Here is a 57,671-nt window from a genome sequence, read left to right as displayed (position 1 = left end):
CGGTCGGCCTGGCCACCGAGCGGATCGCGGCACGGGCGGTCCGCGCGCTGGGGCTGCGCACCCTGCCGATGCCGTTCGACCTGCCGCCGATGAACATGGCCATGGCCTGGCATCCCCGTCAGGAGGCCGACGCGGGACACCGCTGGCTGCGCGGACTCGTACGGCGGACGGTCGCGGAGTCGGTCGGCCCGGAGTCCGTCAGTGCTTCACCTGCCACGGCACGACCGTGACGTCACCGCTCTCCAGGATCTCGACAGGCGCCGACGCCACGCCGGTGGCGAGAATGACCCGGCATTGCCGCGCGGCGGAAGGGCGGGCCCCGCCCGTCCGGCCACGGGCCCACCCGCCCTCCGACCGACGCCCCGCACCCCCGCCCCCACCTGCGCGAACGCCGGACGCAACGAATCGCCGCAGAGTCCCTTGAACGCGCAATGAATCGTCCATCGGCGCGCAACGCTGGCGCCTTGTCCCGGATCGCCGGCGGCCCGTACCGTCAATGCGTCCCGCCCGAACCTTTCCGCCGAGGGGTCCCATGACGTCGCTGCACACCGCCCTGCTCCAGAGTTCGGGCCGGCCCGGCGATGTCGCGCACAATCTGCGGGTGCTCGACGACGCGGCCCGTGCGGCGGCCGCGACCGGCGCCGGACTGCTCGCCTGCCCCGAGCTGTTCCTGACCGGCTACGCCATCGGCGGCGATGTGCACCGCCTCGCCGAGACCGCCGACGGCGACAGCGCACAGGCCATCGGCAAGATCGCCGCCGAACACGGCATCGCGGTGCTCTACGGCTACCCCGAGCGCGCCGCCCACGACGAGCCCGACAGCGCCGCGGTCTACAACTCCGCGCAGCTCATCGGCCCCGGCGGCGAGCGCCTCGCGAACTACCGCAAGACCCATCTCTTCGGCTGCTTCGAGCGCGAATGGTTCACCCCGGGCGAGCAGACCGTCGTCCAGGCCGAGCTGTCCGGCGTCCGGATCGGCGTGATGATCTGCTACGACGTGGAGTTCCCGGAGAACGTCCGGGCGCATGCGCTGGCCGGCACGGACCTGCTGCTGGTGCCCACCGCGCAGATGCACCCCTTCCAGTTCGTCGCCGAGTCCGTCATCCCGGTCCGCGCCTTCGAGAACCAGATGTATGTCGCGTACGTCAACCGGGTCGGAGTGGAAGGCGAGTTCGAGTTCGTCGGCCTCAGCTGCCTGGCCGGCCCGGACGGTGTCGTACGCACCCGCGCCGGCCGCACCGAGCAGCTGGTGCGGGCCGAGGTCGACCCCGTCTTCCTGAAGGAATCCCGGGCGGACAACCCGTATCTGCACGACCGGCGGCCGGAGCTGTACGGCCCGCTGACGTGACCTGACCCCCCTCTCCCCCCTCCGTACCGGCGCCGGCCGTCCCCCCGGCCCGCGCCGCCGTGCCCCGCCCCGCCTGCTGTGCCCTGCCTGCAAGGAGTCCGTCCCCGATGACGTCCACGGTGCCCACCGCCGCCCACCACGCGGATGCTCAGCCGCCGATCACCATGTTCGGCCCGGACTTCCCGTACGCCTACGACGACTTCCTCGCCCACCCGGCGGGCCTCGGCCAGATCCCCGCGGTCGAGCACGGCAAGGAGGTCGCGGTCATCGGCGGCGGCCTCTCCGGCATCATCACCGCCTACGAGCTGATGAAGATGGGCCTCAAGCCCGTCGTCTACGAGGCGGACCAGATAGGCGGCCGGCTGCGCACCGTCGGTTTCGAGGGCACCCCGTCCGAGGCCGCCGGCCTGACCGCCGAGATGGGCGCCATGCGCTTCCCGCCGTCCTCGACGGCGCTCCAGCACTACATCGACCTGGTGGGCCTGCACACCTCGCCGTTCCCCAACCCGCTCGCCCCCGACACCCCGTCGACCGTCGTCGACCTCAAGGGCGAGTCGCACTACGCCGTCACCGTCGACGACCTCCCGCAGGTCTACCGCGACGTGATGAACGCGTGGAACGCCTGCCTGGACGAGGGCGCCGACTTCTCCGACATGAACCAGGCGATGCGTGAGCGCGATGTGCCGCGCATCCGCGAGATCTGGGCGCGGCTCGTCGAGAAGCTCGACAACCAGACCTTCTACGGGTTCCTGTGCGAGTCGGAGGCGTTCAAGTCCTTCCGGCACCGCGAGATCTTCGGCCAGGTCGGCTTCGGCACCGGCGGCTGGGACACCGACTTCCCCAACTCCATCCTGGAGATCCTGCGGGTCGTCTACACCGAGGCCGACGACCACCACCGCGGCATCGTCGGCGGCAGCCAGCAGCTGCCGCTGCGCCTGTGGGAGCGCGAGCCGGCGAAGATCGTCCACTGGGCGCCGGGCACCTCGCTGTCCTCGCTGCACGACGGCACGCCGCGCCCCGCCGTGACCCGGCTGCACCGCACCGCCGGCAACCGCATCACGGTGACCGACGCCGACGGCGACATCCGCACCTACGAGGCCGCCGTCTTCACCGCGCAGTCCTGGATGCTGCTGAGCAAGATCGCCTGCGATGACTCGCTCTTCCCCATCGACCACTGGACGGCGATGGAGCGCACCCACTACATGGAGTCCTCCAAGCTCTTCGTGCCCGTCGACCGGCCGTTCTGGCTGGACAAGGACGAGGACACCGGCCGGGACGTCATGTCGATGACGCTGACGGACCGTATGACGCGCGGTACGTATCTGCTCGACAACGGTCCCGACCAGCCCGCCGTCATCTGCCTCTCGTACACGTGGTGCGACGACAGCCTCAAGTGGCTGCCGCTGGAGGCGAACGAGCGGATGGAGGTCATGCTGAAGTCGCTGTCGGAGGTCTATCCGAAGGTCGACATCCGCAAGCACATCATCGGCAACCCGGTCACCGTGTCCTGGGAGAACGAGCCCTACTTCATGGGCGCGTTCAAGGCCAACCTGCCCGGCCACTACCGCTACCAGCGGCGGCTGTTCACCCACTTCATGCAGGACCGCCTCCCCGAGGACAAGCGCGGCATCTTCCTCGCCGGTGACGACATCTCCTGGACGGCCGGCTGGGCCGAGGGCGCGGTGCAGACCGCGCTCAACGCGGTGTGGGGCGTGATGCACCACTTCGGCGGCGCCACCGACGCCACCAACCCGGGCCCGGGCGATGTGTACGACGAGATCGCGCCCGTCGAACTGCCCGAGGACTAGCGGGACGGGGCCCGGCACCGCCGGGCCCCGTCTGCCGCCCCCGGCAGGCCCCCGCTAGACCCCGGCCTCCCGTGCCGCCGCGTACACCTCCGCCGCGAGATCCTTCAGCTCCTCGGCGTCCCGGGCATCGCCCTGCAGATCGATGAGGATCTCCTCCAGGCCCACCTCGGCATGCGCGAACAGATCCTCGACGATCTGCTCGACGCTGCCCTGGAAGGGGCTGCGGTCCGGGCCCGTGTACGCCGTGCCCGTATGCCGGGTGTTGACCCGCAACACGCTCTGCACCGGCTCCTTTCGCCCCCGCTCCGCGGCCAGCTCCCGCAGCTGCTCCCACTGTGTGGCGAGCGCCTCGGCGCCCATGCCGACCGGCATCCAGCCGTCCGCCCTGTCGACCAGCCGGCGCCGCGCGCGGGGGCTGGTGGCGGGCAGCAGGATCGGGATCGGCCGCTTCGGCTTGGGGCCGACGACGGACGGCGCGATGGTGGTCAGCGACCCCTTGTACGCCACCGGGTCCGGGCCCCACACCGTCCGGCAGACGTCGATCAGCTCGTCGAGGACCTTGCCGCGCTGCGCGAACGGGGCGACGGCGGCGGCCCTGTACTCGTCCAGCGACCAGCCCGTGCCCAGGCCCGCGACCACCCGGCCGCCGCTCGCCGCGTCCAGTGAGGCGAGGGTGCGGGCCAGCTGGAACGGGAGGTGCAGCGGGGCGACCAGCACGCTGGTGCCCAGCCGCGCCCGTTCCGTGGCGGCCGCGGCCAGCGTCAGCGTCACCAGCGGGTCGGCCACCGAGCGGTAGTGATCGGGCCAGGGCAGGCCCGGGATGCCGTACAGCCCCTGGGTGGCGGGTTCGGGGAACAGGATCCGCTCGAAGACCCAGAGGCTCTCGTAACCGGCCTGCTCCGCGGCCCGCGCCACGTCGGGCACGTCCCGTCCGATGTCGTACTGCCGCATCTGCGGAAGGCTCAGACCGAGTCGCATGGCCATACCTGCACTCCTTCGTGTCGCGGGGCTCCTCGCGCAACGTATCGCCGGGATACGGGAGTTCCGGGGCACGGCGCCGGAGTGGCGGCCGGGGTGGCGGCCGGGTCAGCCGGGCAGCGGAGTCAGCAGCATCCGCCCGACCAGGCCCACCCCGGCATCCAGCCGCTCGGTGAACTCCTCCGTCACATCCGGCAGCCGGCGTACGCTCCACAGCGCCCGGGCCGCCACCCAGGCGCCGTCCCTGGCCTTGTCCAGGCTCCACGACCCGATCAGATGCGTCAGCGGATCGGCGACGTCCAGCACATCGGGGCCGGGCATCAGCCGTTCACGGATCCGCTCCTCCAGGCTCGTCAGCACCCCGCCCACCCGGTCGAAGTCGGTCTCCAACGCGGCCGGTTCGCACTCCAGCGCCCGGCAGGTGTCCAGCACCGCGAGCGCCAGATCGTGGCCGATGTGGGCGTTGATCCCCGCCAGCGCGAACTGCAGCGGATGCACCCCCGGATGCCGGCGCAGCTGGAAGAGCGGCCGCCAGCAGGCCGGCGGCCGCAGCCCGGCGGCCGCGGCGTCCACCGCGTCGAAATAGCGCCGTGCGAAGCGCACATCCAGTTCGCCCGCGGCCACCGGATCCTGGAACGTGCCGTGCCCGATGCGCCCCGCCACCGCTTCGGTGACGGTCAGATAGACCCCGTTGAAGACGGCCACCCCGTCCTCGGCGGGCAGCGCCGCCGCCAGCGCCCGCATCCGCGCCAGCACCTCCGCCACGCCCCTCGCCGCGGCGTCCGCGCCGTCGGGGGGACCGGCCGCGGACCCCTCGGTCGTGTCCGGCCGGCCGGGGCCGCCGTATTGCTGAATCGTCGTCATCGGCTCAGCGTGACATCCGGATTGCTGATATCGGCGTATGCCGGTTGCCGTTGACCGGAACGGGGTAATAACCGGCGCGCCCTCTTGTGGCTCTGTCATTGATCCGCAAAGAGCGGCAACGGCCTTTGAGAAAGCCCCATATCTTTCGACGTTCCAGGAAGCGCCGCGGTGAACGCGGTGCAGAATTCCGGAGGTTGGAGTATGTCCCGAAGACTTTCCGCCGCACTCACCGCCCCGCTCCTGGGCATCACGGCCCTGCTGGCCGCCGCCCCGCCCCGGGCGGTGCCCGCCGACAAACCCCAGGTGCTGGCGAGTTGGACACAGACCGACGCGGCGAGCTACGGCAACTGGGTGGCGGCCCGCGGCGACCGGTCGAAATGGTCCGCCTACGCCTTCGACTGGTCCACGGATTACTGCTCGAAGTCCCCCGACAACCCCTTCGGCTTTCCCTTCGAGATCTCCTGCGCACGGCATGACTTCGGCTACCGCAACTACAAGAGGGCGGGCACCTTCACCGCTGACAAACCCCGGTTGGACAGCGCGCTGTACGCGGACCTGAAGCGGGTCTGCGGGCGCTACTCCGGCGCGAAGAAGACCTCCTGCAACGGACTGGCCTGGACGTATTACCAGGCGGTCAGGAAGCTCGGCAGCTGAGCCGGGCGGGCGGTGCGGGGCGCGGCGACCTGAGCGGCGCCGCGCCCCGTACCGGGGCCGGCCGGGCCGCCCTTCAGTCCTCGTCGTACGACGAGGCGCCCTCGTCCAGCAGCGGCGGCTGTACCTTCAGGTGTGCGGGGGCCATGGCGCGCAGCGCGTGGTAGCCGACGAGCACCACGATCGTGCCCAGCGCGATACCGCTCAGCTCGAAGTGCTCGCTGATGTGCAGACTGACGCCGCCGATGCCGATGATGATGCCCGCGGCGACCGGCACGAGGTGGAGCGGATTGCGCAGATCCACCTTGTTGTGCAGCCAGATCTGGGCACCGAGCAGGCCGATCATGCCGTACAGGATGACGGTGATACCGCCGAGCACCCCGCCGGGGATCGCGGCCACCACCGCGCCGAACTTCGGGCACAGACCGAACAGCAGGGCGAAGCCGGCCGCCGCCCAGTAGGCCGCCGTGGAGTAGACACGGGTCGCCGCCATCACTCCGATGTTCTCGGAGTAGGTGGTGTTGGGCGGGCCGCCGAGTGCGGTGGAGAGCACCGAGGCCGCGCCGTCCGCCGAGATCGCGGTGCCGAGCTCGTCGTCCAGCGGGTCGCCGGTCATCTCGCCGACCGCCTTGACGTGTCCGGCGTTCTCCGCGACCAGCGCGATCACGACGGGCAGTGCGACCAGGATCGCCGACCACTGGAAGGTGGGGCCGTGGAACGACGGCAGGCCGATCCAGTCGGCCTTGCCGACCGCGGAGAAGTCCAGCCGCCAGTGGTCGGTGACCTTCCCCGCGCCGTTCACCGAGTGGATCATCCCGAAGGCCCGGTCGAAGACCCAGGAGACGGCGTAGCCGAAGACCAGCCCGAGGAAGATCGCGATACGCGACCAGAAGCCGCGCAGACAGACCACGGCGAACCCGGTGAACAGCATGGTCAGCAGCGCCACCCACTGGTCCTGCGGCCAGTACGTACTCGCCGTCACCGGTGCCAGGTTGAAGCCGATCAGCATCACCACCGCGCCGGTGACCACCGGCGGCATCGCGGCATGGATGATCCGCGCGCCGAACCGCTGCACGGCGAGGCCGACGAGAAAGAGCGCGATACCGACCACCAGGACCGCGCCGGTGACGGTCGCGCTGGTGCCGCCCTGCGCCCGGATGATCGCGGCGACGCCGACGAACGAGAGTGAACAGCCCAGGTACGAGGGCACCCGGCCCCGGGTGGCCAGCAGGAAGATGACCGTCGCGACACCGGACATCATGATCGCGAGGTTGGGGTCGAGCCCCATGAGGACCGGCGCGACGAAACTCGCGCCGAACATGGCGACGACATGCTGCGCGCCCAGGCCGACGGTGCGCGGCCACGACAGCCGCTCATCCGGTCTGACCACGGCTCCGGGGGCCGGGTTGCGCCCGTCGCCATGCACGGTCCAGCGCACGCCGAGGCCCATGACTGCTCCACTTCTTCGTCACGGGGTCTTCGTAACGAGGTCTTCACATTGGGGGGACAAAGCATTCTAAGCAGCCGCTTACGATGGCTCCGACCCGCCACAGCGGCACCACCCGCACCAACCGCTGGGGCAACCGCACAAGAACCACAGGAGCGTCAACCCGTGAGCGTCGCACCCCTCCAGGCCGCCCACCCCGTTCCGTACGGGCAGCTGGTCCCCGTCACCGTCCACTTCGACGACCTCGACGCGCTCGGCATGCTCCACAACTCCCGCTACCCGCTGCTGGCCGAGCGCGCCTGGGCGGAGTACTGGCACGGCCAGGGCTTCGGCTTCGACGGCGACTGGACCGCCGCGGGCGACATGTGCAACGTCATCAAGGAGATGCGGGTCTCCTACGAGCGCCCGGTCACCCGCCCCGGCCACTACGCCGCGCACCTGTGGGTCGAACGCCTCGGCCGCACCGGTCTCACCTACGGCTTCCGGCTCTGCTCGGCCGACGGCACCGAGACCTACGCCCAGGGCCACCGGGTGCTTGTCCGCGTCGACGCGCAGACGCTGCGCCCCACCCCGTGGTCGGACCGCGCCCGCGCGATCGCCGCGGAGCTGCTGCGGCCGGCGGACCCGGACGGCGGGACGGGTACGGAGGCCGACGCGGCCTGAGGGGCGGGCGCGGACCGGACGATCCGCGCCCCCCCCGCTCACCTCACGACGGTTCCAGGTCCGTCGCCGGCTCCGCCACGCGTGTGCGCGCCTCGCGCCCCGGCACCCGCAACACCCGCGCGCCCACCACCAGTCCGAGCGTCAGCGTCGAAACCAGCATGAACGACACGGTCAGCGAGGTCGCCTGGGCGATACCGCCGATCGCGGACGGCGCGATCAGACCGGAGGTGTAGGTGATCGTGGCCACGCCCGCGATCGCCTGGCTGGGCGCGGGACCGCTGCGCCCGGCGGCCGCGAAGGCGAGCGGGACGACGACCGCGATACCGAGGCCCACCAGGCCGAACCCGGCCATCGCCATCGCCGGATGGCTCGCCGCGACGATCAGCAGGCCGCCGGCCGTCGCCAGCACCCCGCCCGCCCGCACCGTGCGCACCGCGCCGAAGCGGGCCACCACCTTGTCGCCGGCCAGCCGCGCGATCGCCATCGTGCAGGCGAAGGCGGTGGTCGAGGCGGCCGCCAGGCCCGCATCGGTGCCCAGTTCGTCCCGGAGATAGACCGCCGACCAGTCCAGGCCGGCGCCCTCCGCGAAGACCGCACAGAAGCCTATGGCCCCGATGATCAGTGCCGACCTGGGCGGCAGCGCGAAGCGGGGCGGCGGATGCTCCTCGGGGGCGCTGCGCAGATCCAGTACGCCCTGGCAGGCGAGCGCGCCGAGCACGGTCAGTACGAGCGCGGAGCCGGTCAGATGGAGCCGGGCGTCCCACCCGGCGTGTGCGGCGACGGTGCCGACCGCCGAGCCGAGCAGCGCGCCCGCGCTCCACATGCCGTGCAGCCCCGACATGATCGGCTTGCCGAGCCGATCCTCGGTCTCCACACCCAGCGCGTTCATCGCCACGTCCGACATGCCGGAGGACGCCCCGTACACCAGCAGCGCCGGGCACAGTGCGTACAGGCCGGGGGAGAGGGCGGGCAGGATCAGCGAGAGGGTCCACAGGGCGAGCAGACCGCGCAGCGCGGTGCGGGCGCCGAAGCGGTGGCTGATCCGGCCGGCCAGCGGCATCGCCAGGGACGCACCGATCGCCGGGAAGGCGAGGGCCAGGCCGAGTTGGCCCGCTGAGATGCCGGTGTGGTCCTGGATCCAGGGGATGCGGGTGGCGAAGTTGCCGGTGACCGATCCATGGATGAGGAACACCAGGGCAACGGCCCAGCGCGCGCGGCGCAGCCTGTTGCTGGTGAGGGGGAGGACGTCGTCGTGGACGCCGGTGCCAGCCATGGGCGGTAAACTATCAGGAAGCCTGCCTGATAATAAGAGACCGGATCGACAGGATGAAAGAATCCCGTCATGCATGCACCGCGCGCGGCGGCCGCCGGCCGCACCGCCTCACCGACCACCGCTCGGCTGATCAACGATCGCCTGGCGCTGCAACTCCTGCAGTCCGAGGGGCCTCTGACGGCGGGTCAGCTCAAAACGCTGACCGGTCTGTCCCGGCCGACCGTGGCGGATCTCGTCGAACGCCTCCAGGAGGCCGGTCTGATCGCCGTGGTCGGCGAGAGCGGTGCGCAGCGGCGCGGCCCCAACGCCCGGCTCTACGGGATCGTCGCCGACCGGGCCCATCTCGTCGGCCTCGATCTGCGCACCCACAGCGTCGCCGTCGCGGTCGCCGACCTCCTGGGAAAGGTGCGCGCCGAGCAGACCGTCCCCATCGGCCCGGACGACACCCCCGACACGGCCGTCGCCGCCTCCCTCGCCGCGGTGGACAAGGCCCTCGCCGCGGCGGGCGCCGGCCATCCGCACACCCTCGCCGTCGGCGCCCCCGGCCTGGTCGACCCCGCCACCGGCCGGCTCGGCAGCATCGACTGGATCCCTTCCTGGCACGCCGCGCTGGTCGCTGAACTGCGCGACCGGATGGCCGTACCGGTCCTGCTGGAGAACGAGACCAACCTCGCCGCCATCGCGGAGCAGCGCGACGGCGCGGCCCGCGACCACGACACCTTCGTCCTCCTGTGGCTCGGTCATGGCACCGGCGCCGCGGTGGTCCTGGACGGCAAGCTGCGGCGCGGCGCCTCCGGCGGCACCGGCGAGATCGGTTTTCTGCCGGTCCCCGGCACCGAAGCGCTGCCCTCCGCGAGCGGCTGCGACGGCGGCTTCCACTCGCTGGCCGGCTCCGCCGCGATCTGCGCACTCGCCGCGGAACACGGCATCCGGGCCCCGGGCGGGACCGGCAGCCAGGCCGACGCCGCCTCCGAGACCGACGCACCGCCCGCCGAGGCCCTGGTGCGCGCCGCCGTGGCCGCCGGTGACGCCGGTGCCGCGTTCCTCGACGCGCTCGCCGCGCGGGTCTCGCTCGGCGTGGCGGCCGTGTGCGCCGTGCTCGACCCCGGGTGTGTGGTGCTCGGCGGCGAGATCGGCCTGGCCGGCGGCGACGCGCTCGCCGACCGGGTCGCCGGCCATCTGGCCCGCCTCTCCCCGCTGCGCACCGACGTACGCGCCGGGGCGGTCGGCGGGCGGGCGGTCCTGCGGGGCGCGGTGCTGGCCGCGATGGACGCCGCTCAGAACGAGCTGTTCGCCCCCGCGGGCTGAGCGCGCTCGGCCAGGAACTCGGCGTACGTCCGCCGCCCGTCGGCGTGCTCCGGTGTGAGGTTCCCGCCGCGGCGCAGCGCCGCGGCCCCCGAGCCCGGCAGCCACAGCGGCATCAGCAGCCGGCGGCGCCCGCCCGCCTCCAGCGTGGCCCGTACGAGATCCCGGGCCGTCAGTACCTCCGGGCCGCCCATGTCCGCGACCCGGCCGGCCGGTTCGCCCGCCGCCAACTCGGCCAGCCGGTCGGCCACTTCGCGTACCTCGACGGGCTGGACCCTAATGCCCGTCGGTACCGGCAGCACCGGCGACCGGGCGCCCGCCTTGATCACCCCGAGCACCAGATTGTGGAACTGCGTCGTCCGCAGCACCGTCCAGCCGAGACCGGAGTCCTCGATCAGCCGCTCGACCGCGAGCTTGGTGCGGTAGTAGCTGATCGGGACCCGGTCCACCCCGACGATCGAGATGTACACCAGATGCGGGACGCCGGCCGCCTTCGCCTCCTCGACCAGCCGCCCGGCCGCCTCCGCGTCACCGCCGGTCGGCGTCGTGGCGCAGTGCACGATCGCGTCCGCGCCCGCCATCGCCTCGGCCAGGCCGGTGCCGTCGTGCAGATCGACCGCGTACGACCGCAGCCGCGGCCGCTGGGTGCCGGTGTGCGGCCGCCGGCTCAGCGAGCGGACGTCATGGCCGTCGTCGAGCAGCCGGTCGACCAGGGGCCGCCCGAGCGTGCCCGTGCCGCCGGTCACCAGAATTGTCGCCATCGCGGATCAGTCCTTGAGGGGGAGAGGGGATGCGCACCCTGTGGGGCGCGTGCTTCTCCGCTATGACGAATCACCTGCGCCGTCTGTGACAGTCGGCGCGCCGGGCGCTGTGAGGCAGCCCACAGCGCTTCGCTCGCATGGGCGACGATCAGGCGTGGCAGACTGAAGCTGTACTGACATAAAAGCAGCAGCGCACTCCGGGGTCGGTGTAATTCCGAACCGGCGGTTATAGTCCGCGACCCGTCCGCAGCCAGCGGCCGGTTGAGCAGGTGAAATTCCTGCACCGACGGTGAAAGTCCGGATGGGAGGCAGTGCGCGGCGGGCGAGCTTCGGTACACCGCCGTCGGCGGCGCGTCCGGTCATTTTCCCGGACGGGTCCGTGTATGTCCGGCCGCGGTGTCCCCGTGGCGTCGTTTCCGCTTCTGTCGTTCCAGACAGCCCCGGAGTCCGTGCCTTGAAAGGCAGGAGGACCCGGTGGCCACCGCAGCCCCCGTCGAGACCGCGGCGATGCGCCGAGCCATCGAGCTCGCCGCGCGCGGCCTCGGGCACACCAGCCCCAACCCTGTCGTGGGCTGTGTCGTCCTGGATTCCGAGGGCCGTACGGCGGGCGAGGGCTGGCACCAGCGGGCCGGCGGGCCGCACGCCGAGATCCATGCACTGCGCGCCGCCGGCGAGCGGGCCCGGGGCGGCACCGCGCTGGTCACCCTCGAACCCTGCAACCACACCGGCCGCACCGGCCCCTGCGCCCAGGCGCTGATCGATGCCGGGATCGCCCGGGTCGTCTACGCCGTCTCCGACCCCAACCCCACCGCCACCGGCGGCGCCGTCACCCTGGCCGAGGCCGGGATCGACGTCGAGGGCGGACTCCTCGCCGACGAGGCCACCGCCGGCAACGAGGCCTGGCTGACCTCGGTCCTGCGCGGCCGTCCCTTCGTGCTGTGGAAGTACGCCGCCACCCTCGACGGCCGGATCGCCGCAGCCGACGGCACCAGCCGCTGGATCTCCTCGCCCCGGTCACGCGCCGATGTGCACCGGCTGCGGGCCGCCGCGGACGCCGTGATCGTCGGCTCCGGCACCGCCCGCGCCGACGACCCCCAGCTCGGCGTCCGGATCAGCGGGCTGTCCGACGACGAGATCAGCCAGCCGCTCCGGGTCGTCGTCGACTCCGGCGCCACCGCCGTCAAGGCCGGCGCCCGCGTCCTGGACGGCACCGCACCCACCCTCGTCGCGGTCGCCGAGGACGCCGACGCCGCCCATCTCGAAGGCCTCGCCCCGCTGCTCCGGCTGCCGCGCGCCGCCGACGGGCGCGGCCTCTCCATCCCCGCACTGCTCCAGGCCCTGTACGCGCGCGATGTCCGCTCCGTACTGCTCGAAGGCGGGCCCACGCTCGCCGGGGCGTTCCTCGCCGCCCAGGCCGTCGACAAGGTCGTCGGCTATCTCGCCCCGTTGCTGCTCGGCGCCGGACCGGCGGCCGTCGGCGACGCCGGAATCACCACCATCGCCCAGGCGTTGCGGCTCGATGTGACCGACACCGAACGGCTCGGCCCCGATCTGCGTATCACCGCCACCCCCATCCGCCGCACCCTCCACGAGGAGAACTGAAGTGTTCACCGGAATCGTCGAAGAACTGGGTGAGGTCGTCGCCGTCGAGAACCTCGGCGACAGTCCCTCAGCCACCGCTGGGGGTGCCCCCAGTCGCTCCGCTCGCTTCCGACTTCGCGGCCCCGTCGTCACCGAGGACGCCAAGCACGGCGACTCGATCGCCGTCAACGGCGTCTGTCTGACCGTCGTGGACACCGCCGACGGTGAATTCACCGCCGATGTGATGGCCGAGACCCTCAACCGCTCCAGCCTCGGTGCGCTGGCCGCCGGCTCGCGCGTCAACCTGGAGCGCCCGATGGCCCTCGGTGGACGGCTCGGCGGACACCTCGTCCAGGGGCATGTCGACGGCACAGGCACCATCGTCGAGCGCACCCCCGCCGAGCACTGGGAGATCGTCAAGATCGCGCTGCCGGCGGCGCTCGCCCGCTATGTCGTCGAGAAGGGCTCGATCACCGTCGACGGCGTGAGCCTCACCGTGGTCGACGCCGCGGACGACTACTTCACCATCAGCCTCATCCCCACCACCCTCGCCCTGACCACCCTGGGCATCAAGAAGGTCGGTGACCCGGTCAACCTTGAGGTCGACGTCCTCGCCAAGTACGTCGAGCGGCTGCTGGGCCAGGGCACGTCGCCCACGTCGGACATCAAGGATCTTGAGGAAGTCAAGGAGATGGACCGGTGAGCGTCCTCGACCCGCTGAACGGTGTGGCCTTCACGGCCTTCGGCCAGCACGTCATCTGGTCGGACATGATCGGCAACACCATCGGTCTGGCCGCCCTGGCGCTCGGCTGGCGGCGCTCGATATGGACCTGGCCCGCCCAGCTCCTGTCCGGCGTGATCCTCGTCGCCGCCTATGCCTCCGCCCACCTCAGCGGCGGCGTCGGCAAGCAACTCCTCGTCATCGGCGTGGCGTTGTGGGGCTGGCGGCAGTGGCGGCGCGGCCGGCAGCAGGCCCAGGACGGCTCCATCGCCGTGCGGTTCGCCACCTGGCGCGAGCGCGGACTGCTGCTCGGCGGCACCGTCGTGGGCACCGCGGCCGTCGGCGGTCTGTTCACCCTGATGCCGCAGCTGTCCTGGAACCCCTGGCCGGACGCCTACATCTTCGTCGGCACGCTCGCCGCGATGGTCGCCCAGGCCCGGGGGCTGGTCGAGTTCTGGTTCGCCTGGCTGCTGGTCGACCTCGTCGGCGTCCCGCTCGCCTTCAGCAGCGGGCTCGTCTTCTCCGGCTTCGTCTACGTCGTCTATCTCGCCCTCGTCGTGTGGGGCATGCGCGACTGGTGGCTGCGCTCGCGCGCCGAAGGCCGCCCCGTCCTGGAAGGAGCAGCGGCATGACCGCACTGCAGAGCTGGTACGACGCCGAATCCCTGGTGCTCGACCCCGTCGAGCAGGCCATCGCCGATATCGCCGCCGGCCGCCCCGTCGTCGTCGTGGACGACGAGAACCGCGAGAACGAGGGCGACCTCGTCATCGCCGCGGAGAAGGCCACCCCCGAGATCGTCGCCTTCATGATGAGTGAGTGCCGCGGACTGATCTGCGCCCCCATGGAGGGCCCGGAACTGGACCGGCTGGAACTCCCGCAGATGGTCGAGCACAACACCGAGTCCATGCGGACCGCCTTCACCGTCTCCGTCGACGCCACCGCGGCGCACGGCGTCTCGACCGGTATCTCCGCCGCCGACCGCGCCACCACCCTGCGGCTGCTCGCCTCCGGGGAATCGGTGGCCGGTGACTTCGTACGGCCCGGCCATATCTTCCCGCTGCGCGCCCGGCCCGGCGGTGTGCTGGTCCGCAACGGCCACACCGAGGCCGGCGTCGACCTCGCCCGGTTGGCCGGACTGCGCCCGGCCGCCGCCATCGTGGAGATCGCCGGCGAGGACGGCACGATGCTGCGGCTGCCCGAGCTGGTGCCGTTCGCCCGTAAGCACGGTCTGTCGATCATCTCCATCGAGGATCTGATCGCCTACCGGCAGACCTCCGAGCCCACCGTCCGCCGCGAGGCCGAGACCCGGCTGCCCACCGCGCACGGCGAGTTCACCGCGTACGGCTACCGCTCCACCGTCGACGGCGTCGAACACATCGCGCTGGTCGCCGGCGAGCTCGGCAACGGCGAGGACGTCTTGGTCAGGGTCCACTCCGAGTGCCTGACCGGCGATATCTTCCACTCGCTGCGCTGCGACTGCGGCCCCCAGCTGGAGGCCTCGCTGCAGCGGATCGCCGAGGCCGGCCGCGGCGTGGTCATCTACCTCCGCGGCCACGAGGGACGCGGCATCGGACTGCTGTCCAAGCTGCGCGCCTACGAACTCCAGGAGCGCGGCCGCGACACCCTCGACGCCAACCTCGAACTGGGGCTGCCCGCCGATTCCCGGGACTACGCCGCGGGCGCGCAGATGCTCCAGGACCTGGGCGTCCGCTCGCTGCGCCTGATGACCAACAACCCCGAAAAGACCGCCGCCCTGGTGCGGCACGGCCTCAAGGTCACCGGCCGTGAGCCGATGCCCGTCAAGGCCGGCGAACACAATCTGCGGTATCTGCGCACAAAGCGGGACCGGATGGGCCACGACCTGCCCTGGCTGGACTCCGACCGTGCGACCACCTGCGGCAACCAGTAACCACCCGGCACGACATCACCGAACCCCCAGCACCACCACCCGTACGAGGAGAACCGTGAGCGGCAAGGGCGCACCCGAACTGACCGTGAAGAACTGTGGCGACCTGCGGGTGGCCGTCATCGCGGCGCAATGGCACGAACAGGTCATGGACGGCCTCGTGGACGGCGCACTGCGCGCCCTGACCGAGCTCGGCATCGACGAGCCGACGCTGCTGCGGGTGCCCGGCGCCTTCGAGCTGCCGGTCGTCGCCAAGGTCCTGGCCGGCCGCGGCTATGACGCGGTGGTCGCCCTCGGCGTGGTCATCAAGGGCGGCACCCCGCACTTCGACTATGTCTGCCAGGGCGTCACCCAGGGCCTGACCCAGGTCTCGGTCGACACCGGTGTACCGGTCGGCTTCGGCGTGCTGACCTGCGACACCGAGCAGCAGGCGCTGGACCGGGCCGGCCTGGAGGGATCCACCGAGGACAAGGGCCACGAAGCGGTCACCGCCGCGGTCGCCACCGCCGCGACGCTCCGTTCCGTGTCCGAGCCCTGGCGCTGAGGAGAGCGGGCGACCGCGTAGGGTAGTCACCATCATGTCCAAGAAGACTTTCGAGGAGCTGTTCTCCGAGCTCCAGCAGAAGGCCGCCACCGGCGACCCCGCGACCTCCCGTACCGCCGAGCTGGTACAGGCCGGTGTCCATACGATCGGCAAGAAGGTCGTCGAGGAGGCCGCCGAGGTGTGGATGGCCGCCGAGTACGAATCCGACGAGGCCGCCGCCGAGGAAATCTCCCAGCTCCTCTACCACCTCCAGGTCATGATGGTCGCCAAGGGCATCTCCCTCGACGACGTCTACGCCCACCTCTGATCCGCCCCCGCACCCACCCCAACACCCTTAGCTGCAAAGGAACTCGCTCTCATGCTGCGCATCGCTGTCCCCAACAAGGGTTCACTGTCCGAGCCTGCGTCGGCGATGCTCCATGAGGCCGGCTACCGCCAGCGCAAGGACCGCAGGGAACTGGTCCTGGTCGACGCCGAGAACGAGGTCGAGTTCTTCTTCCTCCGCCCGCGTGACATCGCCGTCTACGTCGGCTCCGGCAAGCTCGACATCGGCATCACCGGCCGTGATCTGCTGCTGGACTCCGGCTCGCCGGCCGAGGAGATCCTCCAGCTCGGCTTCGCCGGATCGACGTTCCGCTACGCCACGCGTCCGGGCACCGCCAAGGACGTCAGCGAGTTCGGTGGCATGACCATCGCCACCTCCTTCGCAGGCCTGGTCACCCAGCACCTCGCCGACAACGGCGTGGACGCTTCCGTCGTCCACCTCGACGGCGCGGTGGAGACCGCCATCCAGCTCGGCGTCGCCCAGATCATCGCGGATGTGGTGGAGACCGGCACGACGCTGCGCAACGCCGGCCTGGAGATCATCGGCGAGCCGATCCTGAAGTCCGAGGCAGTGGTCATCCGTGGCACCGGCGCACCGGACGACGACCCGAAGGTGCGCCAGTTCCTCCGCCGTATGCAGGGCGTCCTGGTGGCCCGGCGCTACGTGATGATGGATTACGACATCCGTGTCGAGCACGTCGAGAAGGCTGTGGACCTCACTCCCGGCCTGGAGTCGCCGACCGTCTCCCCGCTGCACCACGAGGGCTGGGTCGCGGTCCGCTCGATGGTCCCGTCCAAGGACGCCCAGCGCATCATGGACGAGCTCTACGACCTCGGCGCCCGCGCGATCCTGACCACCGGCATCCACGCCTGCCGGCTCTGACGCACCGCCACCGGCCACCCGAACGCACCGCTTCACCCACCGACGGAAGACCGACGACGTGTCCGCGCCCCTGCCCAGCCTCCCGGTGACGTTCCGGCCGACCCGCACCCGGGCCGTCCTGTACGCCGTCGGCATCGCCCAGCTCACCGCCCTCACCGCGATCGCGCTGCTGCTGCCGAAGCTGAGCGGCGGCGAGCGGGCCAGCTTCGTCGTCACCGGACTGCTGGTGCTGGCCGTCCTCCTGCTGCTCAGCCGCCCCAAGGTGGTCGCCCGGCAGGAGGGCGTCACGGTGGTCAACCTCACCACCAAGCGCGAACTGGCCTGGGCCCAGATCCTGCGTGTCAACCTCCGTGCCGGCGACCCCTGGGTCCACCTCGACCTCGCCGACGGCACCAGCCTGCCCGCCATGGGCATCCAGCCCGGCATCGCCAAGGACCAGGCCATCCGGGACGCCCGCGCGCTGCGCGACCTCACCGAGAAGCACGGTGCGCTCGACCACACGGCCGGGTGAGCCTGCCCTAATCCGGGCCCCGCTGTTTACTCTGTTCTCCGGGGCGCGCCGTGCGCCCCGCCCCTCAGTGGGCCAACTGCGACCCGAGGAGTGACTCCCTCCGGCAATGGACGGATCGTCCTGTAGTACCTGCGCCGCCCCTCCCCAACCCCCGCATACCACGGAGGCGGCGGCATGACCGGCCCCTTGCTGCTGCTCGCGGCGGCCCTCGTCCTGATCCTGGCCAACGGTTTCTTCGTCGCCGCGGAGTTCGGACTCGTCACCGTCGAGAAGGCGGACGCCGAACGAGCCGCGGCCGACGGCGACCGCCGCGCGCACACCGTCGTCTCCGCCCTGCGAGAACTCTCCTTCCAGCTGTCCGGCACCCAACTGGGCATCACGATCACCTCATTGGTGGTCGGTATGCTCGCCGAGCCCGCGCTGGCCCAGCTGCTGGACGGCCCGCTGCTCGCCGTCGGCCTGCCCAAGGGCGCGGTCCCCGGCGTCGCCGTCGTCATCGGCATGCTGCTGGCCTCGGCCGTCCAGATGGTCATCGGCGAGCTGGTGCCCAAGAACTGGGCGGTCTCCAAGCCGCTGCAGGTCGCCCGCGTCGTCGCCGGCCCGCAGCAGGCCTTCTCACGCTTCTTCCGCCCGGTGATCACCCTGCTGAACACCGTCGCCAACCGCCTCGTACGCGCCCTGGGCGTGGAGCCGACCGACGAGCTGGCCTCCGCCCGCACGCCCGGCGAGCTGGTCTCGCTGGCCCGGCACTCCGCCCGCGCCGGCGCGATCGAGCAGGACACCGCCGACCTCTTCGTCCGCACCCTCTCGCTGGGCGATCTGACCGCGGAGAACGTCATGACGCCGCGCGTACGGGTCAGCGCCCTGCAGGCGTCCGCGACCGCCGAGGACGTGGTCAACCTCACCCGCGCCACCGGACTCTCCCGCTTCCCCGTCTACCACACCCGGCTCGACGAGGTCGTCGGCATGGTGCACCTCAAGGACGCCCTGGCCGTCCCCGCGCACGACCGGCTGCGCACCCCGGCGGGACGGATCGCCGTGCCGCCGCTGCTGGTGCCCGAGACGCTGCCGGTGCAGCCGCTGCTGGAGCGGCTGCGCAGTGAGCAGCCGATCGCGGTGGTCGTCGACGAGTACGGCGGCACGGCCGGCGTCGTCACACTGGAGGACATCATCGAGGAGCTCGTCGGCGAGGTCCGTGACGAGCACGACGGCGTGGACCTGCCCGAACTGGGCCAGGCCCCGCCCGAGGACGGCCGCCCCGCCTGGGACGCCGACGGCGGCTGCCGGGTCGACACCCTGCGGCGGATCGGCCTGGACGCCCCCGAAGGACCGTACGAGACGGTGGCAGGACTGGTGGCACACATACTCGGCCGGATCCCGGCCCCCGGCGACACCGCGGAGCTCGACGGCTGGCGGCTGCGGGTGCGGCTGGTGTCGCACCACCGCGCCGAGCGGATAAGACTCGTACGGACCGCCCCCGCCGCACCCGCTGCGGCGCCCGTCGCCCCCGGGACGTCCCGTGAGCCCGCCGCGGTCGGTGCGGAGGTGGCCCGATGATCCTGGCCCAGCTGCTCTTCGCGGTGCTGCTCGTACTCGCCAACGGCTTCTTCGTCGGCGCCGAGTTCGCCCTGGTCTCCGTCCGCCGGAGCCAGATCGAACCGCTGGCGACGGAAGGCTCCACACGGGCCCGGCAGGTGCTGCACGGCCTGGAGAACCTCCCGCAGATGATGGCCGCCGCCCAGTTCGGCATCACCGTCTGCTCGCTGACCCTCGGTGCGGTCGCCGAGCCGACCGTGGCCCACCTCCTGGAGCCGGCCTTCGAGGCCGTCCGGCTCCCCGCGGCGCTGGTCCACCCGCTCGGCTATGTCATAGCCCTGGCACTGGTGGTCTTCCTCCACCTCGTCATCGGCGAGATGGTCCCCAAGAACCTGGCGATGGCGGCGCCCGAGAAGACCGCCCTGTGGTTCAGCCCAGGTCTGGTCGCCTTCGCGCGGCTGTGCCGCCCGGTCACCGCGCTGCTCGGCGCATGCGCCCGAGGGGTGCTGCGGATCTTCCGCGTCGAGCCGAAGGACGAGGTCGAGGCGGTCTTCACCAGCGAGCAGCTGACCCATCTGGTCGAGGACTCCGGCCAGGCGGGCCTGCTCGAACCGGCCGAACAGGAGCGCCTCTCCGACGCGCTGGAGCTGGGCAGCCGCCCGGTCACGGATGTTCTGCTCGACCGGGCGGGCCTGGTGACCGTCGAGCCGACGGTGACGCCCCGCCAGGTGGAGGAGCTGACCGTACGCACCGGCTACTCCCGCTTCCCGGTGTGCGCGTCCGGCGGCGCGTACATGGGCTACCTGCACGTCAAGGACGTCCTCGACCTGGAGGAGCGGGACCGCGCGGTGCCCCAGCGCGTCTGGCACCCGATGACCACGCTCCGCGCCGAGCTGCCCCTGGACGATGCCCTGACGGCGATGCGCAGGGCCGCCTCCCATCTGGCGGCGGTCGCCGACGCGACCGGCCGGGTGCTCGGCCTGGTCGCCCTGGAGGACGTCCTGGAGATGCTGGTCGGCGAGGTCCGTGACCCGTCCCACCACCGGGCTCCCGCCGCGCGCGCCGCCCGGCGTGACACGGGGGAGCGCGTCACCGAGCCCCGCGAGGAGGCGTCGCTGCCCACGGAGGACCGGGCGCTGGCGGGCTGAGCCCGCGGCGCGCTGCCCGGCAGAGGCCCGTCCGGGGGAGATCTCCCGGCACGGGCCTCAGTGGTCCGGTCCCTTCGGCGGCCCCTGGATATCGGGGCCCCGCCCCGAGAGGACCTCGCCGTACGCCTGCATCAGGTCGGGCAGCCGTAGGGTGGCGAGGTCGTCGCGGGTGGGCGTGCCACGCCAGGTGGAGAGCCGCAGATCGCGGTAGGCGCAGCTCTTCTCGTAGAGGGTGCGCAGAAAGCGGCCGTTGCCGAGCTCGTCGATCCAGCCCTGCTCGACGACATGGCCGCTGATGCTGCACAGCTCGTCGCGGGCCTCCTCGTCCCAGCGGTCGCCGTTCTCGGCGGCCAGTACCTCGCCGATGGCGGTCAGCTCCAGCGGCCGGTAGCTGGGGAAGTCGACGCGGCTGGTGAAGCGGGAGGACAGGCCAGGGTTGGCGGCCAGCAGCCGGTCCATGCCCTCCGGGTAGCCCGCCAGGATGACGACGAGGCGGTCACGGTTGTCCTCGGCGCGCTTGAGCAGCACCTGTAGCGCCTCGTCGCCGTACGCATCGCCCTTGCTGTAGCCGGAGTTGGACAGGCTGTACGCCTCGTCGACGAACAGCACACCGCCCAGCGCCGAGTCGATCAGCTCATTTGCCTTGACGGCGGTCTGGCCGAGGAACTCGCCGACCAGATCCGCCCGTTGGGCCTCCACGAGATGGTCGCCGCCGAGCAGACCCAGGGCGTAGAAGACCCGCCCGAGTATCCGGGCCACGGTCGTCTTGCCGGTGCCGGACGGGCCGGAGAAGACGAAGTGCCGCTTGGGGGGCTGCACCGGCAGACCCTGGCTCGCACGCAGCCGCGCCATCCGCAACTGGGCCGACAGCGCCCGTACTTGCCGCTTGACCGGCTCCATGCCGACCATCCGCTCCAGCTCCGCCAGCGCCTTCTCCAGCAGCACCGGATCGGCGGGCCCGGCGGGCAGCCGCTCGACGCCGCGCGGCCCCGGGGCCGCGGCCTTGACCCGGGCCGCGGTATCGCCCCCGGCCGGCGCCCCGCCCAGCTCGCCGACCGGTTCGCCGTCCGGCCCGTCGGCCTCGCCGGTCACCAGCAGCTCACGGCCGTCGACCGGGTCGAGCGGGGCCGGCGGATCCGGATCGCCGCCGGCCTCCTGGCCGAGGCCGGACGCGGAGACCGTCGCGAGATCCGTGCCCTCGTCCAGGCCGTCCACCTCCGTGATGGCGGCGAGCCGCGCCGCGGTGTCCATGAACGCCGGGTCGACGCGGTGCACCGCGCGGTAGAGGGGGAGCGCGGCGGCGCTGCGGCCGGTGCCCTCATGGGCGCGGGCGAGCCAGTAGCGCAGCTCCTTGCGCTGCGGCTGCTCGCTGCGGCACCGCATCAGCGCGGCGGACAGCAGCGGCACCGCCTGGCCGTACATCTCCAGCCGCACCCGGGCCATCCCGCCGAACAGCCCGGCCTCGATGCCCAGCACCGGGTCGCCCAGCAGCGGCTCGGTGTGCCGTACGAGCTGGTCCCAGTCCTTGACGAGATAGGCGCGGCAGGCGTGCAGAAAGCGCACCTGGGGGTCGGTGTCCACCGGCGGGCAGCCGGCCAGCGCCTGGTCCAGCTCGGCGACATGGCGGCCGTCGAGCCAGTGGGAGGCGTGGGCGAGCAGCAGATCACGGCCGGTCTCCAGCACCGGCTGGACCCACCAGCCCAGCCAGTACCAGGAGTTGAGGGTGCGTCGGTGACGGGCGCGCATCTCACCGAAGCGGTCGCGATGGCGGTGCATCCGCAGCAGCGCGATGGAGGTGTCGGCGCGCAGCGCGTGCAGGCCGAGCCAGGCGTCGGCCATCGACGGATCGAGCCGCACCGCGGCCCGGAACTCCTCCTCCGCCTGCGGATAGGCGCCTACGGTGTAGGCGTCGACCGCGCGCAGCCAGGCGAGCTCGGCCGGGGCGGGCGAACCTTGAGTGCCGACATCCATCCCGTCCCCCCACAAAACGTCCCCCGTGTGTGCCTCCGGGCAAGTGCCGGGCCGCAGCCTTCCGAACCGGCATACGGCGGGCGGGAGTTGACCGTCGCCGCACGCATCGGTCCCGTGGCCTGCGATGGCACGGACTCGCATCGTACCTGCGGGATCGGTGCAGGCCGTAGAGGGCGGTGCGGGGCAAGAACGGACGACCGGGCGCTGCGCCGCGGCGCGAAGAATGCGGTGACCCAGGGTGAGGGAGAGGCGGCGCCCGGCGGCGGCAAAAAGTGGTTTCGCACAGAACGAAGCCCCCGATCACGGGGGAACAACCGGGGGCTTCGCGTCTGCGGGCGGTCCGTTGAACCGCACATTGAGAACGTAAGTCCTGTACGCCCCCCAGGTCAAGCCGAGTTGGGGCACTCGGCGGGACCCTGTCGGCGCTGCCGAGTGTGCCGGCCAAGGTCTGTTACGGAGCGTGAACTACGGGGCCGATCACGGCGCCGAGGAAGGCCCCACGAGTACCTCGTACCCCAACTGCCCCTGGTGCACCAGGAAATCGGCGTACGGGCGCGAAGGATCGCTCGCGAAGTGCGCGCGCTCCGCCGGAATCCAGCCACTCCAGAACGCGGAGAGCCCCGGCCCGTCCCGGAGTTGCCCCCTTTCCCATGAGTGTTCGCTCGCCAGTTCCATCCACATCAGGCACGCCAGATGCGGCCGCAGCGCCCGCCGCCCCGCGCCGACGCCCTCGACCAGCACCACCGGCGCAGGTGCCAGCTCGCGCTCCTCGGTGAACTCCCCGCGCACCCAGTCGTAGATCCCGTACCGCGCCGTCTCGCCCCGCGACAGCGGCTCCAGTACCTGCGCACGGAAACGCTCGCTCCAGGCAAACAGCTCCTCATGGGTGGCGAGATCGTCGGTGTGCACCACCGGCGCATCGCCCAGCGCCGCGGCCAGCCGCCCGGCGAACGTGCTCTTCCCCGACCCCGCGTGCCCGTCCACGGCGATCAGCCGCACCGGCCCGCACGAGGGCGGAAGGGCGCGCAGCCGATCGGCCAGCGAAGCCAGCTCACCATCCATCGCGCCAGCGTACGCCTGTGGTCCGCACCCCCGACCCTGTCAGTGGTTCACACCAATATTCATCCCGCGACGCGCCCCGCACCGCCTTCCGAAGCAGGCGTGGAGCGGCAATAGTTGACCCACTGCCGACCCGACCGTGCCCGCGCGCCGCCCCGGCCCGACTCCTCGTACCCGATCGCACGCATCCGACTGGGGGACTCCACCATGACCAGCTCCGCGCCCCGGCGCACCGTCCTGGCCGCCGCACTCGCCGCCGCGGCGGGCGTCGCCGCCCCCTCCGCGCAGGCCGCCGACGAACGCCGCACGCCCGCCGCGGGCACCGCGGCCCGGGCCACCACCCCGGACGACGCCGCGCGCCGATCGAAGAGCCTCGTGGACTATCACGCCTGGACCACCGCAGCCGACTGGAACAAGGGCCACGCCAACGGGACCGCCCTCGCGCACGGCGCCCGCCCCGGCGTCCATATCGCCCGCCCCGCCGGCACCGTCGACTACAAGGACCCGCACACCGGCCGGACCGCCTCCTGGGAGTACGCCACCTGGACCTCCCCCGTGCACACCCTCAAGGTCCCGGCCACCGAGGTCGTCGCCTCCTGGAACGCGCACGCCCCCGCCGGCACCTGGATCGCCGTCGAACTGCGCGGCACCTACACGGACGGCGGCCACACCCCCTGGTACGTCATGGGCCGCTGGACGGCCGGCGACAGCGACGCCGACATCCGGCGCACCTCCGTCGACGACCAGAAGGACGGCAGGAGCAGCATCTCCACCGACACCTTCGCCATCGACACCCCCGCGAGCGGCCTCCGCCTGACCTCGTACGAACTCCGCGCCACCCTGCACCGCAAGCCCGGCACCACCCTCACCCCGACCGTCTGGCGGCTGGGCGCCATGGGCTCGGACGTCCCCGACCGCTTCGAGGTCCCGGCATCCAAGCCCGGCCTGGTAGGCCGCGAACTGGTCGTCCCCCGCTACTCGCAGGAGATCCACAAGGGCCAGTACCCGGAGTACGACAACGGCGGCGAAGCCTGGTGCAGCCCCACCTCCTCCCAGATGATCATCGAATACTGGGGCCGTAAGCCCACCCAGCAGCAGCTGTCCTGGGTCAACCCCGACTACGCCGACCCCCAGGTCTGCCACGCCGCCCGCCACACCTTCGACTACCAGTACGACGGCTGCGGCAACTGGCCCTTCAACGCCGCCTACGCCGCCACCTACCCGGACCTCCAGGCCGTCGTCACCCGCCTGGGCTCACTCACCGACGCCGAACAGCTCATCCACGCGGGCATCCCGCTCATCACGTCCCAGTCCTTCCTGAAGACCGAACTCGACGGCGCGGGCTACGGCACCGCCGGCCATCTGATGACCCTCATCGGCTTCACCAAGGCCGGCGACGTCATCGCCAACGACCCGGCCTCCCCGGACGACAAGGCGGTCCGCCGCGTCTACAAGCGCCGCCAGTTCGAGAACATCTGGCTGCGCACAAAGCGCCACGACGCAAACGGCCAGGTCAAGAGCGGTTCGGGAGGCGTCTGCTACCTCTACTTCCCGGCTGAGCCGGCACCAACTCAGCACCGGGTTCTACGGGAGCTGGGAATCCGTTGAGCATGTGCGCGCCGAGGGTGGCCTCGATGACCTGACGGCAGCGTTCGCTGCCGTCGAGGGTGAGGTGGCCGTACCGGTCTGCCGTGATCTTGATGGAGCTGTGGCCCATCCAACGCGACACCTTGTGGATGGGCACGCCGTTGCTCAGGGTCACGCTGCGATCGCATCCTGCGTGAGCACGCCGCCCGGCACGGCTGGAGCAAGAGGCTCACCAACGAGGTCAAGCGCTCTCTCAAGCTCCTGCAGGCCCTCCAGGACACTCCCGGCGCGAAGATCCATGCCAGCGACGTCCTCGAACTGCCACGGATCGGCGGAACCGCACTGTCGACCCTGGAGATCCTCGCCGCTGCCGAACTCCTCATCGACGACCGCACCCTGGTAGTGCGGCACTACTTCGCCAAGCACACCGCCGACCTGCCACCGACCATGGTCGACCAGCTCCAGACGTGGCTCGACGTAATGATCGAAGGCAGCCGGCAAGCGCCACGCAGACGCGCTAGGCACCCGCAGACTGCTCACCTCCACATCCTCGGGATGGCTCCCATCCTGCATACCTGGGCAGCAGCCGGATGCCAGTCCCTGGCAGGGATCAACCGGGACGACTTCACCTCCTCGCTCCCGGCCCGAGGCGCACACCGCAACTTTGCAGAGCAGGGCTTGCGTTCGCTCTTCACGGTCCTCAAGGCACGGAAGATGATCTTCGCCAACCCAACCCGCGGCCTGCCCATCACACCCGTCAATGCCACCGTGCCACTGGACACTGAGGCAATCCGCAACGCACTCAACTCGCCTACCCCCGCAGTCGCGCTGGCTGTCGCGATGGTCGCTTTCCATGCGGTGACCAGCTCACAGCTGGCCGCTATGCAGCTCACCGATATCCGCGACGGACGCCTCACCCTGCCAGGCCGCACCATCCCTCTCGCGGGACCAGTGACGACGAGGCTGTCCGCCTACCTCGACCACAGGTCGAAGACCTGGCCCACGACCCTCAACGCCCACCTATTCATCAACAGGAGGACAGCACCGCGCGCCACACCCGTCAGCCGGAACTTCCCCTGGACGGCAGCTCAGCTCAAGCCCCAGGCCCTGCGCGAGGACCGGATCCTGCAGGAGATCCACGCCACCGGCGGCGACGTGCGCCGCATCTGCGACCTCTTCGGCCTCTCCATCACCGCAGCACTTCGTTACGCCGGCACCCTCGAACATCCTGCCCTGACAGTTGGACGCGTTGAGGGTTCGGGAACCCACGAGGCACCGCGGTAAGGGTAGCGGTGGAGCCGATGCCGGCGCTGCCTGCGGGAGCGGGGCTGCCTCTCACCGCGCACGACGATGGGCCCGAGATCGCGAGCTAGAGGTCGGTGCCGCTGGAGGGGTCTGGCGCCGCCTCGCCCAGGGCGCCGTGGAGCGTTCTGAGTGCGGCGATCATCGCGTCGAGCTCCGCGTCGGGTAGTCCGGGAAGCATCTGTCGCAGAGTCGGCTCGGCATCCCGGCTCCTGGCTTGCCGGGCCTGTGTGCGGGCATGCTCGGCGATCTTGGCGACAGTGCGGCGCCGGTCGGCCGGGTCGGTTCCCAGCTCGACCAGGCCCCGCTTGTGCAGTGCTGCCACCACGGTGGATACCCGGCTCTGGGCGAAGCCGGTGTGCTGGGCGATGGCTCCCACCGGCTGCGGACCGGCGGTGAACAGGCACTCCAGCACCAGCAGCTCGGTCGACCCCGGGTCGGAGGCGCCCTTCATCGCCGAGGCTGCGGCAGCGGTGAGCCGCCTGCCGAGACGGTGCAGCTCAGCGAGGTTCATGGGACTGGTCAGTGGTAGCACGTGCACTCTCCTCCAAAAATATCCCTGATGATACATCCCAAGTTATGCATCATCAATGATGTATCATGAGAGATGTTTTTACCCGAGAGGTGCGCCGTCCCCTTAGACGACGTCCGACTCATGGCGCACGCCCATGCCGGTGTGCGTGAGGAGCGAGATGAGTGAGATGAACGAGATGACACTTCCCACCACCCCGGCGCGGCCGCCCGTCCAGCCCTCCGGCGGCTGTCCCTTCGACCTGCCCCCGGTCTCGGCCTTGTTCAACCGGGAGGGCCCCCACACGGAATTCGCCACCCTGCGCACCGAGGAGCCGATCTCCAAGATCACACTCCCGGACGGAAGTTGGGCCTGGCTGGTCACCCGCCACAGCGACGTCCGGGCCGTCCTCGGCGACACCCGCTTCAGCTCCGACACCACCGTCCACGGCTACCCGCTCAGCGGTATGACCGCTGGCCCCAACCCCCAGAACCGCAGCTTCGTCCACATGGACCCGCCTGAGCACACCCGGCTGCGCCGGATGGTCACCCGGGAGTTCATGGTCAAGCGGATCGAGGCGCTGCGCCCGGAGATCCAGCGGATCACGGAGGAACTCTGCGACCGGATGGAGCACGCCGAGCGGGATGCGCACGGCGGGGTGGACTTCGTCGAGGCGCTGGCGCTGCCCGTCCCGTCGCTGGTCATCAGCCTGCTGCTGGGCGTCCCGTACGACGACCACGACATCTTTCAGCAGCTCACCGGCAAGCTGCTCTCCCGCACCGTCCCCAATGACGAGCGGGAGGCTGCCCGCCGCGAACTGTTTGCCTACCTCGACCGGTTGGTCACCTCGAAGGAGGCCGACCCGGGTGACGACATCCTCGGCCGGCTGATCATCGAGCAGCAGCGGACCGGCGAGATCACCCACGACGAGGTGCTTGTCTTCGCCGCCGCGCTGCTGATCGCCGGGCACGAGACCACCGCCAACATGATCGGGCTCAGCGCCCTGAGCCTGATGCATGACCAGGAGTCCGCCGACCGGCTGCGCGAGGACCCCTCTCTGATCCGCGGCGCCGTCGAGGAATTGCTGCGCTTCCACAGCATCGTCCGCAACGGGCCGCGCCGGGCCGCCACCGCCGATATCGAGATCGACGGACACCTCATCCGGGCCGGCGAGGGCGTCGTGGTGGCCGTGCCGTCCGCCAACCACGACGAGAGCGTCTTCGCCGACGCCGACCGGCTCGATGTGTGCCGCCCCAACGCCCAGCACCACGTCGCCTTCGGCTACGGCATCCACCAGTGCCTCGGCCAGGCCCTGGCCCGCGTCGAACTCCAGGTGGTGATCGACACGCTGCTGCGCCGCTTCCCCACGATGCGGCCCGCGGTGCCGATCGAGGAGATTCCCTTCCGCACGGATATGACGATCTACGGCTGCCACGCCCTGCCGGTCACTTGGTGACGTCCGGCGACACCGGGCTGCCCGCCGCCCCGTCGGGCGAGCGCGGCCCCGCCGCCATCCGCATCCCCGAGACCACCGCCACAGAAACGGGAATTCCTGCCATGAAGATCACCCTTGACACCGACAAGTGCTGCGCCGCCGGCCAGTGCGTGCTGATCGCCCCCGAGGTCTTCGACCAGCGCGACGAGGACGGCATCGTCGTCCTCCTCGACGCCGAACCGCCCGCCGCGCAGCACGGCGCGGTCCGTGAGGCGGCCGCCATCTGCCCGGCCGCCGTGATCGAGGTACACGCATGACCGGCCTGCCGATCGCCGTCGTCGGCGCCTCGGCGGCCGGCCTCGCCGCGGCCGAGGCGCTGCGCCGTTTCGGCTGGCGCGGACCGCTCACCCTCATCGGCGACGAACCCCACCTCCCGTACGACCGGCCGCCGTTGTCCAAGCAGCTGCTGCACGGCGCCTGGGAGCCGGAGAAGCTGCTGCTGCGCACCAAGGACCAGCTCGACCCGCTCGACCTGGACCTGCGGCTCGGCACCCGGGCCACCGGCCTCGACGTGGCCACCCGCACCCTCACCCTCGACGGCGGGGAACAGCTCGCCTGTGCTGGCGTGATCATCGCGACCGGTGTCGCGGCCCGCTCGCTGCCCGGTGCCGAGGGCATCGCGGGTGTGCACACCCTGCGCACCCTGGACGACGCGCTGACCCTGCGCGGCCTGCTGGCCGGTGGTGGGCGGCGCCTGGTGATCGTCGGAAACGGCGTACTGGGCTGTGAAGCGGCCGCGGTGGCACGGGAGTTGGGGCACGAGGTCACGCTCGTGGGCATCGAGGAGATACCGATGGCCGCGGCCGTCGGCCCGGAGGTCGGTGCGCTGCTCGCCGAGGAGCACCGCGCCCACGGCGTCCAGCTGCGCACCGGAGCGGTGGACGGGTTCGAGACGGCCCCCGCGGACCCGTCGGGAACGGGCGGCGGGCAGGTCACCGCCGTCCGGCTGGCCAATGGGGGCACCCCCGCCAGTGGGGGCGTAGCCGCCGGGGGAGGGGGAGGCAGCCGGCTGCCCGCCGACCTCGTGCTGCTGGCGATCGGCTCCCGGCCCGCCGTCGAGTGGCTGGCCGACCCGGCGCTGGACACCACCGACGGGCTGCGCTGCGACGCGTACTGCGCCGCCGCCCCCGGCATCTACGCCGCGGGCGACGTGGCCCGCTGGGACCATCCGCTCCACGGCCGTCCGCTGCGCTTCGAGCACCGGATGAACGCCACCGAACAGGGCATGGCCGCCGCCCGCAACCTCCTGGCCGAACTGGCCGCGAAGGCCCCCGCCTCCGCCGAGACGGAGGACAACACCCCCGCCCAGGAACGCCGTCCCTTCGCCCCCGTGCCGTATTTCTGGTCCGACCAGTACGACCTCAAGATCCAGGCGTACGGGCTGACTGCGGGCGCCGACCGGGTCGAGACCACCGTCCTGGACCGGGCCGAGCGCCGCGCCCTCGCGCTCTACGGCCGGGATGGCAGCGCCATCGGCGTGCTCGCGGTCGGGCTCCCGCCGCGCCAGGTCAGGGCGCTGCGCGCGGCCATCGCCACCCCGCTGCGCTGGGAGGAGGCGCGCGAGCGGATCGGCGCCGCCACGGCCGCCGGCTGAGACACCTCTCCAGACAGGCCCTGACGGTGCCCGATCATGGAGGGATGGCCGACTCGTACGTACGGGTGCGCGGCGCCCGTGAGCACAACCTCCGCACCATCGATGTGGACATCCCGAGGGACGCGCTGGTCGCGTTCACCGGGGTGTCCGGATCGGGCAAGTCCTCCCTCGCCTTCGGCGCCCTCTACGCCGAGGCGCAGCGCCGCGCTCTCCAGCGTGCGCACGACGACCTCTTCGATCTGTTCGTCGGACACCGTGCGCGGCCCGCCGGGGCGCGGCTCGTCGGTCAGGCCCTCCAGGCGGTTGCGCACCGGGCCTGCCGGCTGCTGACCGTATGCGCCTCGATACCGAGCCGGGCGGCAACCTCTTTGTTGGTGGCACCGGTTGCACTGCCCAGGACGATCCGGCACCACAGGGCCGTGGCCTGCGGGGACGTGCGGCGCCTGGCTCGTTGGGTCAACGTCGCACGCTCGTCATCGGTCAGTACCAACGCGGCGTTCGGCCGTCCCATCCCCGCCATCCGGCCATGATGCCGAACCGCAACTTCCCTACGCGGCGAATTCCCGACTCAGGACACTAGAGGTCGGTGCCGCTGGAGGGGTCTGGCGCCGCCTCGCCCAGGGCGCCGTTGAGCGTTCTGAGTGCGGCGATCATCGCGTCGAGCTCCGCGTCGGGTAGTCCGGGAAGCATCTGTCGCAGAGTCGGCTCGGCATCCCGGCTCCTGGCTTGCCGGGCCTGTGTGCGGGCATGCTCGGCGATCTTGGCGACAGTACGGCGCCGGTCGGCCGGGTCGGTTCCCAGCTCGACCAGGCCCCGCTTGTGCAGTGCTGCCACCACGGTGGATACCCGGCTCTGGGCGAAGCCGGTGTGCTGGGCGATGGCTCCCACCGGCTGCGGACCGGTGATGTCCAGGCACTCCAGCACCAGCAGCTCGGTCGGCCCCAAGTCGGAGGCGCCCTTCATCGCCGAGGTCGCGGCAGCGGTGAGCCGCCTGCCGAGATGGTGCAGCTCAGCGAGGTTCATGGGACTGGTCAGTGGTAGCACGTGCACTCTCCTCCAAAAATATCCCTGATGATACATCCCTAGGCATGCATCATCAATGATGTATCGTGAGAGATGTATTTGCCCCGAGAGGCGCGACATCCCGAGACTCCCGTGGAGGAGACATGCCCCGAGCAATAGCCCGAGTGCTGTTGTTCCCGCTCGCCATGGCCGCACTGCTGGTCGGCATCTACACCGCCGCGATGCACGCTCCGACCCCGCACCACCTGAAGATCGCGGTCGCCGGACCGCCCGCCCAGACCGATCCGCTCACCTCCTCCCTGCGACGGACCCTGGGTGACGCATACGACATCAGCACCGTCACCACCAGCAAAGAGGCCCGACAGCTGGTAGCACACCGAACCGTGGCCGCCGCCTACGTCCCCGCCCCGGCACCCGCTGACCGCAGCGCCGGTACGGCGAGCAGGACCTTCGCCCAACCGCCGCACCCGGACGGCCCCGTGCTCTACGTCGCGTCGGCCGCCGGCGCCACCCGCGTCGGCATGGCCGCCCTGCCGTTCCAGAATGCCGCCGTCCACCAGCGCCAGTTCCTCCAGGTCCGCGATCTGGTCCCGCTCAGCACCGATGACACCAGCGACACCAGCACCATGTACGCCGCGATCGGTCTGACCCTGGCGGGCTACCTGTCGGCGGTCATGCTCTCCACCGTGTTCGGCACCGGACTCACCCGGCGGCGCACAGTGGCCGCCCTCGCCGCCTTCGGCGCCGTCGCCGCGCTCGCCGTCTGGCTCATCACCGGACCGATCCTGGGCGCCGTGCACGGCCCGGCCCCCGCCATCCTCGTCACCGGCTGGCTCACCGTGATGGCCGTCGGCCTGGCCACTGTGTTCCTGTCACGCTTCTGCGGGCGCATGACCGCGCTGCCCGCCGTCGGGATCTTCATGTTCCTGGGCATGCCCGCCTCCGGAGCGGCCCTGCCCATCGAGACCATGCCCGCACCCATCCGCGCCCTGCACGACCTGCTACCGCTGACCTCAACCTCCGGCAGCCTGCGCCAGATCATGTACTTCGACAGCGACGGCATCGCCCGCTACTGGCTCACCCTCGCCCTGTGGGCCCTCGCCGGCCTCGCCCTGACCCTCGCGTACGACGCCCTCAAGGGCCGCCGCGTCAGCCGCCGCAACGAAACAGCCGCCGTACCCCGGCAGACTGCCGAACCTGCCCTTTCCCGCTGATCGCCCCAGGCGAGCAGCCTCCGCGACACCCCAGAGCGAGGCCGAACCCATGACCCAAGTACCACCGCCGTTCCACGACCACGACACCGACCCGGCCGGCCCGCCGGGAGACCCACTGACGCTGCTCGCCACCGAAACCGAGCTGACCGGCCTCGACTTCACCGGCCTCGACCTGCGCCCGGCACTGCGTCGCGATCCGCGCCCCCGGACCTTCACGCGCTGCACCTTCACCGAGGCCAATCTGCGCGGCGCCCACCTCGCCGAGGCCCTTTTCACCGACTGCACCGCTGCGGCAGCCGACTTCACCGGGGCCCTGCTCGATCAGGTCCGCTGGCAGGGCGGCAGCGCAGCCGGCGCCAAGTTCACCGATGCCGACTGCGGCGACCTCGTCTGCGACGGCGCCGACCTGGCCAACACCAAATGGGGCGGCGCCCTGCTCGCCGACGCCACCTTCACCGGCTGCCGCATGATCGGGGCCCGCCTCACCGGCCACCGCGGCGTGGGCCTCCAACTCGCCCGCTGCAACCTGGCCGTCGCCAACCTCAACAGCCTGAGCCTGCGCGGCGCCCACCTCGTCGGCATCCGCTTCACCGAAGCCGACCTCGGCGGTGCCGACTTCCGCGACGCCACCCTCGAAGACTGCCGACTCGCCGAAGCCAACCTACGGGCCGCCAACTTCACCGGCGCCGATCTACGCGGCGCCGACCTCGGCGAACTCACCATCGCCACCGCCGCACAGTTCCGCGGCGCGGTCATCTCCCCGGACCAGGCCGTTCAGATCTGCGCCGCCCTCGGCCTGACGGTAATCGGCTGATCTCCCACGGCCCGGCCCGCGGCACGCCCGCGGCAGCAGCGGTTGCAGCAGCGACTCGTCAGTCTCTCCTGCCCCGTGACGCTTCTCCGCCACCAAGGAGTCCGGGCTTACCGACCTTGTGTCAGCTGTAGATGAGGACCCGAGTATCTCGGGTGGGGCACGGAGGGATGCGCCTAGAGATCCGGACATTCGAGCCGCTCGTCTAGCTGCACATGGAGGCTCAGACGCGCCAGCCAGACAGCGTGACGATGCCCAATCGCTAGGGTGATGAGGCTTCTCTTCAGAACTTGCAGTTAGGCCGTCGTCGGCCCAGCACCCTTGGGTTCATGGGGATCAAGACGTCAGTATTCGTGAACTCACGGACCTTGGCGTGCATGTGGGCGTCTGTGTCGAACAGTTCGCGTTCCCGCGGGTGGAGGAGGTGTTGGGTGATGAACGACCGGCCTGCGACCTTCCACAGGCCGCGTCCCTTGGTGAGGGCGGAGACGGCCTGGGTTTCGACGCCGGTCAGCCCCAGGAGGGCTGCTGCAGAGCCGAGTTGGTCGGCTTCCTGACGGTAGATGATCCGGGTTGAGCAGTCGGTCAGCAGGCCCTCGGCCAGTGCCCGGCCCCGGGAGCCGGCATCGCCCGCGGTCAGCAGGTCGCTGAGGCGGTGGATGACCATGAGGTTGGCGATGCCGAGGCCGCGGCTGAGCTTCCACTGGCTTTGCATGCGCTCCAGGAGGGCGACGTGTCGCATGACGCGCCATGCCTCGTCGTAGATCACCCAGCGCCGTCTGCCGGTGGGGTCGGCGAGCGCGGACTCCATCCACGCGGAGGCGCAGGTCATCGCCAGGACGAGCGCGGTGTCGTCGCCGGCACCGCCCAGACGCGAGAGGTCGATGGAGAGCATCGGCGCACTCGGGTCGAACGCCACGGTGCTGGGTGCGTCAAACATCCCGGCCAGGTCGCCGTGCACGAGCCTGCGCAGTGCATGGGCGAGGTCTTCGGCGGCGTGTCCGAGGCGGCCGGACAGCTCGCCGAGGGCAGAGTTGAGCCGTTCGCGTGATCCGAGCACGTGCGCGACGTCGCCGAGCAGGGGGGCGGTGGCGTTGACCTCGGCGTGGGCGACGGTCTGGTCGAGGGCGACGTCGAGAGCGGTGTGCTCCATGGGGTGCAGGTCGCGTCGAAGGACGGTCTTTGCGAGTGATCCGAGGAGGAGAAGGCGGCGCTTGCGGACCTCGTTGGCCCAGTCCTCCTCGCTGACGCCGTGCGGCCTGGCGGGTGCGTCCAGAGGATTCAACCGCCCCGGCAGACCAGGACCGAGGGCGATGGTCTGGCCGCCCAGTTCCTGGGCGACGACGGTCCACTCGCCCTTCGGGTCGCAGGGGACGTAGATCCGGTAGCCGAAGGCCACGGCCCGCAGGGCGAGGGATTTGGCCAGGGCGGGCTTGCCCATGCCGATGATCCCGGCGAGCAGGATTTTTGGATTCGTGAAGCCGTCGAGGCGCCCGTAGAGGGCGAACGGGTCGTAGGTGAACGCTGCTTCCGCGTGGACGTCGCGGCCTATGTAGATGCCCTGGGCGCCGAGGCCGCCCTCGGCGAGGAACGGATACGCGCCGCTCGCGGTGGCGGTCGTCATCCGGTGGGCGGGGAGCTTGAGTCGGCCGCCGCGGCCGGAGTACGGGCCGGGGCGCCCGGCGGCGGGGTAGGTGGCCCGCAGCTCGGGGTCGATGCCGGGTTCGGCACGGCGGGCTTGGGGACGCGCGGCATGGGCGGTTCGCTACGGAGCGCGTTCACGTTCACCTGGCGCTTGCTGGTCTGTGTGAGTGGCGGCGCTTCAAAAGGGTGGCTCCGGGGGTTCGTCAAGAGTTGCGGGTGTAGTTCAGGAGATTGCTGACCCGACGCTGACACGTCTCGCTGACTCCGCTCGGATGGTTCGCCCGACTGCTGATCCCCAGTTCGTTGCCCGCAAGGCTCTCCCTAAGAGCCCGTAACAGGATCTTGTTGAGGTGCGCTGGTCGGGGCGTGACTGTTGTGACGATCGGACCGTTCGGGAGGGTGTTCGGGAGGGTGTGACGACTCGGCCGTGGATGGTGGACGACGACTTGTGGGTGCTGATCGCGCCGCCGCTGCCGCCCTGCCCCAAGCGATCACCGGGGCCGTAGCCGGTGTCGGACCGGTCCACCGCCGGCTTGAGCAGAAACCCGAGGTGGCCGGTAGCCAGGGTGTGCACGTCGTACGGATTGTCGGGCGTCAGGGCGTCGGCTTCGGCGATCAGGCGGTCCTGCATGGCAACGGGAAGCGACCGGTCGTCGGCGAGACGGATGTAGGTGCGGGCGATGGTGCCCCAGGTGTCGGCATGGACCCGTGCGTCGGACATCATCACCGCCGGGGAGAGTCGTCCGGCTGCAGGATCGCCCCTAGGATGAACGGCGTGCGGTCAACACGACTTGACGGTGCCGGACGGACAGGACAACGGGGAGACAATGACCAGCCCGACCCAGGCCCCAGAACTGACCAAGGCCCATGAGCCCCACCCCTACATCGGGGGGCGCAATGCCGCGCTGCGCGCGCTCACCGGGTGGCGGATGGAGTGGCCGGGCGCGCCTCGGGTCGTCATCCTGACCGGAAGTCCGGGCACCGGGTGTTCGCGGCTGCTCACGGGGTTCCTGATGCTCTGCGACCCGGAGTATCGCAAGGGGCTCGGGCTGGACGCGCTCGATCCGGCGACCGTGCCTCCGGACTTGCCCGCACCCGCGGTGCCGAGCGTCGCCGGGCTGACGGCAGCGCAGACCCTGTGGCTGCTCGCCGATCACTACGAGTTGTCCGCGACCCGCACCGCCGACATCTTCCCCGAACTCGGTCAACTCCCGTTGTCCGGGCGGCCGGTGACGATCGTGGTGCCGGACGTGGATCGGGCCGGTCCGGTGCGGGGGACGGGTGGGCCCGCGCACGTGGTGCGGGACGTGCTGAAGCCCCTCGCCGCCGTCGAGTCCATACGCCTTCTCGCCGACGTGCCCCGGGAGTTCGCCGTCGAGCTCGCCGAGGGCCTGCCGCCCGGCGCGGCCCAGATCATCGACCTCGACGCACCCGAGTGGGCCGACCCCAAAGGGCTTGTGCTGCAGGCCGAGGCGCTGCTCAATCCCCAATTCGGCGCCCCGGAGCTGCCGTTCACGACCGAGCCTGACGCTCGACGCGCGCTCGCCGAGGCGATCGCCCGGCACGCGGGAGACGGCGCGGGTAGCCGCCTGACCGTGCATCTCGCCGTGCAGTCGATCCTGATGCACCCGGAGGGGTTCGACCCGGCGGACGCGGGCCAACTACCCGGCAGCGTCGGCGAAGTGCTCGATCTGCACGCCCAGCGACTTGACACCCACCCCCGCACCCTGCGGCAGATCCTCGCGCCCCTCGCCCTTGCCGAGGGCGACGGCCTGCCCGTGCACCTGCTGACCCCGCTCGCCTCCGCCGTCGCCGAGCGGGACATGAGCGAGGACATGGCGCGGGGCATGCTGCTCGTCGCCCCCTTCATCCGCCCCATCGAGAGGGCCGGCGAAGGCATCCCCGAGGACGAGCGGACGCTCCTTGGATTGCAGCACCCGGGTATCGGCGAGGCCGCCGTTCGGGCAGGTATTCCGGATGTTCCGGGCGCTCAGGCGCGTATCGCCATGGAGTTGCTGGAGGCCGTACCCCATCAGGACTGGGCGAAGGCAGGGGCGTACGTTCGCGATCGCATCGCGGGACACACCCTGGAGGCCGGTTTGCTCCCCCGGCTCCTCACCGACCCCGGCCTGTTCGCCCACGCCGAGCCGGTGCGGTTGCGCGCCGCGGTGGAGGCCGTACCCCCGGAGCAGTTGGACGCACCGGCGCGCACATATCTGCGTACGGCCCCGCTGCTCACCCGCACCCAGGCACCCGCCATCCTTCGAGCGGCGCTCCTGGAGACCGCGTTCGTCGAAGACGGACTGCCGGAGTACGCGGCGGTGTTGCGCCGCATCGTGCCCGAGCTTCCCTGGCACACCCTGTGGAGCGTACCGGTCGCCGGGGTCGACGCCGTGACCGTCGGCAAACTGCCCCCGTCCGCGGCCGCGTCGGACAGCGCCGCGGAGGCTCCTGCGAAGCAGGAGCCTCAGGAGTCGGCCCCGCTCGCCGTCGCCGTGAGCGCGGTGCCTCAAGGCACCCCGGGTTCAAGCCCGTTGAAGGCCGACGATCCCAAGGCCCCCGCCGTGCTGGTGCAGGACCTCGCCACCGGCTCCGTCATCGATGCCGACCCGACCCAGATCCTGCGCCTCTCGGATGACGAGCGTGCCACGGGGCCGCTCGGGTTCAGCCGCGGCGCCGACTATGTACGCGTCTGGCGTCGCGGCGAGCAGAAGGGCGACGAGAAGATCGTCACGGCCCTGATCTCCGCCACGCCCTTCACGGGAACCGACCTCTCCCCCGACGGCATCCTCCTTGTTGCCACGGAAAGCTGTGTGAAGGCGCTGCAGATCCGCCCGGCGCAGCCCTGTGTCACGACCGCTCGGCGCTCCGCACCCGACCCCCAGGCAGCCGAGCCCGAGCCCGTACAGGCCCCCGAGCCCAAGCCGGAAGCCGCACAGGCTCCACAAGCCCCCGGGCCCGATGCCCACCCGAGCGCCTGACACCCACCCACCGCAGACCGTTAGCCTCGAAGGCTCAAAGCCCCGAAGCCTCTCGAAGGCGCCCGCATCAGACCGCCTGCACCCAGGCCCACTCGGACGAGGGCCGCGGAGCGCCCGGCACCGACCCCGGCCGCACCGGCCCCGTCCGCCCGAAGACTCGAAGGGAGTTCCCGTGATCAGCCAGGAGCAGGCGCTCGCGACCGCCGAGGGGTGGCTCAACCCCGAGGGACAGGAGCGCCGTGAGGTGCGGATGCAGGAGTTCGATCTGGGCTGGGTGGTGTGGGCCGCGGCCCCGCCGATCGAGCGTGACCCGGTCACGGGCAAGCGCCGGCCGCCGGCCACGATCGGCCACTCCTGCGGTGTGGTCGACCGCCGCACCGGCGAGCTGAGCACCTGGCCGTCCGTGCCGGTCGAGGAGGTCGTGCGGATGTATCAGCAAAAGCACGGCGGCGGCCAGGAGGCCGCGCCGCCCGCGCAGCCGCCGGTCACCGGCCCCGGCAACACCACGGTCCTCACCTATGTCGACCCGCGCACCGGCGAGGAGACGAGCCTCGTCAAGAACTCCGCCCCCGGTGAGCCGCACTCCGAGTACCAGGCCATGGCGGAGATCCAGAGCCTCGGCGTCCCCGCGCAGAACGTGGTCGCGATCCACACCGACCTCAGCTCCAGCCTGCTCCCCGGCGGATACCCGGGCCTGCTGATCGGCCGTCACTTCACCAACGCCCGGTTCTCCTGCACGCATGAGTACGGCCTGCGGGGCGAGGAGCGCGCCGAGGCGATCGCCGGGCTGATCCAGCACGTCGAGACGATGCACCAGATCGCGGGACAGCAGCCGCCGCCACGGCCTCACCGCGCGCCGGTGCCGACCGACGTCGAGCCGGCCGAGCCGCTCCGCGATGTTGCCCTGGGCCGCAAGCTGGCGGAGGCCTTGGACGCTGACGACGTACATCGCTACGACGCCGACGACGTGGCGGGCACCCCGCTCCCCGAGGCCACCAAGGCCACGCTGACATGGGCCGGGCTTCCCGACATTCCGTTCTTCTTCACGGCCGACAACCCGGAGGCGGAGCTTCCGGCGGGCCTGTTCGGCAATGCCGCCGCGCATCTGCGCGAGGTCGGCTCCCAGGCGAGCGCCGACTCCCTCGCGTTCCTGGAGGGTCACGTCAGGATCGGCACCGACGGGGTCGCTCTGATCACCGTCCAGTGCACGGGGTCCGATCTGGAGGGTGAGCCGGTCGGCCAGCTCTGGGCCGTCACTCCGGAAAGCGGCGCGGGCCGCCGCGTCAACGCCTCGGTGTCCGCCTTCGCCCGCTCCCTCGCGCTCCTGCACACCACGCGCGAGGAGATGATCGCGCTCGACCCGATCATGGCGGGCAGGGCCGTCGCCGACTTCCAGGATCAGCTCGTCGCCATCGACGCATCGGCTCTGGACGACCCGAGGAACTGGTGGTCGGTGATCGTCGAGCAGATGTGGCACGGGTTGTTCTGATCGACCCCGATCGCCTTGGAGGCGCGGCGCGTTGCTGACGACGCGCCGCGTCTCTTCGCGTACGTACGCGTACACGTCTTTGGAGGTTGAGAAGTGAGTAGTGCCGACACGATTGGTCTCTGGCACGGGATTCAGCGAAATCTCGAGAACGCCAGCTTCTCAGTGAACGATATCTACAGGGAGTCCGACGCCTCGGTCAGGGTTCGGCTCGTGACCGTCGCCACCGAGGAGCGGAGCCACACCCTCCGCGTTGGTGAGACCTTCCCCGTGGGCGACGAGACATGGCAGCTCGCCGACTTGACGGGTTGGCCGAGCGAGGACGACTGGCTCGTGGTGCTGCGCCGAGTCGCGGCCGCCCCAGCCTGAGAGCACGTACGCAAAGATGATCCCACCCGGCCAGGCCTGCCGCGCCTCCGTTATCGCGTCGAGGTGTCGGCACGCGCGCGTGCGACGGTCGCGAGGGCGGTACAGGGGTACGCGCCCGCGGAGCTGTGGAGGGGGAGACGGAGCGGGAGGCGGGCTACATCGGCCGCCGGGACATGCGCTACAACCCGCGGCTCAACGGACGCGCCTGATCGGACGGCGAGGACGGCCGCGACAGCCAAGACGGGGAGGGAGTACCGGAACATGGGCCGGCGCTACGAAGTGGACGGTTACACCGCCGAGTTGGACGGCGACTTCCAGGTCGTCTACCGCAATCCACGCGGCAAGAAGCTTCAGCAGGCACCCGACCGGCTCACGGACAGCGAAGGCGTACGCCGGCTGTACCGGCTGCGGCGGGCGCTGACCGGGCACCGCAGGCACGCGCGCCTACAGGCCGAAGCCTGGGCCACCGCAGGCACGCGCGTGCCCATGGCCCTCGCCGAGTCCGACCCCGTGTGGTGCGAGGCACTCGACGACGCCGGCGTCGAGCCGGCGGCAGACCCGCCCGCACCGGATGTCGACGAGGCGGCGCTGATCGCGCGGACATACGCCCACCCCGACGACCACACCATGACGCTCCTCCTGAGGGCCTCTTTCGCACGCCATTGGGACGCGCTTGTGGCGTCGCAGGAGGACTGGGCGCTCACGGACACGTTCGCGACCGGCATCCGGGTTCCCGGGGACACCGAACTCACTTTCCCCGAGCGGCTGATGGCGGCGCACCCCGGCCGGGAGCAGGAGGCCCTGGAGGCGGCCTACGCCTTCGGCTGGAGCCTTTGGGGCAGCCCGCTTCTCCACAAGTCCATCTTGGAAGGTGACTTGGAGCACCTGGCCGCGACGGCACCCAGGTTCCTCCCCGCCTTCCTCGACGAACTCGCCGACATGTGCCTGAAGGCGGGCGGAAAGCACAAGGAGCACGCCACCGGGTACTTCACGCGCGCCAGGAACGCCGAACGCGAGCACCACACCAAGCCCGACGAGCGATGGCTTGACGCCCGATACGCCACCTTCGCTGACCATGGAGCGCTGGCCATCGGGGCACTACGCGCGCGTGCCAAGGAACTGGCTCCCCGGGGCGCGGTGGTCTCGCCGGACCAACTCCGGCGATTCCGCGACGTACTGGTGCGACTCGTACACACGCCCCACGACCTGTATCCGGGCATGGCCGCGGATCTGCGCAAGGTGGCCCGGGCGGCGGGAGCGAATCCCGAGTCCGAAGTGGCCGCACTGCTCGAGGACATCGTGCCGAGGCTCGGGCTGTGCGCGGGCGACACGGACAAGTTCTGGGTCGACGCCCTGAAGGGGAAGGCCCTGGAGCTGCTGGTCGAGCGACGCCCGGAAACGGTGTACGACGTACTGCGGCTGACCCCCGACGACGCGAACAGCACGGAGGACTGGCTGTCGCTGCTCCGACGAAGCGGTGCCCTGGCCCTGTTGACGGGCGAGCGCCCGGGGCTCCCCGCCGGTGAGGCTGCCCGCCTGCTGCACGACTGCCTGGCGAGCGAACAAACTTGGCGTGTGCGTAGTGACGAGCTGTACGACCTGGCGGTGCGCCTCGCCCCACGCCTGGCGGCCGACGCCGTTCCGGTGCGCCTGCCCTGTCCCGCGCCCGACCGCAGGCGGGCCCCCATCCCGCTCGACCTGGCGGACGAACTCCTCGAACACGGGGTGCCGTTGGCCGACCCTCCGCCGAAACTGGGCAGCCCCGGCGCCGCCCACATGCTCGTCCACCGGCGCCCGCACCTGACCCGGCTGCTCGCCGACCCCCGCTTCGCCCGCGAACTACGCGCCGCGCTCAACGCCGAACTCGAGCTGGAAGGGCTGCCGGAGGCGGGGGTGTCATACCACCGTCACTATCGCCCGCACCGGGACGCGGAACTCAACAGCTGGCGCAGCACCCCGGGCATCTGCCGCACGCCCATGGGCCGTGAGGTGCTGTGCGCATGGCTGAACCGCCAACGCGAACGCCTGCGCGCAGGCCTCGACCTGAACGGGCTCGTGCATGTGCTCGCCCCCTTCGTGCACATCGGCGGGGTGGTCGACGAGCTGCTCAAGGACGAGGCGGCGGCACGGGAGTTCGCGTCCGTGGACGTGGTCGCGCTGGTCCTGGCCGACCTTCCGACCGAGGCCGACCGTCCAGCGGTCGAAGGGCTGATGGCCACGATGCGTCCCGAGGACCTGATCGGCAGCAGGCCCATGCCGGGCCTGCGCACACGGATCGACGAGACCTTGCCCGACCTGTCCGAGTTGCAGGTCGCCCAGGCATGGAAGGCGCTCCAGACGGGGGTCAACTGCCAGGAGGGACTGAGGCGTCTTGTCGCCCGCCTCTCCGACTGATCGACGTCACTCGTTGTGGAGTACGTACGACCAGGCGGGCTGTTCGCCGCCCTGCTCCTCGACATCGGCCAGCTCCCCGAGGACCCAGTACGGGAGCTGCTCCCGTTCGGCGCCCGGGCGCAGAATGCTCCGGGTGCGCAGCCCGGTGACCCACAGCGCCACCATGGTGAGGAAGTTGTCGAGGCTGTGCGCGGCGGGAAGACCGGCGAGATACTCCTTGTCGGGCCCGGTCGGGACGCGCAGGACGTGTCCGGTGGGGCCGTCGATGACGAGCTTGGCGCCCATCCACTTGCCGATCTGAAAAAAGGGACCGGTTTCGGCAACGGGCTCGATCCCCTCGGGCCAGGAGGGCAGTTCGTCGAGAATGTCGGACTCCCAGTCTCCACAGGGGAAGATTCCCATGCCTCCTTCGTTCCACATGTACGGCAGCCCGAACTCCAGGAGAAGTTCGCGCGTCGCCCCGTGGGTGAGGCCATCCGGGAGATCCTCGGCCTCGATGGGAAAGATGTTGTCCTCGCCGAACAGATCGATGAGGTCCTCGCGACTCGGAGCCGGCGCATCGAGCGGACTGCTCGGGCCCGCGTCCGCGTAATTCCCACTCAGGGGCTGCTGCCGGGCACCGAAGTCGGAGATGTCCACACCGTCCGCAGGCCGGATGGCGATCAGCCCCAAGTCGCCCCCGAAAACGACGACTTCACCCACGGCCAATGGGGCGCAAGGCAGTACAAAATCCTGCTCGCTTCGCCGGGGGGACGACGAGCCGAACAATTCTCGGGCGAGAGCGGGCGAAGCGGAGCCGTCGGTGGGTGACGCGGGCCAGGTGAGATCCGCACGATGCTCCTGCGGAATCTCGTCGTTTTCCCAAGGGCCTGCGACACGCTCTCCCGTCTCCACGTCCCAGATCGAGACATACGGTTGCTGTGCCCCGTCCACCGTCCGCTGCTGCAAACCGGCAATGGCGGGTCGCCCCTGCCAGCGCACCTCCGCCAGTGCGGCGAATCTCCCGGCCCGCAGATAGTGCGCGTGACAGCCACCCGGCGGTCGCCAATGGGCCCACTTGACCTGCCAGGGCAGTGTCACACGAGAGGAGGCGACCGCTGACGCGAACTCGAGATCGTCGCGCGAAAGCGCCATCAAGTGCAGCCACGAAGCCCACTCCGTCTGATGCCGCGATGTGACTCCCCAGCCCCACAGATGAATCGCGTCGGCGGCGGCCGTGTTTCCGGGGATGAGGAAGGTGATGCTTCGTGCCGCGTCCATGAGCGCCGTTTGCGGCAGATTGGCGATGACGCGTCCGTCCCGAAGAACATCGTCGTACGTTCCTGCCTGTACGGCGTGCATGGCGAGCCCAGTGGCCGCGTACAGGCCGACGGCACCGCGCCTGGCCCACCCCTCGGGGTGGCGAAAACCCGGAGCCGAGCGCATCAGCCAAGCAACCACATGCCCATTGACACGGGAGAGTTCGGCAGATTCGATCTCCCGACGCAAGGTCTCGGCCAGGCCCTCGTCGACAAAGGAAACTCCGAGAGGTCCGAGCCGAAGAATTCCGGACCCTTCCCTCGCGAATTCAGCGAGTTCGTCTTCGGATGCCGTTTCACCGGTCAGCGCGGTGACAAGTTGGGCCCAGACAGGGACGGGTACGAAGCGGGGCTCGGCCAGTGCCAACGCCCGCACGGCAACGGACTCCGCTACCGCCGGCAGAGACTCGACGGCCGCCGCGGACAGCCGAAACACCGCCCTGGGATCAACGCGGGTCGGCAGCAACTCGGGAACCACATGGACCACCACGGCCAACTTGCCACGCGCCAGCCACGGAAGGGTCCGGGTCACCAACCGTTCGGGCTCGTACGACCGCCGTGTCGGCCCGGCACGATGGGCGTTGACGACCAGCAGCAACCGCTCCTCGGACCACGAGCCGAGCGCGAAACGCCAGTCGTCCCGCTTGTCCGCGGACAGATCGACTCCGAGCGCCGTGAGGGCCTGCTGCATGACCTGCTCGGCGGTGAGACCGGTGGCGTCGACGACAACACTGCCGGGCACGTGCTCGTGCATCTCCCGCATGACGGCCGAGGCGTCATGGCCGGCCGTAGGGACAAGAAAGGCCACTTGGCCGCCGAGCCCACCCTCACGCCACCATGCGCCGACGCGACCGGCGACCTCTTCCTCGGGGATTCCGGGGGTGTCGGTGGTTGGCTCGGGCACGATGCTCCTCCTGGCTTGTGTCGACTCTTTGCAGCAGGGGACGGGCTCACGGATGCGTGGACAACGTGCCCCCCCCCCGCGACATTCAGAGTGTCACGCGATCACCCGCACTGCCCTATGACCCCGACTACCCGCCCAGGAGTGGGATCGACGAGCGGTCGATGCCCGCAGGCAGGGCAAAGCCCTCACGGTAGAAGTCCGGCATGTCAACGTCGTCAAGGGCCGCCGCCAGTTGCGGCGTGCTGCCCTCGGGCGAGTCATGGATGCTCACGACGTCACCCTCCGGGTTGTACTCGAAGACGTAGTGCAGTTGACCGTCGCTGTCGTAGGAATTCTTCTCGATTTTTTTCAACTGCCGCTGAAGGTCGATCTGTAGCGTCATCAGTGCGGCATCGTAGGTGTTGATTCGCTCCAAGTGGACCAGATATCCAGCAAGATCACCTGAATTCGCGTACCTGTGAGAGACGCTCCAGCGGTAATTGCCGATGTGCTGAACGGTCAACTGGATTCCGAAGGGGACGCCCGGATGGTGCAACAGGTGATCATTCCTGACGCTATCCGGATCGCTCGTCCAGTAGTCAACGTGGAAAAGGCGGCCGGAATCGTAGAATTCGGCGAACAGGGGTGCGTCGGATTCGTTGAACTGGGCTCGTGTGTAGTCGCCCTCGTCCAGGGCCTCCTCGCGAGTGACCTCTTCCCCGGGGTAGATTCCCCAATCCAGGTAGAAGCGCTGAATTTCGCTGGACACTTTGACCTCACAATTCCATGCTCGGGTACATGGCGTACCTGCTGCTCTCGCGCATGACCGAAAAATCGATTCCCGGCAGACCGAATTCTTCAGTCAGTCTATATGCCTCGCTCGCGAAGGTGCGATCAGGATCGCCAGGGACCCTGTCCAGCAGGAAGCTGGGGACGAACCCCTTGTTGTTGTAGCTGCGGAGGTCCTTCCGCAGCTTGCGGCTGCCCTCCAACGTGTTGCGATCGATGAGACCTCGCTTGCACTTCTCCACGTATGTGTCGAATGCTTCGTCCGACACGAAGATCGCGAAGTCGACATCCTTTGCATCCGGCTTTCGCAGGGAAGACCCTTGTACCACGATGCTGCCTTCGGGGAGGCCGAATTCCCGGGCGAGATCTCGCAGTCGAGAGGTGAAATGATCGAATCGCTCTTTACTCTCGAAGTGGTACGGATAGCCCCGAGGTTCGACCTCATTGGACCAGTTTTGCATCTGCTCGATTATATTGGCATCGGTTATGGGGGTATCCCCTTCCTTTGCCTTTTTGTTCTTGATGGCGGCCACGTTGACGAAATCCGCGATCTGTAGCGGACTGAGTCCGAGCTCTTGGCCGACACGGAACACCCTGATCAGGTCTCCCGGGATCGACGGGAGGGGTGTGGCGTTGCTGCCCGAGTTGAGAGGGATGAAGCTCTGCGACCCCGTCAGCGGATCGGTATAGACGATCTGGCCGTTCTGATTCGTCGCCGTCAGTGGGTGGCTTTGGTTGTTGGTGTCCTGCGCGATGAAGACCCTTTGAGCACCGTGCCCCTCGCCGGCGAGCGAGGTTTCCAGCTCGCTGATCGTGGTGCTTTGCTGCTGATTGGGCTGTGGAGCGTTGCCGGTCGCGTCGCGTGTGGCGGTCGCCTCGGGGGTCGACTGGGCCTCCGCCCGCTGCGAATCCGGCTGGTCTGACGATTCCGGCTGAGTTTCGTTGTCTTCCTGGGTTTTGTTGTTCGTCTGGTCGTTGCTCTCCTCTGGGGCGCGCGACGGTGTGCGGTCGGTTCCGGCCGGTTCGGCCGCGAGCGTACGGTCGGAGCCCTCTGGGTCGGCCGGCGGACGTCGGTCCGTGCCTGCCGGGTCGGCCGGGGACTTCCGGTCCGTGCCTGCCGGGTCGGCCGGAGGGCGTCGGTCCGTGCCCGCAGGGGCCGATGGGGGTGTGCGGTGGGGGTCCGTGGGATGGGACGGGCCCGACTGAGGCGCCTGGGTGGGCGGTGTGTTCTGGTCGGGCGTTGGGGCCGGCGGTGTGTTCTGGCCCGGATTCGCCAGCGTCTGTGCCAATTCGTTGACGAAGTTCAGGTGTTGCTGAATCTCCGCGTCCTGGATCTGCTGGCTCGGCGTGCGGTACTTGCCGAGCGCAGTCCTGATTTGAGACTCGGTCCTGCCTTCCGCACGCAGTCTGTCCCGCTCGGCCGCCTTCAGCTTCTTGAGGTCCGGGTCCGCACGATAGGTCGTGCTGTAGTAGACGGGAACACCGTCCATCGCCTGGGAATCGTTGATCGTCCTGGAGCAGTTGGCGTGGCCGGTGGGATGACCGGATGCAGTGTTGGGCAGGCCACAGGGCTCACGTTCGGTGTAGAGGCCCTTGACCTCGACCTTGGCCTGCCCCTGAGCTGCCCGATTCTCGTTGAGCTGGTCGATCCAATTGAGAATGTGGGACTCGGAGTGCATCGGGTCGGCGCCGTCCACGGCAGGGGGAACCGACGAATCGACGATGTAGTGACTTTCCTTGGTGTCCGGGTCGACAACTTCCACGACCGCGTAATTCTTGCCGGAGAGGTCGGGCGAATTGCTCTCCGTCTCCTCAAGCAGCCGCTTGAGGTCCTCCACATCCCGAAGGTTCGTCCCGTCCGGGTGCGATGCGAGTTCACGTCGCCAGGGAGCCGCTGATTCGTGGAACTTTCCGTCGTTGTACGCGTCGTTGTTCGCGGCCGGGTCAGGGTTCACGCCAACGGCGTTGTTGGCATGGAAGGACTGGCTGATGCGGGCCAGAGTGGCAATCGCGGCGTACCGCTGGCCGTCGTTCATTTGCGACCACGCGGGATCAAGATGCTGCCGGAGATCACTGTCGGTGAAGTTTGTCGACGGCATCGGAACATTCCGGTGCGCTGTCATCGCGGCCTTGTGGGCGGCGTCAGCCTGGGGGAGAGCCTGCTGGGCATTGGCGAGCCGCTGCTCCGCCGCCGCCCGCTTGGCCTGAGCTGCCTGCTTCGCGTCCTCGGTCTTGGCTTTCCGCTCCGCGGTCGCCGCCCTGGTCCGCTCTGCCTTGGCGTCGGCGACTTCCTTCAGCGCCCTGTCATAGTCCTGCCTGGCTTCACGTACCTGCTGCGCCGACTCCGCGTGCGCCTGGCGGCGATCGATGGATTCCCGCAGTACGTCGGCCAAGGGCACCCGGGGCGGGTCGCCTTGCGGCTGCGCCCACTGCCGCATCTGCGCCTGGACCGGGTCCAGACCGATCCGATGGACGTCGTGCGCTTCTCGAAGGTCGCCCTGTGCCTTGTCCGGAGGAAGGTTCGCATGCGAATCGGTCCGTGCTTCCGGGTCGGGAAGGCTCTGGTTGCGCCGCTCGCGAGTGGCTTCCGCGCTGGGGTCGTTGGACCCAGGGGTCGAACCGGCCGGGCGCTGGGGCGATGTGTGGTCGGTATCGACAGGTGTGGTCCGGCTCTGGTTTTGCGTGGTGGGCTGGCTGGTGGTCTCGATGGGTCGACGGTTGGCGTCCAACGGGATCGCGAAGACGCCGTTGTTGCCGCTGTGGAGCGGGGTGGTGCTGTGCTGGCCCGTCTGCGGGTCGGCGTAGACGATCTGGCCGTTGTGGTTGACCACGTTCCAGGCGTGGGCACGGCCGTCGGCGTTCTGGGTGATGATCACGGCCTGTGAGCCGTGGCCCTCGTTGAGGAGGGTGGTCTCCAGGTTGTTGTACGCGTCGCGGCCGTCGCCGAAGTCGTCGAACTCGGCGCCCAGGGCGTTCTCGATACGGTCGCGGCCGTTGGGCTCGGGAGTGTCGGCGGGGGTGCCGTCCTCATTCGGGCTGCGGCGGGCGGCGACCGTGGGGTTGCCCGCGTACGACTCGACGAACGCCAGTGATCCGTCGGGGCAGTTGACGTCACGACCGGACTCGTCGGGGTTCTGGCCGCGCAGATCGTCGACCCAGGTGCCCTCGCGCGGGTCAGGGGCCTGCTGGAACGAGCCGTCCTCGTTGCGCGGGAATCGCTCTTGCTGCGCACGGGTGTCGGCGTCGGTGGGGTCGTCGTAGCCGTCCGGCGGACCGGAGGGGCGCGTGGCGGTGGACGGAAAGACCGGTTCCCTCGACTCCGGTTGCTGGTCGGTGTCGTGAGGGTCCTGGGTTTCGTGGGTGTCGTGGGTGTCCTGGGAATCCTGAGGCGCTTGAGATTCCTGGCTGTCCTGCGTGTCCTGCGCGTTGTCGGGCTGCGGGCTGTCCTGGTCCGTCGCGTCCGAGTCCTGGGTCGCTTCCGAGCCCCGGTCCGCGGTGGAGTCCGTGTCCGGGGCGGTCTCGGATACCTGGTCCGGGTTGGACTCCTGGGTGGTGTTCGTGTCCGGAGAGGTGTCCTCGTTCTGCGGTGATGTCGTCTCCGGGGTCGACGTCGTTTCGGGGGCCGGCGTCGTCTCCGGTGTTGTGGAGGATTCCGGGGTCGTCGACGGCGGTGCTGTGTCGGTGCTGCCGTCGTCCGCGTTCTGTTCGGCGGTCGAGTCGTCGTTGTCGGAGGGCGCCTCGTCAGTGGACGGCGAGGTGTTGGAAGGTCCGTCCGACTGAGCGTCGGGAGTTGACTGATCCGTCGACGAGTCGGGGCCCGGGCTGTTGTTGGTGTCCGGAGTGTTCTGGGTGGACGGCTGAGGCGTCGACGGGGTCAGGAAGTACGGAGTGATCGGATTCCGATTGGCGTCCAGCGGGGTGTAGAAGACCTCTTGGGCGCCCAGGTGAATCGGATTCTCGCTGACGACGCCTGTTTGCGCGTCGACGAACAGGATCTGGCCGTTGTGGTTCACCGCGGCGAAGGCATGGCCGCCACCGCCGGGCCAGTTGACGCCGATCACGGCTGCCGAGCCATGCCCGGCCTGCGACAGCTCGTAGGCGATACGTGCGTACGGGTTGGGATGGTCCTTGCCCGCATACGTGCTGGGTGCGCCTGCCCAACGCGCCTGGTTGGCGACCGAGTCGCGCTCCGCGGAAAAAGTGTTCAGGCTGCCGTCCGCATTGAGGTCCAAGGTGCGCGGGGCGGACACCGTCGGGCGGCCGAACCATGTCTCGAGGAACGAGCGAGTGCAGTCGGCGCAGTTGTTGGACCGGCCGGGCACCCCCACGCCGCCGTCGTTCTGCAGACCGGCCCAGTTTCCTTGCCGCGGGTCCGCGTACACCTGCGGGGTGCCGTCGGGGTTCCTCGGGTGGGCGTTCTCGAGGTCCTGCTGATGGGCGGGGTCGGGTGTGGTCAGGCCTTCGAACGGGGTGTTCAGGTCGTTACGGATGTCCGAAAGGTCGTCTGCCTGGGGCGGAGGCGGAGGTGCCGTGGGTTGCTTGGGCGCGCTGTCGTCAGCGGGGGGCTGGTTCTGATCGGGCGTCTGGTTGGTGGCGTCCGGGTGCTGATTGTCCGGCTGTTGGTTGTTCGGTGCCGGCATCCCCTGGTCGTTCGGCGTGGAAGTGGGGGACTCGACCGGTGACTGCTGGTCCGTCGGACGGTTCGTCGGCTGCTCGCCGCGGGGCGGCGGGGTCGGGCGCCCAGGCGTCTCGGTGCGCGGAGTCTCGGCACGCGGCGTGTCTGTGCGTGGCGTGTCTGTGCGTGGTGGTGTGGTGGGGCGGCTGGGCGTTTCGGTACGCGGTGTGTCAGTGCGCGGCTGCGTGGTCGGGCGGCTCGGTGTCTCGCTGCGCGGCGTCCCGCTGCGCGGCGTCCCGGTGCGCGGCGGCGATGCGGGACGGTTCTGCTGGGTGTCCCGCGACGGCGTCGTGGGCCTGGTGCTCGGCTGTTCCGTACGCGGCGTCGTGGCGCTGGGCGTGGTGGCCCGCGGTGTCGTCGTGGGGTTGCCTGCCGCCGGCGCCTGCATCGGGATGGGGCCGGCCGCCGGTGGTGGCATGGCACCCGGGGTCGACGTTGAGGGCGTCGCGGACGACGGGGCCGCCTGCTGCGGGATGCCCGCCTCACCGGGCTGCGTACCGGGGGCCGGGGGCGCCGCCGTGGCGACGTTGCCCATGAGGCTCATGTCGTCGTCCGGGTCGTGCGGGGTCGGTGTTGACGGTGTCGGCGCGTGGCCCTGACCAGGGCTGGGGTTTGCGGTGGGCGTGTTGCCGGGCATGGCGCCGCTCGGCATGGAGACGCGGCCGCTGCCCTGGTTCTGGTTGTCGTTGTTGTTGCCGTCGTTGGAGTCGCCCGGCATGGGGCCCTGGGCCGGTGCGGGCATGGTGGTGACCGAGTCGCGGTCGACCTGGTGCATGCCCGGTTCGGGGCGGGAGTTGTCGGGAGCCGGAGCCGGTGCGGCCTCGGGGCGGTCTGTCTCCGGCGGCGGGGACGGCATGGGCGCGGGCTCGGTGTTGCGCGGGTCCGGGATCGACGCGCCCTGCTCCGGGGTGTGGACGTCGACGCCTTCCGGGCGGCTCGGGCGAGTGCTGTCCGGAGTGGTGTCCGGCGCCGGGGAGCCATCGACATCCGGCGTGGTGCCCGGCCCCTCGATGGGCGAGGAGTTGGAGGGCATGGACGGCTCGTTGCCCGGTGCCGTGGTCGGCGGGGCGTCCGGTGTGCTGTCCGGACGGGCGGTGTCGGGGGCGGTGTCGGGGGCCGGTCCGCCCTGGACGTCCGGCCTCGTCGTGGTGGGCGGCGTGGACGAGTCCGGAGACGAGTCGGGGGTGGACGAGTCGTCGCCCAGAGGACGACCGATGCTCTCGTTGTAGGCCCGGGTGCCCACGTCGAAAGGGCTGGGCGAGTCGGAGCCACGGCTTGGTGAGGGCGAGGACGACGAGGGGTTCGACGAGTCCGGGCTGCCGGTGCTGTCCGTGCTGCTGTTGGACGGCGTACTCGAGGAAGAGGAGGGCGAACTCGAAGCCGACGGGCCATCGGACGACGAGGACGGGTTCGACGAAGAGCTGTCCGAACCGCTCGACGGAGACGAGGACGACGGACCGCCGATATCCGGTGCCCTGCGCCCGGAGTCGCCGCTGCTCGAACTCGGCGAACTACTGGAACTCGGGGAGTTGCTCGACGAACTGCTGTCGTTCGATGACGAGTTGGACGAGGTCGGCGAGTTCGACGAATTGGAGGAGCTGGGGGAGTTGTTGGACGAACTGCTGTCGTTGGACGACGAGTTGTTGTTCGACGACGAATCGTTGGAGTTCGACGAGCTGTCGTTGCCGGAGTCCGACGAGCCGTCGCCGCCGTCGTTTCCGCTGTTGGTCAGTCCGTCGCGGGCGCCACGCCCCGCGCGGGAGCCGGCGCCGTCGCGCAGGGACTCGCCGAAGGTGGAACCGGAATTCTTCAGGGCCTCCTTGCCCTCTTCGTAACCCTTCTTGGCGGTGCGGCCCAGGTCGTAGCCCGACTGCTTGCCGAAGTTCTGCTCGACGGTCTGGGCGACCAGGTCGGAGACCATGGCTTCCAGAGCGGAGACAAAGGGTTCCTTGGCGGTCTCCAACACCGCCTGCAAAATCTGTTGGGCTATCTCCTTGAGGAGTTTGCGCAGGATCATCCGCGTGGCGGCGGCCGCGCCCATCGCGCCGAGTTCGGACAGACCCAGGGTGAATGGAGCGGCGGCCTGGGCCGCGGCGATCTCGATCGCCAGGACGACCAACTGGGCGATCACCGCCACTTTTAGCCCGATGATGAGCATCGCCGCGGCGTCCATGCATATGGCGATCAGCTCGGCGCCCTGGCGGGCGTCGTCGAAGTAGCCCGAGCCGCCGGCGAACTTCTCCCAGGTCTTGTTGAAGCCCTCGATGGAGTCGCCGGCGTTCTCGGCGAGGACGTTGCCGGCGGAGCTCATGCCACGGGCCTGGAGGGCCTCCACATCAGCGGCGAACTGGCGCCAGGTGTTGGCGCACTCCATCATCTTGTCTTCGTTGCCTGTGGGCCAGTCGAAGCCACACATCTCGAGAACCCACTCAAGTGCGTTCGGCAGCATCAAAGCCACGACGAAGACCCCCGTTGTCGCCCATGTAGTTCGTGTTGTCCCGGCCCTGTGGGCCGACCGACCCCATCCGCCTCACCGCCGGCGGAAGGGCCCCTGCTTGTCTGCTGCTGCCGGAGGCGCCATTCGGAGCCTCGTGAGTGCTCAACCGGCTTGCGTCGGCGCAGAGCCATGCCCACGCCAGAGCCTACCCAGCGGCCCTTCTGATCCCTGAACTCTGGTGTGTCACAGTGCTGTAGCAGACATCCGGTCCAAAGCCGTCCAGCCCTCAGGCGGCCGCCCTAGCCATTGGGCCGGCGCAGGCTGCGGTACAGCTCGATCGCGGAGTCCGGCGGAAAGTTGGGGACATAGGTGATGGCTCCGTCGCTTTTGGAGATCACCATGTGACTGCCACCCAACGGCGCCTGAGTGCCGGGCGGCGGTGGGGGCATGACGGCGTGGACGAGGAAGCCGATGTCGAACTCCGTCACGTACAACGGCGCCGGGTTTCCTTCCAGATCCAGTACTTCGAATCGGGCGCGAGCGGCAGCCAATGCCTCTTCGGCAGTGGTGGGGATGGGCTGTACCGGTTCCGGCGCGTCGGGATGCGACACGGACTCTCTCCTGTCAGTGAAGGGGCGGCTGTGAGTCATGCGGGGTCATGCGGTTGGACTCGGGCTTGGTGCGGGGCAGTCGGCCGTCGAAACGTCGAGCCGGAGCCGAGCCGACGCCGAAACCGACACGGCGCAAACGCTCGACCCTGGCTGCCGCGACTGTGCTGCTGTGGCGGCCCTGCCACCCCGCTGTACGGTCGCCACACGCCCCCGTGGTGCGGGCCGTGTCACTTGCTCACGGACTTCAGAACCCGCACCTCGCCGCCGAACTGGTTCTCCGGCTTCTGCTCCTTGACCAGAGCGTCGTTGAAGTCCTCGTTCTCCTCGTGGTTCTTCGCCATCCGCTCCAACGCCTTGCCGATTTCGTTGAGCTTGGTGGCAAGGTGCTCCATCGAGTCCGTCATGCCGTCGCGCAGGCCTTCGTAGACCACGCCGAACTTCTCGCCGAGCTCGTCGTCACCCCACGGTGGGGTGCCTTCCTTGTCGCTGAAGGTGGTCAGGCCCTTCCAGGCGTCCTGGGCGACACTCGAGAACGTCGTCTCCTTCGGCGCTTCGCCTCCGCCGCCGCCACCGTCACCCTGCGCGGCCAGGCCGTTCTTCAGCTTGGTGGTCGCCTGGTAGAAATCCCTGCCGATCTCGGAGAAGTTCTTCCCCTCGGCCTTCAGCATCTGCGGATTGCTCTTGAACCCGTCGCCCATGACTGCGCCCCCGTTCACCAACCGGCGTCATCGAGATGCCGGTTCACGTCCGTTTCATGTCTGTGCCAGCGTACCCAGAGGCGCTGACAAGCCCTCAACCCCTGGGTTTCACAGTGCTGTCCCGGGAGCGTCCGGCCGATACACCTTCCGAGACAAAGCGATCGCCGTGTTCGGGGTAGCCGATGTCGAACTCGCGCACCCGCAACGGCGTCTGGGTGCCGTCAGGCCCGGTGGTTACCGAAGAAGGGGCGGGCCATTTCGAGGGCCTTCCCATCGTTCGCCGGTAGGCGGTGCGCCGGCGAGACGGCCCGAGCCTCCGTGGGCACGGGCCCTTGGTCCGTATCCGGCCCCGGGCTCAACCCCGGTGTCCACCCCGCCCCCGCTTCTTCGGCCCCGTGACCAGGTTGGTCGAAGGACCGTCGCGCTCGGCGCGCTCCTTCTGCTCTTCCTCGTCCCGCTTGCGCTCCAGCAGGCCGTTGGTGTTTTCGTGGGAGCCGCGCTGCCAGGGGCTGGCCGGGTCACAGAAGTAGACCGGGACGTGGGTGGCGAGGGTGAAGGAGCCGTGGGCGGCCATCTCGGCGCCCTGGTCCCAGGTCAGCGACCGCACCAGGTGGGCAGGCAGGGTCTGGACGGTTTCCACGAGGGCATCGAAGTCCGTCGCATCCCCTGAGCTGGGGTGTTGCGACGACTACCAGAACCCAAGCTGCATCGGAGGCCCTTTCCAGTCTTTCGGGGGCTTGCCTGTTTAAGGGCTGTCACGTAATTGATCTTTCACGTGCTCGATGACCTGGTCGTTTGCCCGCTATCCCGTGAGGGTGAGGTTGTGCAGGCGGGCGATGCCGAGCATGGCGTGATGGACGCCGTCGCCCTTGAGGCGGCAGTCGCGCAGGATCTTCCAGGTCTTCATGCGGGCGAAAGCGTGCTCGACGCGAGCACGGACCTTGCGGTGGGAAGTGTTGTGCTCCTCCTGCCAGGCCGGGAGTTCGGTCTGGCCGCGTTCGCGGCGGTGCGGGATGACCAGGCCGGTGCCCCGGTAGCCGCCGTCCGCGATGACCGTGGTTTTGCCGACGGCGTCCTTGGTGCCGGACAGTTCCCACGCCTTGCAGTCGTTGCGGTTGCCGGGCAGCGGCCGGCCGACGGCGACGACGAGCCGGGTGTCGGCATCGATCATGGTGGTTGGTCGAGTACCGGTAATTTTTCGACTGCTCGGCAACGCTGTGATCACGCGTGGGGACCACGGTGCCGTCCACGATCAGCACGGTGTCCTTGCGGAACCGCTTGCGCTGTTGCAGTGCCAGCGTGGGCCCGAGGTGGTCGATGACGCGGTCGGCTGCCGACTTCGACACCCCGAACAGCGGTGCCAGCTGCCGCAGAGTCAGGTTGGTGCGCTCCGCTGAGTAGGAGGGAAAGGTCCTGACAGCTCAGAAAGGCTCAAAGTCCCAGGTCAGGGCTGATTTTCTACCAATTGACGACGCGCGCCAGGGGGTGTCTCGTGCAGACCGCGCTGGCCGGGCGAGGATGTGCGGAAGAGGGGCTCGGTGAGCACAGCGCAGCCACCCTCCACCGACGCCACCGTAGGCGCTGTTCCGGGCGAATTCACCCTTGAACAGCGCCACTTGGCAGCATCACCGCACTCCCTGGTACGGGTAGAACCCCGACCCGGACTTTCGGCCCGGCCGGCCTTCGTCCACCATGCGCGCGAGCAGCGGGGAAGCGGCGTACAGCGGCTTCTTGTACTCGTGGCGTATGCAGCCTCCTGCTCGCGGCAGTTGCCTCCAGCCAGGTCTTGATCTCGCTGGGCCGGAACCGCAGTTGGTGTCCCACGCGGAAGCTGGGGATGGCTTGCTTCTCGTGGTTGTCGTAAACCCATGAGACGGGCTTTTCGAGAGAGTTGGCGAGGGCCGGCACGGTCCACATCGGTTGGTCCATGGCTGTTCACTTCCGTAGGTGAGAAGTGCGACTCGATAGGTACGGATCACGGCCGCACCAAACGGGACCATGCAATGCCGCTTGACCGTCGTGGGCCCGTCGTAGACGGCCTCCGCGAGGTAGATGGCGCTGGTGCCGAGGTGACTCACGGTGAAGAGTGAGCGTGTCGCGGCCCTGGGCTGTCCGTGCTGCCACTCGTGAATGCCGGAAACCAGCACCGACCAGCACAACGCCCCGACCGGACTGGAAGGGACGGCAGCGGAACTCAGCACGAAGTCAGCACGGCCCGGCTTGGGCTCCGTTCCCCGAGACCGAGCCCAAGCCATTGACCTGCACGTTTGTAATCGCTTCCGGCGTCTGCTAATAGCGGGCATCCCAGTTCGAGAACATCTGGCTGCGCACCAAGCGCAAGAACGCCGACGGCAAGGTCGTCAGCGGCACCGGCGGCGTCTGTTACCTCTACTTCCCGGCCAAGCCCTCACCGACGCAGCGCCGGGTGCTGGCGGAGCTGGGGATCCGCTGAGCAGGTGCGTTCCGGAGGCGGCCGGGTCTGCTCGATGACCTGAGGGCAGCGGGCGCGGCCGTCGAGAGTGAGATGGCCGTACCCTCGGGCTTCTCGGTCGGCTTGACCGGGTTCTCGCGGATCCCTTCCGATCACGCGGCAGTGCCGCAGGCGGTCTTCACATGTCCGGAAGCCGCGCGTGTCGGACGGTCGCGGTGGTGCGGGAGGTCCCGCTGACGCACCTGTGGCACGCGCTTCCGGTCTTCCTCACTGTGAACGAGGTCTGGCGGCGACTGCTCGGGGCTTACGGCCCGTAGACGTCCGCGCCCGCGACGTTCTCCGTGCCCTGGCGGGCATGCGCTGTGCACGCAGGGAAAACTTCTCGATTCCGCCTACTCCTACGTTGGGGCCATCCCGCTGTACCGGGCCCCGTGTGAGGAAAGGCAGTCCGTGATGTCCGACGAGCAAAGCAGGAATCGACCGGTTCTGGAGGCTGCCGCGGCGGAGTTCGCCGCGGCGACGGCCGAGCCGCCGTTCCTGTACGAGATTCCGGTGGGGGACGGTCGGAAGGCGGTCGACGATGTCCAGTCCGGTGCGGTGGCGAAGCCGGAGGTGGACGAGGAGTGGGTGACGGTCGAGGGCGGTCCGACCGGCAGCGTCCGGGTGCGGATCGTTCGCCCGGCGGGGCATGAGGGCCCGCTGCCCGTCATCGTCTACATCCACGGTGCGGGCTGGGTGTTCGGCAACGCGCACACGCACGACCGTCTGGTGCGGGAGCTGGCCGTCGGCGCGCGTGCCGCGGTCGTCTTTCCCGAGTACGACCTGTCGCCCGAGGCCCGCTACCCGGTGGCGATCGAGCAGAACTACCTGGTGGCCCAGTGGGTCGTGCGCGAGGGTGCCGCGAACAACCTCGACCCGACCCGCATGGCGGTGGCCGGCGACTCGGTGGGCGGCAACATGTCGGCCGCGCTGACCCTGATGGCCAAGGAGCGCGGCGATGTCGCGCTTGCCGCGCAGGTGCTGTTCTACCCGGTGACCGACGCGGCGTTCGACACGCCGTCGTACCACCAGTTCGCCGAGGGCTACTTCCTGCGCCGTGAGGCGATGAAGTGGTTCTGGGACCAGTACACGACCGACGAGGCCGAGCGCGCCCAGATCACCGCGTCCCCGCTGCGGGCCACCACCGAGCAGCTCGCCGGTCTGCCGCCGGCCGTGGTCATCACCGCCGAGGCCGACGTGCTGCGCGACGAGGGCGAGGCCTACGCGAACAAGCTGCGTGAGGCCGGGGTTCCGGTCACCGCGCTCCGCGTCCAGGGCGTCATCCACGACTTCGTGATGCTCAACGCGCTGCGCGGCACCCAGGGCGCGGAGGCCGCGATCACCCTGGCCGTGGAGGCGCTCCGCAAGGCCCTCTACGCCATCTGAGTACCCCCGCCGACGGGCGGCCGGTACTGGGTACCGGCGGCCCTGTTTTCCCTCAACAACCATAGAAATTAAGGAAGTTCAATCATGTCTGAGTTCAACCTCGACAACGTCTCCGCCGCGCCGAGCCCGGATCTGCTCACGCCCGACAACGCGGTGATGCTGTTCGTCGACCACCAGCCGCAGATGTTCTTCGGCACGGGCAGCAGCGACCGCACCGCGATCATCAACAGCACGGTGGGCCTGGCGAAGGCCGCGAAGCTCTTCGACGTACCGACCGTGATCACCACGGTGGCCGCCGAGTCCTTCTCGGGCCCGGCGCTGCCGCAGCTCGTCGATGTCTTCCCCGAGCACAAGCTCATCGACCGCACCTCGATGAACGCCTGGGAGGACGAGAACCTGGTCGAGGCGATCCGTGCCACCGGCCGCAAGAAGATCGTCATCTCCGGTCTGTGGACCGAGGTCTGCCTCGTTCTGCCGGTCCTGTCGGCGATCGGCCAGGGCTACGAAGTGTACGTCGTGGCCGACGCGTCCGGTGGCGTCACGCCGCAGGCCCACGAGCACGCCCTGGAGCGGATGAGCCGCGCCGGCGCCGTGACCGTCACCTGGGTCCAGGTGCTCCTGGAGCTTCAGCGGGACTGGGCACGCGGCGAGACCTACAACGGTGTGATGGAGATCGTCCAGGAGCACGCGGGCGCCTACGGCCTCGGCGTCGTCTACGCCAAGCACTTCAT

45 protein-coding genes, 6 pseudogenes and 1 riboswitch (2 of these 52 only partly in view) are annotated in these 57,671 nt (G+C 70.0%); of the genes and pseudogenes, 31 read left to right on the top strand and 20 right to left on the bottom strand.

Features of this window, described 5'->3' with window-relative positions; genetic code table 11:
- The 3 genes from KI385_RS09320 to KI385_RS09310 form a co-directional block, all read left to right on the top strand.
- Window positions 1-230, top strand: partial view of a LysR family transcriptional regulator gene (locus tag KI385_RS09320; protein ID WP_238571734.1) — the 3' end only. Its footprint begins 724 nt before the window's first position; 230 of the gene's 954 nt are visible here — the last part of the coding sequence; the start codon falls outside the window, past its left edge; the stop codon is at window positions 228-230.
- Between the two features lie 302 nt (window positions 231-532).
- Complete coding sequence (locus KI385_RS09315) at window positions 533-1,348, top strand: carbon-nitrogen hydrolase family protein (protein ID WP_238571733.1); 816 nt, start codon at window positions 533-535, stop codon at window positions 1,346-1,348.
- A 107-nt stretch (window positions 1,349-1,455) separates the two neighbouring features.
- A complete protein-coding gene (locus KI385_RS09310) occupies window positions 1,456-3,156 on the top strand; it encodes a flavin monoamine oxidase family protein (protein ID WP_238571732.1) in 1,701 nt (566 codons plus the stop codon).
- A 54-nt stretch (window positions 3,157-3,210) separates the two neighbouring features.
- On the opposite strand, the gene KI385_RS09305 is transcribed toward KI385_RS09310, so the two are convergent.
- Together KI385_RS09305 and KI385_RS09300 are read right to left on the bottom strand one after the other, a co-directional pair.
- Window positions 3,211-4,140, bottom strand: coding sequence for an LLM class F420-dependent oxidoreductase (locus KI385_RS09305; protein WP_238571731.1), 930 nt, complete (start codon window positions 4,138-4,140; stop codon window positions 3,211-3,213).
- Window positions 4,141-4,242: 102 nt separating this feature from the next.
- On the bottom strand, window positions 4,243-4,998 hold the full coding sequence (locus tag KI385_RS09300; protein ID WP_281066815.1) for a DUF5995 family protein: 756 nt from the start codon (window positions 4,996-4,998) through the stop codon (window positions 4,243-4,245).
- 201 nt (window positions 4,999-5,199) lie between these two features.
- Here KI385_RS09300 and KI385_RS09295 point away from each other — a divergent pair, with 201 nt between their 5' ends.
- A complete protein-coding gene (locus KI385_RS09295) occupies window positions 5,200-5,652 on the top strand; it encodes a phospholipase (RefSeq protein ID WP_238571730.1) in 453 nt (150 codons plus the stop codon).
- Window positions 5,653-5,725: 73 nt separating this feature from the next.
- On the opposite strand, the gene KI385_RS09290 is transcribed toward KI385_RS09295, so the two are convergent.
- On the bottom strand, window positions 5,726-7,099 hold the full coding sequence (locus KI385_RS09290) for a uracil-xanthine permease family protein (protein WP_238571729.1): 1,374 nt from the start codon (window positions 7,097-7,099) through the stop codon (window positions 5,726-5,728).
- A gap of 162 nt (window positions 7,100-7,261) precedes the next feature.
- Between KI385_RS09290 and KI385_RS09285 the strand changes: the two genes are divergently transcribed.
- Window positions 7,262-7,759, top strand: a complete 498-nt coding sequence (locus KI385_RS09285; protein ID WP_238571728.1) for an acyl-CoA thioesterase — start codon at window positions 7,262-7,264, stop codon at window positions 7,757-7,759.
- A gap of 43 nt (window positions 7,760-7,802) precedes the next feature.
- On the opposite strand, the gene KI385_RS09280 is transcribed toward KI385_RS09285, so the two are convergent.
- Complete coding sequence (locus KI385_RS09280; protein ID WP_238571727.1) at window positions 7,803-9,032, bottom strand: MFS transporter; 1,230 nt, start codon at window positions 9,030-9,032, stop codon at window positions 7,803-7,805.
- A 69-nt stretch (window positions 9,033-9,101) separates the two neighbouring features.
- Here KI385_RS09280 and KI385_RS09275 point away from each other — a divergent pair, with 69 nt between their 5' ends.
- Entirely contained in the window at window positions 9,102-10,340 is a 1,239-nt protein-coding gene (locus KI385_RS09275) for an ROK family transcriptional regulator (RefSeq protein ID WP_238571726.1), read from the top strand.
- Here KI385_RS09275 and KI385_RS09270 read toward each other — a convergent pair.
- Window positions 10,310-11,098, bottom strand: a complete 789-nt coding sequence (locus KI385_RS09270) for an SDR family oxidoreductase (protein ID WP_238571725.1) — start codon at window positions 11,096-11,098, stop codon at window positions 10,310-10,312. The genes KI385_RS09275 and KI385_RS09270 overlap by 31 nt on opposite strands.
- A 188-nt stretch (window positions 11,099-11,286) precedes the next feature.
- Window positions 11,287-11,417: riboswitch (FMN riboswitch) on the top strand.
- 155 nt (window positions 11,418-11,572) lie between these two features.
- Between KI385_RS09270 and ribD the strand changes: the two genes are divergently transcribed.
- The 10 genes from ribD to KI385_RS09220 all read left to right on the top strand — a co-directional run bounded on the left by ribD (window position 11,573) and on the right by KI385_RS09220 (window position 20,252).
- Entirely contained in the window at window positions 11,573-12,700 is a 1,128-nt protein-coding gene (gene ribD / locus KI385_RS09265; RefSeq protein ID WP_238571724.1) for a bifunctional diaminohydroxyphosphoribosylaminopyrimidine deaminase/5-amino-6-(5-phosphoribosylamino)uracil reductase RibD, read from the top strand.
- Window position 12,701: 1 nt separating this feature from the next.
- Window positions 12,702-13,382 carry a riboflavin synthase gene (locus KI385_RS09260; RefSeq protein WP_238571723.1) on the top strand — a complete coding sequence of 227 codons (681 nt, stop codon included), beginning with the start codon at window positions 12,702-12,704 and terminating at the stop codon, window positions 13,380-13,382.
- Window positions 13,379-14,032, top strand: coding sequence for a nicotinamide mononucleotide transporter family protein (locus KI385_RS09255; RefSeq protein ID WP_238571722.1), 654 nt, complete (start codon window positions 13,379-13,381; stop codon window positions 14,030-14,032). The genes KI385_RS09260 and KI385_RS09255 overlap by 4 nt, the downstream gene beginning before the upstream one ends.
- On the top strand, window positions 14,029-15,309 hold the full coding sequence (locus KI385_RS09250; RefSeq protein WP_281066814.1) for a bifunctional 3,4-dihydroxy-2-butanone-4-phosphate synthase/GTP cyclohydrolase II: 1,281 nt from the start codon (window positions 14,029-14,031) through the stop codon (window positions 15,307-15,309). Before KI385_RS09255 ends, KI385_RS09250 begins: the two co-directional genes overlap by 4 nt.
- A 55-nt stretch (window positions 15,310-15,364) precedes the next feature.
- Complete coding sequence (ribH, locus tag KI385_RS09245) at window positions 15,365-15,850, top strand: 6,7-dimethyl-8-ribityllumazine synthase (protein ID WP_128509033.1); 486 nt, start codon at window positions 15,365-15,367, stop codon at window positions 15,848-15,850.
- A gap of 34 nt (window positions 15,851-15,884) precedes the next feature.
- Window positions 15,885-16,157 (top strand): phosphoribosyl-ATP diphosphatase, encoded by a 273-nt coding sequence (locus KI385_RS09240; RefSeq protein WP_086720687.1) that lies wholly within the window; start codon window positions 15,885-15,887, stop codon window positions 16,155-16,157.
- A gap of 51 nt (window positions 16,158-16,208) precedes the next feature.
- A complete protein-coding gene (hisG, locus tag KI385_RS09235) occupies window positions 16,209-17,057 on the top strand; it encodes an ATP phosphoribosyltransferase (RefSeq protein WP_128509034.1) in 849 nt (282 codons plus the stop codon).
- A 58-nt stretch (window positions 17,058-17,115) separates the two neighbouring features.
- Entirely contained in the window at window positions 17,116-17,568 is a 453-nt protein-coding gene (locus KI385_RS09230; protein ID WP_238571721.1) for a PH domain-containing protein, read from the top strand.
- Window positions 17,569-17,742: 174 nt separating this feature from the next.
- Window positions 17,743-19,125, top strand: coding sequence for a hemolysin family protein (locus KI385_RS09225; RefSeq protein ID WP_238571720.1), 1,383 nt, complete (start codon window positions 17,743-17,745; stop codon window positions 19,123-19,125).
- Window positions 19,122-20,252, top strand: coding sequence for a hemolysin family protein (locus KI385_RS09220; protein WP_238571719.1), 1,131 nt, complete (start codon window positions 19,122-19,124; stop codon window positions 20,250-20,252). The genes KI385_RS09225 and KI385_RS09220 overlap by 4 nt, the downstream gene beginning before the upstream one ends.
- A 57-nt stretch (window positions 20,253-20,309) precedes the next feature.
- Here KI385_RS09220 and KI385_RS09215 read toward each other — a convergent pair whose 3' ends face one another.
- Window positions 20,310-22,223, bottom strand: coding sequence for an AAA family ATPase (locus tag KI385_RS09215; RefSeq protein WP_238571718.1), 1,914 nt, complete (start codon window positions 22,221-22,223; stop codon window positions 20,310-20,312).
- Window positions 22,224-22,700: 477 nt separating this feature from the next.
- Window positions 22,701-23,285, bottom strand: coding sequence for a uridine kinase family protein (locus KI385_RS09210; protein ID WP_238571717.1), 585 nt, complete (start codon window positions 23,283-23,285; stop codon window positions 22,701-22,703).
- Window positions 23,286-23,489: 204 nt separating this feature from the next.
- Here KI385_RS09210 and KI385_RS09205 point away from each other — a divergent pair, with 204 nt between their 5' ends.
- On the top strand, window positions 23,490-24,890 hold the full coding sequence (locus KI385_RS09205; protein ID WP_238571716.1) for a peptidase C39 family protein: 1,401 nt from the start codon (window positions 23,490-23,492) through the stop codon (window positions 24,888-24,890).
- Between the two features lie 150 nt (window positions 24,891-25,040).
- Here the strand turns inward: KI385_RS09205 and KI385_RS09200 are convergent, their stop codons facing one another.
- On the bottom strand, window positions 25,041-25,409 hold the full coding sequence (locus KI385_RS09200) for a hypothetical protein (protein WP_238571715.1): 369 nt from the start codon (window positions 25,407-25,409) through the stop codon (window positions 25,041-25,043).
- Window positions 25,410-25,424: 15 nt separating this feature from the next.
- On the opposite strand from KI385_RS09200, the gene KI385_RS09195 reads away from it, so the two are divergent.
- Window positions 25,425-26,153 carry a hypothetical protein gene (locus KI385_RS09195; RefSeq protein WP_238571714.1) on the top strand — a complete coding sequence of 243 codons (729 nt, stop codon included), beginning with the start codon at window positions 25,425-25,427 and terminating at the stop codon, window positions 26,151-26,153.
- 85 nt (window positions 26,154-26,238) lie between these two features.
- Here KI385_RS09195 and KI385_RS09190 read toward each other — a convergent pair whose 3' ends face one another.
- On the bottom strand, window positions 26,239-26,685 hold the full coding sequence (locus tag KI385_RS09190) for a MarR family winged helix-turn-helix transcriptional regulator (RefSeq protein ID WP_238571713.1): 447 nt from the start codon (window positions 26,683-26,685) through the stop codon (window positions 26,239-26,241).
- A gap of 178 nt (window positions 26,686-26,863) precedes the next feature.
- Between KI385_RS09190 and KI385_RS09185 the strand changes: the two genes are divergently transcribed.
- From KI385_RS09185 to KI385_RS09170, 4 genes are all read left to right on the top strand, one after another.
- Complete coding sequence (locus KI385_RS09185) at window positions 26,864-28,138, top strand: cytochrome P450 (protein ID WP_238571712.1); 1,275 nt, start codon at window positions 26,864-26,866, stop codon at window positions 28,136-28,138.
- Between the two features lie 101 nt (window positions 28,139-28,239).
- The gene (locus KI385_RS09180; RefSeq protein WP_238577631.1) at window positions 28,240-28,434 is read left to right on the top strand and encodes a ferredoxin; all 195 of its coding nucleotides are present in this window, start codon (window positions 28,240-28,242) and stop codon (window positions 28,432-28,434) included.
- Window positions 28,431-29,771 carry an NAD(P)/FAD-dependent oxidoreductase gene (locus KI385_RS09175; RefSeq protein WP_238571711.1) on the top strand — a complete coding sequence of 447 codons (1,341 nt, stop codon included), beginning with the start codon at window positions 28,431-28,433 and terminating at the stop codon, window positions 29,769-29,771. Before KI385_RS09180 ends, KI385_RS09175 begins: the two co-directional genes overlap by 4 nt.
- Before the next feature lie 44 nt (window positions 29,772-29,815).
- Window positions 29,816-30,301: a hypothetical protein gene (locus KI385_RS09170; protein WP_238578091.1), complete on the top strand. Its 486-nt coding sequence runs from the start codon at window positions 29,816-29,818 to the stop codon at window positions 30,299-30,301.
- 46 nt (window positions 30,302-30,347) lie between these two features.
- Here the strand turns inward: KI385_RS09170 and KI385_RS09165 are convergent, their stop codons facing one another.
- Window positions 30,348-30,794 carry a MarR family winged helix-turn-helix transcriptional regulator gene (locus KI385_RS09165; protein ID WP_238571710.1) on the bottom strand — a complete coding sequence of 149 codons (447 nt, stop codon included), beginning with the start codon at window positions 30,792-30,794 and terminating at the stop codon, window positions 30,348-30,350.
- A gap of 143 nt (window positions 30,795-30,937) precedes the next feature.
- Here KI385_RS09165 and KI385_RS09160 point away from each other — a divergent pair, with 143 nt between their 5' ends.
- Together KI385_RS09160 and KI385_RS09155 are read left to right on the top strand one after the other, a co-directional pair.
- A complete protein-coding gene (locus tag KI385_RS09160; RefSeq protein ID WP_238571709.1) occupies window positions 30,938-32,008 on the top strand; it encodes an ABC transporter permease in 1,071 nt (356 codons plus the stop codon).
- A gap of 49 nt (window positions 32,009-32,057) precedes the next feature.
- Window positions 32,058-32,822 (top strand): pentapeptide repeat-containing protein, encoded by a 765-nt coding sequence (locus KI385_RS09155; RefSeq protein WP_238571708.1) that lies wholly within the window; start codon window positions 32,058-32,060, stop codon window positions 32,820-32,822.
- Between the two features lie 280 nt (window positions 32,823-33,102).
- Here the strand turns inward: KI385_RS09155 and KI385_RS09150 are convergent.
- Both KI385_RS09150 and KI385_RS09145 read right to left on the bottom strand, forming a co-directional pair.
- Window positions 33,103-34,557, bottom strand: a pseudogene (locus KI385_RS09150) (ATP-binding protein); the annotation flags it as partial.
- Between the two features lie 432 nt (window positions 34,558-34,989).
- Window positions 34,990-35,181: pseudogene (locus KI385_RS09145) on the bottom strand (alpha/beta hydrolase); the annotation flags it as partial.
- A 109-nt stretch (window positions 35,182-35,290) separates the two neighbouring features.
- On the opposite strand from KI385_RS09145, the gene KI385_RS09140 reads away from it, so the two are divergent.
- The 4 genes from KI385_RS09140 to KI385_RS09125 all read left to right on the top strand — a co-directional run bounded on the left by KI385_RS09140 (window position 35,291) and on the right by KI385_RS09125 (window position 41,693).
- Window positions 35,291-37,444, top strand: a complete 2,154-nt coding sequence (locus KI385_RS09140) for an ATP-binding protein (RefSeq protein WP_238571707.1) — start codon at window positions 35,291-35,293, stop codon at window positions 37,442-37,444.
- A 172-nt stretch (window positions 37,445-37,616) separates the two neighbouring features.
- Window positions 37,617-38,933, top strand: coding sequence for an SUKH-4 family immunity protein (locus tag KI385_RS09135; protein WP_238571706.1), 1,317 nt, complete (start codon window positions 37,617-37,619; stop codon window positions 38,931-38,933).
- A 93-nt stretch (window positions 38,934-39,026) separates the two neighbouring features.
- Window positions 39,027-39,299, top strand: a complete 273-nt coding sequence (locus KI385_RS09130; protein ID WP_281066812.1) for a DUF6406 domain-containing protein — start codon at window positions 39,027-39,029, stop codon at window positions 39,297-39,299.
- A 261-nt stretch (window positions 39,300-39,560) separates the two neighbouring features.
- Entirely contained in the window at window positions 39,561-41,693 is a 2,133-nt protein-coding gene (locus KI385_RS09125; RefSeq protein WP_238571704.1) for a hypothetical protein, read from the top strand.
- Window positions 41,694-41,699: 6 nt separating this feature from the next.
- Here KI385_RS09125 and KI385_RS09120 read toward each other — a convergent pair whose 3' ends face one another.
- The 8 genes and pseudogenes from KI385_RS09120 to KI385_RS09085 form a co-directional block, all read right to left on the bottom strand.
- Window positions 41,700-43,895: an SUKH-4 family immunity protein gene (locus KI385_RS09120; protein WP_238571703.1), complete on the bottom strand. Its 2,196-nt coding sequence runs from the start codon at window positions 43,893-43,895 to the stop codon at window positions 41,700-41,702.
- A 127-nt stretch (window positions 43,896-44,022) separates the two neighbouring features.
- On the bottom strand, window positions 44,023-44,643 hold the full coding sequence (locus KI385_RS09115) for a hypothetical protein (protein ID WP_238571702.1): 621 nt from the start codon (window positions 44,641-44,643) through the stop codon (window positions 44,023-44,025).
- Window positions 44,644-44,650: 7 nt separating this feature from the next.
- The gene (locus KI385_RS09110) at window positions 44,651-51,787 is read right to left on the bottom strand and encodes a toxin glutamine deamidase domain-containing protein (protein WP_238577630.1); all 7,137 of its coding nucleotides are present in this window, start codon (window positions 51,785-51,787) and stop codon (window positions 44,651-44,653) included.
- A gap of 287 nt (window positions 51,788-52,074) precedes the next feature.
- Complete coding sequence (locus KI385_RS09105) at window positions 52,075-52,386, bottom strand: hypothetical protein (RefSeq protein WP_238571701.1); 312 nt, start codon at window positions 52,384-52,386, stop codon at window positions 52,075-52,077.
- 227 nt (window positions 52,387-52,613) lie between these two features.
- A complete protein-coding gene (locus KI385_RS09100; protein ID WP_238571700.1) occupies window positions 52,614-53,084 on the bottom strand; it encodes a hypothetical protein in 471 nt (156 codons plus the stop codon).
- Window positions 53,085-53,544: 460 nt separating this feature from the next.
- Window positions 53,545-53,733: pseudogene (locus tag KI385_RS09095) on the bottom strand (transposase); the annotation flags it as partial.
- A gap of 153 nt (window positions 53,734-53,886) precedes the next feature.
- Window positions 53,887-54,472 (bottom strand): annotated as a pseudogene (locus KI385_RS09090) (transposase); the annotation flags it as partial.
- Window positions 54,473-54,709: 237 nt separating this feature from the next.
- Window positions 54,710-54,823: pseudogene (locus KI385_RS09085) on the bottom strand (3-hydroxyacyl-CoA dehydrogenase family protein); the annotation flags it as partial.
- Window positions 54,824-55,389: 566 nt separating this feature from the next.
- On the opposite strand from KI385_RS09085, the pseudogene KI385_RS09080 reads away from it, so the two are divergent.
- From KI385_RS09080 to KI385_RS09070, 3 genes and pseudogenes are all read left to right on the top strand, one after another.
- Window positions 55,390-55,536 (top strand): annotated as a pseudogene (locus KI385_RS09080) (peptidase C39 family protein); the annotation flags it as partial.
- 432 nt (window positions 55,537-55,968) lie between these two features.
- Window positions 55,969-56,940 (top strand): alpha/beta hydrolase, encoded by a 972-nt coding sequence (locus KI385_RS09075; protein ID WP_238571699.1) that lies wholly within the window; start codon window positions 55,969-55,971, stop codon window positions 56,938-56,940.
- An 84-nt stretch (window positions 56,941-57,024) separates the two neighbouring features.
- Window positions 57,025-57,671: the 5' portion of a hydrolase gene (locus KI385_RS09070; RefSeq protein ID WP_238571698.1), read on the top strand. 22 nt of this gene lie beyond the right edge of the window; only the first 647 of its 669 coding nucleotides appear in the window; it begins with the start codon at window positions 57,025-57,027; its stop codon lies off the right edge, out of view.

This window comes from Streptomyces inhibens, from assembly GCF_022221585.1.
In the GTDB taxonomy this organism is placed as follows: Bacteria; Actinomycetota; Actinomycetes; order Streptomycetales; family Streptomycetaceae; genus Streptomyces; species Streptomyces inhibens.
The sequence above is the reverse complement of the archived record's forward strand: the minus strand, read 5'-3'. Positions and strand labels throughout refer to the sequence as shown.

What these genes read in the sequence shown, in the direction of transcription:
- KI385_RS09315 (WP_238571733.1), top strand. Translation starts at nt 533, where the DNA reads ATGACGTCGCTGCACACCGCCCTGCTCCAGAGTTCGGGCCGGCCCGGC.
- KI385_RS09310 (WP_238571732.1), top strand. Translation starts at nt 1,456, where the DNA reads ATGACGTCCACGGTGCCCACCGCCGCCCACCACGCGGATGCTCAGCCG.
- KI385_RS09305 (WP_238571731.1), bottom strand. Translation starts at nt 4,140, where the DNA reads ATGGCCATGCGACTCGGTCTGAGCCTTCCGCAGATGCGGCAGTACGAC.
- KI385_RS09300 (WP_281066815.1), bottom strand. Translation starts at nt 4,998, where the DNA reads ATGACGACGATTCAGCAATACGGCGGCCCCGGCCGGCCGGACACGACC.
- KI385_RS09295 (WP_238571730.1), top strand. Translation starts at nt 5,200, where the DNA reads ATGTCCCGAAGACTTTCCGCCGCACTCACCGCCCCGCTCCTGGGCATC.
- KI385_RS09290 (WP_238571729.1), bottom strand. Translation starts at nt 7,099, where the DNA reads ATGGGCCTCGGCGTGCGCTGGACCGTGCATGGCGACGGGCGCAACCCG.
- KI385_RS09280 (WP_238571727.1), bottom strand. Translation starts at nt 9,032, where the DNA reads ATGGCTGGCACCGGCGTCCACGACGACGTCCTCCCCCTCACCAGCAAC.
- KI385_RS09275 (WP_238571726.1), top strand. Translation starts at nt 9,102, where the DNA reads ATGCATGCACCGCGCGCGGCGGCCGCCGGCCGCACCGCCTCACCGACC.
- KI385_RS09270 (WP_238571725.1), bottom strand. Translation starts at nt 11,098, where the DNA reads ATGGCGACAATTCTGGTGACCGGCGGCACGGGCACGCTCGGGCGGCCC.
- KI385_RS09250 (WP_281066814.1), top strand. Translation starts at nt 14,029, where the DNA reads ATGACCGCACTGCAGAGCTGGTACGACGCCGAATCCCTGGTGCTCGAC.
- KI385_RS09240 (WP_086720687.1), top strand. Translation starts at nt 15,885, where the DNA reads ATGTCCAAGAAGACTTTCGAGGAGCTGTTCTCCGAGCTCCAGCAGAAG.
- hisG (WP_128509034.1), top strand. Translation starts at nt 16,209, where the DNA reads ATGCTGCGCATCGCTGTCCCCAACAAGGGTTCACTGTCCGAGCCTGCG.
- KI385_RS09225 (WP_238571720.1), top strand. Translation starts at nt 17,743, where the DNA reads ATGACCGGCCCCTTGCTGCTGCTCGCGGCGGCCCTCGTCCTGATCCTG.
- KI385_RS09220 (WP_238571719.1), top strand. Translation starts at nt 19,122, where the DNA reads ATGATCCTGGCCCAGCTGCTCTTCGCGGTGCTGCTCGTACTCGCCAAC.
- KI385_RS09215 (WP_238571718.1), bottom strand. Translation starts at nt 22,223, where the DNA reads ATGGATGTCGGCACTCAAGGTTCGCCCGCCCCGGCCGAGCTCGCCTGG.
- KI385_RS09210 (WP_238571717.1), bottom strand. Translation starts at nt 23,285, where the DNA reads ATGGATGGTGAGCTGGCTTCGCTGGCCGATCGGCTGCGCGCCCTTCCG.
- KI385_RS09205 (WP_238571716.1), top strand. Translation starts at nt 23,490, where the DNA reads ATGACCAGCTCCGCGCCCCGGCGCACCGTCCTGGCCGCCGCACTCGCC.
- KI385_RS09195 (WP_238571714.1), top strand. Translation starts at nt 25,425, where the DNA reads ATGGCTCCCATCCTGCATACCTGGGCAGCAGCCGGATGCCAGTCCCTG.
- KI385_RS09190 (WP_238571713.1), bottom strand. Translation starts at nt 26,685, where the DNA reads ATGAACCTCGCTGAGCTGCACCGTCTCGGCAGGCGGCTCACCGCTGCC.
- KI385_RS09185 (WP_238571712.1), top strand. Translation starts at nt 26,864, where the DNA reads ATGAGTGAGATGAACGAGATGACACTTCCCACCACCCCGGCGCGGCCG.
- KI385_RS09180 (WP_238577631.1), top strand. Translation starts at nt 28,240, where the DNA reads ATGAAGATCACCCTTGACACCGACAAGTGCTGCGCCGCCGGCCAGTGC.
- KI385_RS09175 (WP_238571711.1), top strand. Translation starts at nt 28,431, where the DNA reads ATGACCGGCCTGCCGATCGCCGTCGTCGGCGCCTCGGCGGCCGGCCTC.
- KI385_RS09170 (WP_238578091.1), top strand. Translation starts at nt 29,816, where the DNA reads ATGGCCGACTCGTACGTACGGGTGCGCGGCGCCCGTGAGCACAACCTC.
- KI385_RS09165 (WP_238571710.1), bottom strand. Translation starts at nt 30,794, where the DNA reads ATGAACCTCGCTGAGCTGCACCATCTCGGCAGGCGGCTCACCGCTGCC.
- KI385_RS09160 (WP_238571709.1), top strand. Translation starts at nt 30,938, where the DNA reads ATGCCCCGAGCAATAGCCCGAGTGCTGTTGTTCCCGCTCGCCATGGCC.
- KI385_RS09155 (WP_238571708.1), top strand. Translation starts at nt 32,058, where the DNA reads ATGACCCAAGTACCACCGCCGTTCCACGACCACGACACCGACCCGGCC.
- KI385_RS09140 (WP_238571707.1), top strand. Translation starts at nt 35,291, where the DNA reads ATGACCAGCCCGACCCAGGCCCCAGAACTGACCAAGGCCCATGAGCCC.
- KI385_RS09125 (WP_238571704.1), top strand. Translation starts at nt 39,561, where the DNA reads ATGGGCCGGCGCTACGAAGTGGACGGTTACACCGCCGAGTTGGACGGC.
- KI385_RS09110 (WP_238577630.1), bottom strand. Translation starts at nt 51,787, where the DNA reads ATGCTGCCGAACGCACTTGAGTGGGTTCTCGAGATGTGTGGCTTCGAC.
- KI385_RS09100 (WP_238571700.1), bottom strand. Translation starts at nt 53,084, where the DNA reads ATGGGCGACGGGTTCAAGAGCAATCCGCAGATGCTGAAGGCCGAGGGG.
- KI385_RS09075 (WP_238571699.1), top strand. Translation starts at nt 55,969, where the DNA reads ATGTCCGACGAGCAAAGCAGGAATCGACCGGTTCTGGAGGCTGCCGCG.